Source organism: Kitasatospora purpeofusca (assembly GCF_042691725.1).
Lineage (GTDB): Bacteria > Actinomycetota > Actinomycetes > Streptomycetales > Streptomycetaceae > Kitasatospora > Kitasatospora purpeofusca_B.
The window spans coordinates 6902374-6960044 of record NZ_CP170483.1; the positions used below are offsets into that span (position 1 = coordinate 6902374).

A 57671-nucleotide genomic window follows, 5' to 3' on the forward strand; every position below is an offset into this window, starting at 1 on the left:
GTGCCGTCAGCCGGGCGGCGAGCGGGCCGGTCGGCGCGGTGACGCGGCGGAGCCCGGTCACGGTCCGGCCTCCCCGGACGTCCCGGACACCCCGGCCTCCCCGGACACCTCGCCACCGGCCGTCCGGCGGGCGGCGATCAGCGCGCGCACCCGCCGGCCCGCCGGGGTGAGCCGACCGGCGGGCACGGTCGGGGGCGGTACCGGCGGCACGGGTGCTGAAGCCCGCGCCGCCCGGCTCGCGGCGAGCGCGGCCAGGCCGCCCGGGAGCCGGCCGATGGCGGCCGCCAGCACACCGACCGCGACCGCCGACACCCCCGCCACCGTGCCCGCGTCCAGACCGATGAGCAGGGCCGCCGCCAGCACCGCCGCGAGCGCGCTGTCGGCGCCCGCGACCACCACGGCCGCGAACCAGAGCAGACCGCGCACCGGGTCGAACGCGGCCGCGTCGAAGGCGCGCCCGGCCATGCCCATCAGCCCGCCGCCGAGCGCCGCCAGCGCCGCGCCCACCACGAAGGCGAACAGCTTGAGGCCCGGCACGTTCACCCCCGCCGCGGCCGCCCCCGGCTCGTGGTCGCGCATCGCGCTCAGCGCCCGGCCGGTGCGGCCGCCGTGCAGGGCCCGCACGGCGGCCGCGCCCAGGCCGAGCAGGACCAGCTCGGCGAGGTAGAAGGCGCGGTCGCCGGCCAGGAACGCGGGCCGGTCCAGGACCAGCCCGGTGGTGGCGTACGGCTGCTGGAAGACGAACCGGCTCAGCGTCGTCCCGACCGCGAAGGTCACCAGCGCCAGGGCCAGACCGCGCCGCCGGATCGCCGGCCAGCCGGTGAGCAGGCCGAGCGGCGCGGTGGCGAGCACGGCGAACAGCAGCGCGGGCGCGGCCGGTAGGGCGGGCAGACCGGGAATCCGCCCGGACATCAGCAGCGCCGTCCCGAGCGCCCCCAGCCCCGCGTACCCGGCCTGGCCGAGCGAGATCTGCCCGCCGTAGCCGGTCACCACCACGATCGACAGCAGCACCAGCGCCAGCGCCGGCACCAGCAGCGCGCCGCGCAGGTCGTTGCCGCGGAAGCCGAGCGGCAGCAGGAGCAGCACCAGGCAGACCGCCCGCGCCGCCCGGCCGCTCCCGCCGCCCCGGGCCCGCACGACGGGTCGGACGTCCGCCCGCCCCCGCCCGTCGGTGAGCCGGGGACCGGCCAGCAGCGCGGCGGCCAGCAGCGCCACCACGAACAGGTTCGCCTGCACCGCCTGCACCAGCGGCAGCAGCTGCCCGGCGGGCCGGAACCGGGTCAGCTCCGCCTGCAGAACGCCCAGCCCGAGCCCGGTCACCACCGCGACCGGGATGCTCCGCAGCCGGGCCGCCACCGCGACGGCCATCGTCTCCATGACCAGCAGCGGCAGCCCGTACGGGTCGAGCAGCAGGTACGGCGCGAGCGCGACCCCGACCAGCCCGGCGGTGAACGAGCCGAACGCCCACCCGGCCGCCGACACCCGGTCGGCGTCCACCCCGGCCAGCTCGGCGAGCCGCCGGTCGTCCACCACCGCCCGCACCCGCAGGCCGAACGGCGTGAACCGGGTCGTCGCCCCGACCAGCACGGCGAGCACGAGGATCGCGGCCAGCTGCGCCACCGTGTCCGGGCGCAGCGTGTGCCCGCCCGGCAGGGTGATCGGCGCCCCGCCGAGCGGGGACGGCGCACCGCCCACCGGGGCTGCGCCCCACACCAGCACCACCACGCCGATGAGCAGCACGAACACGCCCACCCCGGCCACCGTCGTCTCGGCCGGTCCGGCTCCGCGCCGTTGCAGCGGCCGGTACACCAGCACGTCCAGCAGCACCCCGAGGGCGGGCGCCACCAGCAGCAGGCAGCACGCCACGGCCGGCCAGAGGGGCCAGTGCCGCTCGACGACCAGATCGCGCAGCAGGTAGGCGACGAGCATCGCCTGCGCGCCCTGGGCGAGGTTGAGCACGCCGGTGGCGCGGTGGCAGACGACCAGGCCGATGCCGCTGAGCGCGGCGGCGCTGCCGACGGTCAGGCCGGCGAGGGCGAGGTCGACGGTGAGGCCGGCCGAGTCGAGTCCGCCCGTGGCGAGGACGGCCGGGTCGAGGACGGTCATGGCGCCGCCGGCTCAGCCGGTCGGCGGGCGCGGATCGCCCGGACGGGTGGCGGTGCCGCCGGGGTTCCCGTCGGGCGGCCCCGGGTCGCAGAGCCGGCAGGGGGTGAGCCCCCGGTCCCGGACGGCGGAGGCGTCGACGGGGGCGGCCGCGGGCTTGCCCGCCACCAGCGGGCAGTCCGGGCGGTGGTAGAGCGTGCCGCCGGGAACGGCCAGCGGGGGGCCCGCCGGCTCGCCGGTGTCCCCGCCGTCCCCGCCGTCCCCGGTGACTGCGGTCTCCGTAGGGTCCGCGGGGTCCGCGGGGTCGACGAGCAGCGCGTACAGGTGCGCGATCCGGCGGTCCGTGGCCGTGGGCGTTCCCGCAGGCGGCGAGGCTGCGGACGGGGCGCGCCCGGGCGGCCGCAGGGCGACCAGGACGGCGCCCGCCACGATCAGCGCCGCACCCGGGACGGTCGCCGAGGCCAGGTACGGGACCTGCTGCTCGACGAAGCGCTCGCCGGACACCCCGTACCAGCCCAGCACGCACAGCACCGCGCCCACCGCGACCAGCGCCCAGCCGGCCCACCCGCCGCCCTCCCGCGCCGAGCGCACCGCGCGGGCCACCGCGTCCTTCGTACGGTTCGCGGTGCCCTGTCGCCCGGATTGCGATTCGTCCATGGATCCGCCTTGATGGTGTCACTTGCGACGTTTCCAGGAATGGCCTGGAACAGCATCCGGAGCGAGGGACACCATGCACGTGAGCCAGAGCGGCACCCGTCGGCTCGGCGGCCCGGTCCTGCGGTCGGCGGGCGCGCTGCTCGCGCTGCTGCTGGTGGGCACGGTGGCGGCCTGCGGCAGCGGCAAGTCGGCGTCCTCGACGGCGAGCCCCTCGCCGCCCGCCGCGACCGCCCCGACCGGCACCGCGACCACGACCACGACGACGACCACGACCGCCACGACGACGACGGCGACGGCCACCGGGACGGAGACCGGGACCCCGAGCCCCGGGGCGACCGCGCCCGCCGATCCGGCCGCGGCCACCACCCAGATCACCGCCAACTGGCAGAAGTTCTTCGACCCGACCACCCCCATCCCCGAGAAGGCCGCGCTGCTCCAGAACGGTGACGTGCTGCTGCCCGTCCTGCAGGGCTTCACCCAGGACCCGCGGGTCGGCCAGGTGAAGGCCACGGTGACCGACGTGGCGTTCACCTCCCCGACCGAGGCCACCGTCACCTACGAGCTGTCCCTCCAGGGCGCCGTGGTCGAGCCGGCCGCGACCGGTCAGGCCGTGCTGGACAACGGCACCTGGAAGGTCTCCCGCGCGACCCTCTGCGGTCTGCTGGTCCAGGCCGCCGGTGCCACCGGCACCCCGATCCCCGGATGCAGCTGACCCCCGTCACCCCGGTCCGGGCGCTCGCCCTCGTCCTCGCGCCGCTGCTCGCGCTGGTGCTCGCCGGGGCGGCCGGCTGCGGGACGCGCCTGCCGCCCGACGCCTTCGGCGCCCGCCCCACCACGGCGGGCGCCACCGGGGCCGGCGGCGGCAACCCGGCCTCCGACACCGGCGTCACCCCGACCGGGATCCGGATCGGCATCGTCACCTCGCTGACCAGCCCGGTCGGCAGCGAGGTGTTCAGCGGACCGCGCTACGGCGCCCAGGCCTTCTTCCGGGCCCTCAACGACCACGGCGGACTGCACGGCCGCACCGTCGAGCTCGTCACCTGCGACGACGGCGGCAGCGGCATCGGCAACCAGGACTGCGTGCACCGGCTGATCGACCAGTCGCACGTCTTCGCCTTCGTCTCCGGCAGCGTCCTCGACTACGCCGGCGCCCCCTACGTGAGCGGCAAGGCGGTCCCGGACGTCGGCGGCCAGCCGATCGGCACCGCGTACGAGCGCTGGCCGCACCTGTACGGCATCTACGGCAGCGGCGCGCCGCGCGACGGGCACGCCGTCGGCTGGAACGGCACGCTGTACCAGTCCACCGAGGTGTTCCGCTTCTTCCGGGAACGGCTGGGCGCGACCAGCGCCGCCGTGGTCGCCTACAACCAGGCCGACTCCGCCCGCTACGCCGCCCAGCTGCGGGCCGGCCTGGAGGCCGAGGGCTACCGGGTGCTCACCCAGACGGTGGACTTCGCGCTGCCGAACTTCCAGGCGGTGGCCGCGGCCGTCCGGGCGGACGGCTCGCAGCTGCTGTTCGACGCCATGGACACCCGGGGCAACGCCGCGCTCTGCCGCTCCCTGGACGAGGCCGGGGTGCGGGTCACCGCCAAGGTGACCAATGTGCAGAACTGGTCGCAGACGGTGCGCACCGACTACCAGGCCTCGCCCGCCTGCCGCAACGCGCTCTGGGCCACCTCCTCCTCGCTCAACTACGAGGACGTCCGGTACCCGGCGGTGGGCGCCTTCCGCACGGCGATGGCCCACTACTTCCCGGACCGCGAACCGCTGCTCTCGGCCTGGGAGCTGGAGGGCTGGGCGGGCGCCCAGTGGCTCGCCGACGCGATGGACTCGTGCGGCGCGGCCCTCACCCGGGCCTGCGTCGAACGGTTCATGAACCGCCCCGAGCCCTACGACGCCCACGGGCTGATCCTGCCCGCCTCCTTCGTCCCGCAGCCCCCGCCGACCGGGCCCACCCGGGCCTGCCTGAACGCGGCCCGCTGGCAGGACTCCGCCGCGGGCGGGCGCGGCGGCTGGGTCACCCAGGTGGAGTCCATGACCACCACCTGCTTCGACGTGCCGCAGCTGCCGTACAAGCCGTGAGGCGAGGCGCGCGGCTCCCGGGTGTCCGGCCGGTTCAGCCGAGGCGTTCCACCACGACCATGGCCGCGTCGTCGTCCAGCCGCCCGCCGACGTACCCGAGCAGGTCCCGGCGCAGGTGGTGCAGCAGGGCGTCCGGGGGCTCGGCGGCATGGCCGGCGGTGCGCTCGGCGACCCGCTCGGGCAGGGGGTAGAACCGCCGTCCGGCGTCGCGGGCCTCGATCACGCCGTCGGTGTAGACCAGCAGCCGGTCGCCGGGCCGGAACGGGAACTCCTCCACCGCGTACGCCCCGGGGGCCAGTTCGCCGAGGCCGAGCGGCGGCGCGGTGCGGCCGGGTTCCAGGGCGGTGACCAGGCCGCCGTGCAGGAGCAGCGGCGGCGGGTGGCCGCAGTCGACCAGCCGGATCACCGCCTCGTCGTCCGGGATGTCCAGGACGAGGGCGGTGATGAACGACTCGCCGCTGTCGTCGGCGTCGTCGGCGTCGTCGGTGGCCGGCATCTCGCCGGGCGGCGGACGCGGGCCCTGCCGGAGCCGGGGCGGGAGCGGCAGCCGGGGCTGTTCCTGGGCCCGCCGCGGCTGGGCGCGCTGCTGCTCGGCGAGCTGGGCGAGGTCCCAGGCGATGCTGCCGTCGAGGTAGCCGACCAGTCCGGGCAGATCGGCGTGCAGGTGCGCGGCGGCCCGGAAGGCGCCCAGCAGCAGCGCGGCGTCGCCGAGCGAGGACAGGCCCTTGCCGCGGACGTCGCCGACCAGCAGCCGGGTGCCGGAGGCGGTGCGGGACGCCGCGTAGAGGTCGCCGCCGACCTGGGCCTCCGCCTCGGCGGCCAGGTAGACGGAGGCGAGGCGCAGCGGGCCGATCCGGTCGGGCAGCGGGCGCAGCAGGACGCGCTGCGCCGCCTCGGAGACGGAGCGGACCTGGGCGAGCTGGCGTTCGTGGCGGTCGCGCAGCACGCGCAGGCCGACGATGAGGGCCGAGACGACGAGCAGGGCGCCGAGCTGGGTCTCGTGGTTGGCCGTGGTGACACCGTCGCGCAGGATGCCGATGACGGTCAGCGCGGCGATCGCCAGCAGGGCGACGGCGGCGGTGGCGCGGGCCCCGGCGAGGGAGGCGGTGAGGGCGGGGGCGACGATCAGCAGCGGGCCCAGGTGGATGTCGGGTGGGGCGAGCACGTCGACCACCGTGATCAGCACGATCAGCGCGAGCGGCACGGCCGTCAGCGCCCGGCGGTCGGGCCGCCAGGAACGGCGGCGGTCACGCGAACGCCGGTCGTCGGGGTGCCCCGCGCGGGGGTGCCGCTCGCGGGGAGGCTGCCGAAGTGGCACCTCTCCTCTGTACACCGTCCGGGTGGTCCGCCGCACCCCGGGGCGGTGGCCGGTGGTCCGGTGCCGGTGGTCCGGTGCCGGTGGTCCGGTGCCGGTGCCGGTCGGGTGCCGGTCCGGTCCGTGGAGCTCCGGTCGGTCAGCCCTCGGCGCCGTAGCGGGTCAGGTAGTCGGCGAACCGGGCGACGTCCTCGTCCGCCCAGCCGGTGAAGCGGGCGGCGAAGGAGAGCCGGCGCTGCTCGTTGGCCTCGCGCAGCAGGGTCAGCCCGGCGTCGGTGGCGAGCAGGATCTGCCCGCGCTGGTCCTCCGGGTCGGTCTCGCGGCGCAGCAGCCCGAGCTTCTCCAGGGCGGTGACCTGGCGGCTGACGGTGGACTTGTCGAGCATGAAGTGCGCGGCGACGTCGGCGGCCCGGCAGCCGCCGCGCTCGGTGATGAGGTCCAGGATGCTGTAGGTGACCAGCGAGAGGTCCGGGTGCAGCTGGGACGCCTTGTGGCGGGCGCGGCGGGCGAAGGCGGTCAGCTCGCGCTGGATGGTGGCGATCGACGTCTCGCGGTCGGGCACGGCGACCTACCTCCTCGGAGCCCCGGACTTTTGTTGCACTATACAACGACTTCCGGGGCGGGGGAGCGGCGCGCCTGCCAGGCACGCGCGGCCGCGATCCGGCGGGTGGCGCTCGGATGAGTGGCGAACAGTAGCTCAAGCACCCGGGGCGGGTCGACGTCGGACACGTTGGTCAGCGCCAGCCTGCGCTGCATCGCGATGAACTGCTCGGTGTCCTGGGTCAGTTCGAGGGCGTGCCGGTCCGCGCGGGTCTCCACCCGGCGGCTCACCGCGCACTGCACCGGGCCGGACAGCGCGCCCAGCAGCGCGGCGCACGCCGCCAGCAGCGGCATCGACCGCGGATCGGCCGCGTCCGTCGCGCCCGCCGCCGACAGCAGCGGGTCCCAGCCCGAGGCCAGGCCCAGCAGCGCCACCACGACGGCCGCGCCCACCGCGCCCAGCACCGTGCCGGTCAGCACGTCCCGGTGCTTGACGTGCCCCAGCTCGTGCGCCACCACCAACTCCACCTCGCGCGGATCGGCCGTCGACAGCAGCGTGTCGTACGCGACGATCCGCCGCGTCGCGCCGAGGCCCGACACATACGCGTTCAGTGCCGTCGTGCGGCGCGAGGCGTCCGCCACCAGGACGTCCCGTACCCGCACGCCGTCGCGCTCGGCCAGGCCCAGCAGTGCCGCGCGCTGCGGGCCCGGCTCCATCGGCGTGAAGCGGTTGAACACCGGCTCGACGAGCAGGGGGTAGAGGAAGGACAGGGCGGCGGTCAGCAGTGCGGCCGCGCCCGCCGCCGGCAGCCACCAGTGCTCCGGCGAGCGGTCGGTGAGCGCGTAGAGGCCGAAGGCCACCGGCAGGGCGAGGGCCAGGGTCAGCGCCAGTCCGCGCAGGGCGTCCACCGCCCAGCCGGCCCAGCCCTGGGTGACCAGGCCGAACCGGGCCCGTACCGACCGGGCGCCCGCCCCGAACGGCAACTGCGCCAGCCGGCCGAGCAGCACCAGCGCGGCGGCCCCGGCAAGCACCTCCGCCGTCCGCGAGCCGCCGAACCGGCCGCCGGCCGCCGACACCAGCCCGGCGCCCGCGGGCGTCAGGCCCAGCACCAGGGCCAGCGCCAGGCCGGTGAGCCGCCCGCCGAGCGCCCACGGCAGCTGGGCGCGGCGCAGCGCGCGGCCGCGGGCGCGCTGGGCGGGGGTGAAGTCGGGCGACGGGGCGGGGTGGTCGCCCGGAGTTGGGCTGACAGAATCTGTCATCTGTTATCCGTCATCTGAAATCTGTCAGCTGTCAACTGTCAGCTGTCAGGCGTCGGCCTTCGATCGTCATCTTGTCCTTCGGTCGTCAGCATGTCACTCCTCGGCGGGACCCGTGGCGCCGTGGGTGCCCGCGCGGAGCAGCTGGTGGCCGAGGTCGATCAGCGCCCGGCCGACCGCGAAGTCGTCGCCCACCGCCGGCGCCGGGGCGTCCTGCGGATTGCGGTGGGCGAGCGCGTCGCTGTGCAGCACGGCGCCGTCGGCGTCGAGCACCGCGTGCACCCGGGTGGTGTCGCGGTCCTCGACCAGGTGCAGGCTCAACCGCCAGTCCTTGGTACGGACGGCCGGCTCCCCGCCGCCGCCCGCCAGGCCCTCGGCCGCGCCGGCCGCCGCGAGCGGCGTGGGCGCGGTGGCGGTCCCGTCCGCCCGGACGATCACCACCGGACACGTCCCGTGCACGGCGCAGCGCGCGCTCACCGACCCCAGCAGCGTCCGGGCGAACGTCCCCCGGCCCCGGCTGCCGAGCACCAGCAGGTCGGCGCCCCCGGCCGCCTCCAGCAGCACCTCGGCCGCGTGCCCCAGCACCAGGCTCTCCTCCACCGGCACCGGCCGCTGCGGGCCGATCACCTCGTCCACCTCGACGGTCAGCCTCCGGCGCGCCGACTGCTCGAAGCCGTCGTCCACCATCGGCGCGAACCAGCCGTACAGCGACGGGTACTCCCACGCGGCCACCGCGTGCACCGCCGCCCCGGTCAGCACCGCCTGCCCCACCGCCCAGCGCAGCGCCGCCTTCGAGGGGGCGGAGCCGTCGATCCCGACCACGATCCGCCGCCCGGCCCCCTTGGTCCCGTTGCCGGTCATGACCCGCACCACCCGCCTGCTTCCACCGCCCCCGCGCCCTCGCGGGGCCTCCACCCTTCCCACGCTGCGCGCCACCCGCGCGGCGCGCCAGGGACGGGATGGCCAAGAGCGGTCGGCGGGTTGGGACGGGCGGGCCCGGAGGGGGCCGGGGACCCTCCGGGAGCCCGCTCGGAGGTCCGATCGTGGACCCCGGGCGGGCGTTCTAACGCCGGGCGACGGGCGGGTGCCGGTTGTGGCGGCGGGGCGAAGGGGGCGCGGGGGAGTGGCGTAGGCTGACCGTTTCCGGACCGACCTTGGGGGAACACACATGCGCCGTTCCGCGGCCGCCGTCGCCCTGCTGCTGGGGTTGATACCCGTGGCCGCCTGCGGACCGGACGACCCCGATCCGGCCGCCGTCAAGGCCTCGAAGTCGGCGAACGCGGCGGCCGACGCGGCGGCCGCGAAGGCCTCGCCGGGCGCCTCCGACACCCCCGGTGACCAGGCGTCCGGCGACGGCGCGGCGCCCCGCCCCGACGGCAGCATCACGGTGGCGTTCGCAGGGGACGTCCACTTCGAGGGCCGCACCGAGGCCCGGCTCGCGGTGCAGCCGCCCGAGACGGCGCTCGGCCCGATCGCCAAGACCCTCTCCGCCGCCGACCTGGCCGTGCTCAACCTGGAGACCGCGATCACCGACCGCGGTGCCCCCGAGCCGAAGACGTACACCTTCCGCACCTCGCCCAAGGCGCTCACCGCGCTCAAGGACTCCGGCGTCGACGTCGTCTCGCTCGCCAACAACCACGCCGTCGACTTCGGCGCCGACGGCCTCACCGACACCCTCGCCGCGAAGGCCTCCTCGCCCGTCCCGATCGTCGGCTTCGGCCGCAACGCCCAGGAGGCGTACGCCCCGTACGTCGCCACCGTGCGCGGGGTGAAGGTCGCGGTGGTCGCGGCCAGCCAGGTCGAGGACCTCACCAACCAGAAGTGGCGGGCCGGCGCGAACAAGCCCGGCATCGCCTCGGCGCTGGACACCGCCGCCCTGCTCAGGGCGGTCGAGGAGGCGAAGCGGCAGGCGCCGGTGGTGCTCGTCTACCTGCACTGGGGCGACGAGGGCAAGGCCTGCCCGACCGGCGCGCAGACCGCCGTCGCCAAGAAGCTGGCCACCGCGGGCGCGACCGCCGTGGTCGGCACGCACGCGCACACCATGCTCGGGGCCGGCATGCTCGGGGACACCTATATCGGCTACGGCTTCGGCAACTTCCTCTGGTACGGCACCTCCAACTACGCCAACTCCGACGAGACCGGCGTCACCACGCTGACCGTCAGCCCGGCCGGCAAGGTGCTCGGCGAGGCGTTCACCCCGGCGACGATCGACGACAAGGGCGTGCCGGTGCCGCAGTCCGGTGCCGCCGCCACCGCCGCGCTCAAGCGCCGCGACGGGCTGCGCGGCTGCACCGGCCTCGCCCCCGTTCCCGGCGCCGCCCCCGGTGCCGCTGCCGCCTCCGGTACCGCGCGGACCCCGACCCCCACCCCCACCGCTTCGCGCTGAGCCCGCGCCGGACGGCGTGAGAGGGTCGGCGGAGACGGTCGGCGTACGGAGGGTACGGGCAGTGACGCAGTGGGCGGTGCGCGGTCGGCGGCAGGTGTACGGGTCGCCGTGGGTGGAGCTCTGGCTGGACGACGTCGACATCCCCGGTGTCGGCCGGGTCGACCACCATGTGGTGCGGATGCCGAAGGAGTGCGCCAACGCCGTGGTGACGGACGGGGACGGGCGCTTCCTGATGCTCTACCGGCACCGCTTCATCACCGGCCGCTGGGGCTGGGAGCTGCCCTCCGGCTGGGTGGAGCCGGGGGAGGATCCGGCGGCAGCGGCCGCCCGCGAGGTCGAGGAGGAGACCGGCTGGCGGCCGGGGGAGGTCGCGCCGCTGACACGGCTCGACGCGATGTCGGGGATCTCCACGATGCACTTCCACTGCTTCCACGCCACCGGCGCGACGCGGATCGGCGAGCCGGTGGACCGGGCGGAGGCGAGCCGGGTGGAGTGGCTGGCCGAGGACGAGGTGGTGAGGCTGCTGACGACGGGCGAGGTGGCCGAGGGCGCCTCGCTCGCGGCCCTGTCGTACTTCCTGGGCCCGCACCGGCTGACAGCGCGCGGCGGCGCCGACCGGTGATCCACCGGCGAGCGCGCTGATCGAGGCGGAGCTCCGCACCGCCGCCGCAGCCATCAGGCCGCTTCAGTAAGGAAAATGAGGGAACGTCAGCCCTTGTGGTCGGCCTCGCCGTGCTTCCAGTAGCCCTTGCTGTGGACGCGTTCGCGCGGCAGCGCCCACTCGGCGAGCAGGTGACGGCGGACGGCGGTCACCGCAGCGATCCTAACACTGGACGCAACGCCCGCGTCCAGCTTCGCCGGTCGCGGGCGTTCGGCGCTCCGTTCGGCCCCGCCGTGCACAGTTGACGACCCCGCAGGGGGCCGTCCGGCCCTGCGCGACCCCTCGGCGGGCCCGAACAACTGTGTTAGGTTAGCCTTGCCTAATGTCGCTGGTCGGAGGGGATTTTCCTGTGCAGCAGTCCGAACTCGCCGGCGCCGTCGCGATCGTCACCGGCGCCGGGCAGGGCATCGGCGCGGCCGTGACGCGCGCCCTCACCGCCGCCGGCGCCGTCGTCGCCGCGACCGACCGCAACCCCGGCCCGCTGACCGGGCTCGCGAACGAACTGTCGGGCCGTCCGGACGCGCACGGCCCCGTCCACCCCTACCTGCTGGACGTCTCCGACGCCGCCGCCGTCGAGTCCACCGTCACCCTGATCGAGGATCAACTGGGCCCGGTCGGCATCCTGGTGAACGTCGCCGGAATCCTGCGCGCCGCCCCGGCGATCGAGCTGAGCGACCAGGACTGGGCCGACACCTTCGCCGTCAACACCACCGGGGTCTTCCACACCTCCCGCGCGGTCGGGCGGCGGATGGCCGGACGCGGCGGCGGCGTCATCGTCACCGTCGGCTCCAACGCCGCGGGCGTGCCGCGCACCGGGATGGCCGCCTACGCGGCCTCCAAGGCGGCGGCCACCATGTTCACCCGCTGCCTCGGCCTGGAACTCGGCCGCTCCGGAGTGCGCTGCAACATCGTCTCGCCCGGCTCCACCGACACCGAGATGCAGCGCGCGCTCTGGCACGACGACGCCGCGGCCGCCGAGCAGCGCGTCATCGACGGCGACCCCGCCAGCTACCGGGTCGGCATCCCGCTCGGCCGGATCGCCCAACCCACCGACATCGCCGAGGCGGTGGCCTTCCTGGTCTCCGACCGCGCCCGCCACATCACCATGCACGACCTCTACGTGGACGGCGGCGCCACCCTGCGCGCCTGACACCACGGCAGTCCGGGCACCCGGACGACCGCGCGGGCAGTGCCCCGGGCCGAGCAGCGCCCGGACCGCCGCCCCACCCGGGCCGCGCACCCCCACCGGGGAGCGCCGCCGCCCGAACCCCACCACCCGCCGGCCGCCACGACGAGCGACGCCCGGCGACCACTCGCAGACTGGGAGAATCCAGGTGACCACGGTGCACCACGCCCCCGCCGGGACGGACCACACCGTCATCGGCGCGGCCAGCGGGCTGCTGGGCCAGTATCGGGCCGCGCCCGACGAGGCGTTCTTCGCCTCCCCGACCCGCACGCTGCTCGCCGAGGGCGTGCACGCCAGGGTGCCCCAGGACGGGCGCCCGCTGGCCGACCGGGTCGCCGACACCCTCGCCCGGGCCCGCCGGGACGGCGTCGAACACCCGCTGGTGGTGGGCGCGGTGGCGTTCGACCACGACAGCCGGGCCGAACTCGCCGTCCCCGCCCGGCTGCGCACCTGCGGCGCGCTGCGCGACGACCCGCTGATCGCGCTGCCCGCCCCGGCCGCCGACCGGATCGACTGGGACGTCCGCCCGGTGCCCGCCCCCGAGACCTACGGCGCCGGCGTCGCCGAGGCCGTGCACCGGCTCCAGGACGGCGAGTTGAGCAAGGTGGTGCTCGCCCGCACCCTGGAGCTGCGCGCCGACCGCCCGCTCGACCTGCCCGCGATCCTCCAGCGCCTCGCCCGCCGCGACCCCGGCGGCTACACCTTCGGCGTCCCGGCCGGCGGCGGCCGCACCCTCATCGGCGCCAGCCCCGAACTGCTGCTCTCGCGCCGCGGCACCGCCGTCGTCGCCAACCCGCTGGCCGGCTCGGTGCCGCGCAGCGCCGACCTCGGCGAGGACGTCCGGCGCGCCGCCGCGCTGCTGGAGTCCCCCAAGGACCTGCACGAGCACGCCTTCGTGGTGGACGCCATCCGCACCGCGCTCGCGCCGTACTGCCGCACCCTGGACGTGCCGGAGCGGCCCACCCTGGTGCGCACCGCCGCGATGTGGCACCTGGCCACCACCATCACCGCCGAGCTGGCCGACCCGGCGGTCTCCGCCCTGGAGCTGGCCGTCGCACTGCACCCGACCCCGGCCGTCTGCGGCAGCCCCACGCCGCTCGCCCGCGAGGCGATCCGCGCGATCGAGCCGTTCGACCGGGGCCTGTACGCGGGCATGGTCGGCTGGGGCGACGCGGACGGCGACGGCGAGTGGGTGGTCACCCTGCGCTGCGCCGAGGCCGACGAGCGGACCCTGCGGGTGTTCGCCGGCGCGGGCGTCGTCGCCGAGTCCCGGCCGGAGGCCGAACTCGCCGAGACCAGCGCCAAGTTCCGTACCTTCCTGGACGCCGCGGGAGTGCCGCGGTGAGCGACCTGACCACCCCGGGGGCCCCCGTGACCGAACCGCTCGACCTCGACCCGATGGCGCGGGTGATCGCCGGATTCACGCCGTACCCGGCGGAGTTCGCCGAGCGCTACCGGGCCGCCGGCCACTGGCGCGGCGAGACCTTCGGCTCGATGCTGCGCGAGCGCGCCGCCGCCCACCCCGACCGGATCGCGATCGTCGACCCGGCCGGCGGCCCCGGCGAGGACCCCACCCGCCGCTGGACGTACGCCGAACTCGACCGCCGCGCCGACCGGATGGCCGCCGGGCTGCGCACCCGCGGCATCGGCCGGGGCGACCGCGTGGTGGTCCAACTCCCCAACACCGCCGAGTTCTTCGAGGTGGTCTTCGGACTGTTCCGGATCGGCGCGCTGCCGGTCTTCGCGCTGCCCGCGCACCGGTACACCGAGATCTCCTACTTCTGCGCCTTCACCGGCGCCGTCGGCTACGTCGTCCCGGCCGTCGAGGGCGGCTTCGACTACCGCGAACTCGCCACCCGGGTACGGGCGGAGACGCCGTCGCTACGGCACGTCCTGGTGGCGGGCGGCGAGGCGGGCGAGCACACGGCGCTGGCCGACGTCCCGGCGGAGCCGGCCGGGGCCGGGGCGCACCGGGAGCCGCTGCCGGGGGACGTCGCGTTCCTCCAGCTGTCCGGCGGCAGCACCGGCGTGCCCAAGCTCATCCCGCGCACCCACGACGACTACATCTACTCGCTGCGAGGCTCGGTCGAGCTGTGCGGCCAGGACGAGCGCAGCGTCTACCTCGTGGCGCTGCCCGCCGCGCACAACTTCCCGCTCAGCTCGCCGGGTTCGCTGGGCACGCTGTACGCGGGCGGCCGGGTGGTGCTCTGCCCGCAGCCCAGCCCCGAGACGGCGTTCCCGCTGATCGAGCGCGAGGGCGTGACCATCACCGGCCTGGTGCCGCCGCTGGCGCTGCTCTGGTTGGAGGCCGCCGAGCGGCGCCGGGAGGCCGGCGGCCCGACGGGGCTGGAGAGCCTGGAGGTGCTGCTGGTCGGCGGCGCCAAGTTCAGCGAGGAGGCGGCCCGGCGGGTGCGCCCGGTGCTGGGCTGCACCCTCCAGCAGGTCTTCGGGATGGCCGAGGGCCTGGTCAACTACACCCGGCTGGACGACCCGGAGGAGGTCGTCGTCACCACCCAGGGGCGGCCGATCTCCCCGGACGACGAGGTGCGGGTGGTCGACGACCAGGACGACGACCTGCCCGACGGCGCCACCGGCCACCTGCTCACCCGCGGCCCGTACACCATCCGCGGCTACTGGAACGCGCCCGAGCACAACGCCGGCTCCTTCACCGCGGACGGCTTCTACCGCACCGGCGACCTGGTCCGGCGCACCGGGACCGGCCACCTGGTGGTCGAGGGGCGGGCCAAGGACCAGATCAACCGGGGCGGCGAGAAGGTCGCCGCCGAGGAGATCGAGAACCACCTGCTGGCCCACCCGGCCGTGCACGACGCGGCCGTGGTCTCGATGCCCGACGCCTACCTCGGCGAGCGCACCTGCGCCTACGTCGTGCTGCGCGAGGAGCACCGCGCGCGGCCGCCGAAGTCCGTCGAGCTGAAGCGCTTCGTGCGGCAGCGCGGACTGGCCGACTTCAAGGTCCCGGACCGCGTCGAGTTCGTCGACGCCTTCCCCGCCACCGGCATCGGCAAGGTCAGCAAGAAGGACCTGCGCGCCGCCGTCGCCGCCACCCTCACCACTCCCTGAACCCGCCTTACCCCCCAACTTCTCGACACAGCTAAGGACGCACCGCCGTGGGCCTGCCCCGCATCCCCTCCTATCTGATGCCCGCCGCCACCGACCTGCCCGCCAACCGGGTCGACTGGACGGTCGACCCGTCCCGGGCCGTGCTGCTGGTGCACGACCTGCAGAACCACTTCCTGAACGCCTTCGACACGGCCGCCGCGCCGGTCACCGAGCTGTTCGCCAACATCAACCGGCTGCGTGCCTGGGCCGCCGAGCACGGCGTGCCCGTCGTCTACTCGGCGCAGCCGGGCGGCCAGACCCCCGAACAGCGCGGTCTCCAGCAGGACTTCTGGGGCCCGGGCATCCCGGACGACCCGCGGGCCGCGGCGATCGCCGACGCCGTCGCCCCGGCCGAGGGCGACCGCCTGCTCACCAAGTGGAAGTACAGCGCCTTCGTCCGTACCGACCTGGACGGGCTGCTGCGCGAGCAGGGCCGCGACGAGCTGGTGATCACCGGCGTCTACGCGCACATCGGCGTGCAGGCCACCGCCTGCGACGCCTGGATGCGCGACGTGCGGGCCTTCGTGGTGGCCGACGCGGTCGCCGACTTCGGCGCGGACGAGCACCGCGCCGCGCTCACCTGGGTGGCCGGCCGCTGCGGCGTGGTCACCGTCACCGACGCCGTACTGGAAGGGAAGTGACGGGCATGGCCTTCACCGTGGAGCGGATCCGGGCCGAGGTCGCCGACCTGCTCGGCGAGGACCCGGCGGAAATCCCGCTGGACGAGAACCTGGCCGACTGGGGCCTGGACTCGGTGCGGCTGATGGCGCTGGCCGAGCGCTGGCGGGCCGAGGGCGCCGAGGTGGCCTTTCTGCAGCTGGCCGAGCGCCCGGCCGTCGAGGCCTGGGCCGAGCTGCTCGGCGCGTCCTGATGGAGCCCGGCACGGGGGCGGACCGGACCGCGAGCACGCGGCGGTGGCCGGCGACCACGGCGATCGGACCGATCGAGGCGCAGGCCGCCCGGACGCCGGACGCCCCGGCGCTGCTGCCGGCCGGCGCGGCGCCGGTGAGCTACGGCGAACTGAACGCGGTGGCCAACCGGATGGCGCGCTGCCTGGCGGACCGCGGCGCCCGCCCCGGTACGGTCGTCGGCCTCTCGCTCACCCGCCCGGCCGACCTGGTACCGGCGCTGCTGGCGGTGGCCAAGTCGGGGGCGGCGTACCTGGCGCTGGACCCGGACGACGCGCCGGGGCGGCTGGCCTGGCTGCTGGCGGACGCGGCACCGGTCTGCGTGCTGGGGGAGGGGGCGCCGACCGCCGAGCGGCCGACCGCCGCCGAACTGGCGGGCCGGGCGGTCACCGACCCGCCGCGGGCGCTCACCCCGCAGCACCCGCTCTGCCGGGCGTACGGTCCGGGCGGGCGGCCGGCGGGGGTGTGGACGACGCACGCCGAGGTGGACCGCCGGGTGCGCGAGCTGCAGGCCTCGTACGGGCTGGCGCCGGGTGACCGGGTGCTCCAACTGGGCCTGCCGCTGTGGGAGTTCCTGTGGCCGCTGCGGACCGGGGCGGCGCTGGTGCTGGCCGACCCGGACCGGCCGGGGGAGGTCGGGGACCTGGTCCGCGACGCCGGGGTGACCGCCCTGCGGGCCGCGCCGTCGGTGCTCGGCGAGCTGCTGCCCGAGCCGGGGCCGGTGCACCTGGTCCCGGAGCGGGGCTGACGGTGTGCGGCGGCCGACGGGCTGACAGCTGACAACTGACAGATTTCAGATGACAGATAACAGATGACAGATTCTGAAATCTGTCATCTGTTATCTGTCAGTCGTCAGCCGCCGGTCCCCGGTTCCCAGCCCCCGGCCGTCACCGCCGCGCCGCCGCGAAGTCCGCCGCCGTCCACGCCATGGCGACGGCGCCCTCCACGATCGCCCGGTCCGCCTCCGGCGAGACGGCGGCCTCGGCGAACGCCGCCTCGTGCGGGCCGCAGGCGCCGCCGGTGATGTCCAGCACCGGGTGGATGGCCGGCAGGGCGTGCGAGACGTTGCCCATGTCGGTGCAGGCGAACGGCCCGCTCTCGACCGGCTCCGGGCGGCCCGCCGCCGCGGCGTTGGCCCGCCACAGGGCGAGCAGCCCGGCGTCGCTGCGGAAGTCCAGGTAGTCCGGCTCGGGCCGGTTCAGCTCGACCTCGCACCCGGTGGCCAGCGCCCCCGCCCGGAAGCAGTCCTCCACCCGGGCGCGCAGCTCCGCGAGGTCCTCGGCCGCCGAGGCGCGGATCTCGTACTCCGCGGTGGCGCTGTCGGGGATGAGGTTGGGCGCCGTCCCCGCCGCCGTGGTGATGCCGTGCACCCGCCAGTGCGGCGGCAGTTGCTGGCGCAGCAGCCCGAGGGCGACCTGGGCGACGGTGAGCGCGTCGGCGGCGTTGCGGCCCTCGTGCGGGTTGAGGCTCGGGTGGGCGGCGCGGCCGGTGTAGCGGACGGAGAGGGTGCCGAGTGCGAAGGAGTGGAAGTCGGCGACCTCCACCGGGCAGGGGTGGACCATCATCGCGGCGTGCACGCCCTCGAAGGCGCCCGCCTCCAGCAGCAGCGCCTTGCCGGCCCCGCGCTCCTCGGCCGGTGCGCCGATCACCCGGACGGTGAGCCCGAGCCGGTCCGCGTGGGGCGCGAGGCCGAGCGCGGCGCCGAGGCCGGCGGCGGCGATCAGGTTGTGGCCGCAGGCGTGGCCGAGGCCGGGCAGCGCGTCGTACTCGCAGACCACGGCGACGGTGACCGGTCCGCTGCCGAGGCGCGCGTCGAAGGCGGTGGGCAGGCCGTGCGCGCCCGGCGAGACGGCGTAGCCGTGGGCGCGCAGCAGTTCGGCGCACCACTCGGCGGCCCGGTGCTCCTCGAACGCGGTCTCCGGGTGGGCGTGGATGCGGCGGCTGAGCGCGAGCAGTTCGCCCTGGTGGGCGAGGACGCGCTCGCGCACCGCCTCCTTCAGCCCGGGGTCGGCCACAGCCGGGTCGCTCGCGTTCAGGGGGGACATCGGCGCCTCCGGGGGCGTCAGGGCCTGCCTCCAGGCAGGCTGTTGACCAGACGATATGTAGATAGCTTAGGCTAACCTAAGTAGGCAGTAGGCGTTCCGTTGCGCCGGACCCGAGGAGCTCTCAGAACCATGCGTCGCCACCAGGCCGCGTCCGACCCCGTCGCCGTCCCCGCCGCCCTCCCCGCCGCAGCCGACGTGCCGCTGCTCGCCACCCAGGCGGCGATCTGGTACGCCCAGGCACTCGACCCCGACAGCCCGGTCTACAACACCGGCGACGCCGTCGAGATCACCGGCCCGCTCGACGCCGAGCTCTTCGAGACCGCCCTGCGCCGGGCTGTCGGCGAGGCCGACGCGCTCGCCGCCGTCGTCGTCCCCGACGGCGGCGACGATGCCCCGCACCAGCACCTCACCCCCGGCCGCCCCTGGCCCCTGCACCACCTCGACCTGCGCGCCGACAGCGACCCCGGCGCCACCGCCGAGGCCTGGATGCGCGCCGACCTCGCCCGCCCCGTCGACCTCGCCGAGGGCCCGCTGTTCACCCAGGCCCTCATCCGCCTCGCCGACGAGCGCCACTGGTGGTACCAGCGCGTCCACCACCTCGCCGTCGACGCCTACGCGCTCACCCTGCTCACCGGCCGGGTCGCCGAGGTCTACACCGCGCTCACCGCCGGCACCCGCCCCACCGACCGCACCTTCGCCACCCCCGCCGAGGTCGCCGCCGAGGAGGCCGCCTACCGGGCGAGCCAGGACCACGCCGCCGACCGGGAGTTCTGGCGCGCCCGGCTGGAAGGCGCCGACGCCCCCGCCACCCTCCCCGGCGGCGCCCCCGCCGGCCCCGCCGGACTGCCGCGCCTCGCCGCCGAACTGCCCGCCGGCACCCTGCCCCGCCTGGAGGCCGCCGCCAAGGCCGCCCGCGCCACCTGGGCCGAGCTCGTCATCGCCGCCACCGCCGGCTACCTGCACCGCCTCGCCGGCACCGAGGACGTCGTGCTCGGCCTGCCGCTCGCCAACCGCCGCGGCCCCGCCGCCCTGCGCACCCCGATCGCCACCGCCAACGTCCTGCCGCTGCGCCTCGCCGTACGACCCCGCGACACCGCCGCCGAACTGCTGCGCCGCGTCGTCCTGGAGGTCCGCGACGTCCGCCGCCACCAGCGCTACCCGCTGGAGGACCTGCGCCGCGACCTCGCCCTCACCGGCACCCGCCGCGCCCTGTTCGGACCGATGGTCAACATCAAGGCCTTCGAGGGCGACCTCGACCTCGGAGGTCTGCCCGCCACCGTCCGCAACCTCGCCGCCGGTCCCGTCGACGACCTCGCCCTCGCCGTCTCGCCCGGCCCCGACGGAGCCCTGCGGATCGGCCTCGAAGCCCACCCCGACCACTACGGCGCCGACGCGCTCGCCGCCCACCACGACGGCCTGCTGCGCTACCTCGACGGCCTCGCCGCCCTGCTGCTCGACGACCCGCACACCCCGATCGCCCGGATCGACCTGCTCGGCGAGGACGCGCTGCGCCGAGCCACCGCCGGCCGCACCGAGCCCCCCGCCACCCGCACCGTGCCCGAACTGCTCGCCGAGCAGGCCGCCCGCACTCCGGACGCGGTCGCCCTGCGCAGCGGCGCCACCACCCTCACCTTCGCCGAACTCGACGCCGCCGCCACCCGCCTGGCCCACCGTCTCATCGCCCTCGGCGCCGGCCCCGGCACCCCGGTCGCCCTCGCCATGCCGCGCGGCGCCGACACCCTGGTCGCCATGTTCGCCGTGCTCAAGGCCGGCGGCGCCTGCCTCTCGCTCGACCTCGCCCACCCCCGGCAGCGGATCGCCGACATCCTCGACGACACCCGCCCGGTCTGCGCCGTCGGCACCGCCGAGGCCCTCGCCGCCCTCCCGGGCGCCGCCGACCGGCCCGCCGTCGCCCTCGACGACCCGGCCGTGCGCGCCGCACTCGCCGCCCTCCCCGCCGAGCCGCTGCCCGCCCCCGACCCGGCGCACACCGCCTACCTGCTGCACACCTCCGGCTCCACCGGCCGCCCCAAGGGCGTCGTCGTCACCCACGCCTCGCTCGCCAACCTGCACGCCGGCCACGGCGAGGACCACATCGCCCCCGCCGTCGCCCGCACCGGCCGCGCACACCTGCGCATCGCCCACAGCGCCTCCTTCGCCTTCGACGCCTCCTGGGACCCGGTGCTGTGGATGCTCCACGGCCACGAGCTCCACCTGCTCGACGACGACACCTACCGCGACCCGGCCGCCCTCACCGCCCACGTCCACCGCGAGCGGATCGACTACCTCGACGTCACCCCCTCCTACCTCGACGTCCTGCTGGCCGAGGGACTGCTGGCCGAGGACCTTTCGGGCGAGGACCTGGCGGCCGAGGACCTGGCGGCCGGGCACCGCCACCGCCCCGCCGTGATCGCGGTCGGCGGCGAGGCCACCCCCGACCCGCTCTGGCGCCGCCTCGCCGCCGTCGACGGCCTCGCCCCCGTCAACCTCTACGGCCCCACCGAGGCCACCGTCGACGCCTACTCCTGGACCCCCGGCCCGGACGGCGCCCCCGTCGGCCGCGTCGTGCGCGGCTCGCGCGCCTACGTCCTCGACGGCTCGCTGCGCCCCGCCCCCGACGGCGCCACCGGCGAGCTGTACGTGGCCGGCGCGTGCCTGGCCCGCGGCTACCTCGGCCGCCCCGACCTCACCGCCGAGCGCTTCCTCGCCGACCCCTACGGCCCGCCCGGCAGCCGGATGTACCGCACCGGCGACCTCGCCCGCCGCCGGGCCGACGGCACCCTGGAGTTCCTCGGCCGCGCCGACGACCAGGTGAAGATCCGCGGCTTCCGGATCGAGCCCGGCGAGATCGCCGCCGTCCTCGGCCACCTCCCCGGCGTCGACCGGGCCGTGGTCATCGCCCGCCCCGGCCCCCACGGCAAGCGCCTGCTCGGCTATGCCGTCCCCGCCGCCGGCGCCGTCCTCGACGCGGCCGCGCTGCGCTCCGCCCTCGCCGCCCGGCTGCCCGAGCACATGGTGCCCGCCGCCGTCCTCGTCCTCGACGACCTGCCGCGCACCGGGAACGACAAGCTCGACCACCGCGCCCTGCCCGAGCCCGGGTCGACCGACACCGACGACGGCGCCGCGCCCGCCACCCCGCAGGAGGAGATCATCTGCGGGCTGTTCGCCGACCTGCTGGAGCGGACCGAACTGCCCTCCCGTGAAACCGACTTCTTCGACCTCGGCGGCCACTCCCTGCTGGCCGGCCGGCTCGCCGCCCGGCTGCGCGAGACCCTCGGGGCGGCCGTCGGCTTCGCCGACGTCTTCCGCAACCCCACCCCGGCCGCCCTCGCCGCCCTGCTGCGCGAGCGCTCCGCCCCCGAGCCGCGCCCCGCCCTGGTCCCCGTCGAGCGCACCGGACACCTGCCGCTCTCCCCGGCCCAGCGCGGCCTCTGGTTCCACTACCGGCTCGAAGGCCCCAGCCCCACCTACAACATCCCGCTCACCCTCACCCTCACCGGCCCGCTCGACCGCGACGCCCTCGCGCTCGCCGTCGGCGACCTCGCGGCCCGGCACGAGACCCTGCGCACCGTCTACGGCGAGAGCGCCGACGGCGAGCCGTACCAGCGGATCCTGCCGCCGGCCCCGGTCGAGCTGCACCACGGCGCCGGCCCGCTCGCCGAGGCCGTCCGGTACGCCTTCGACCTCGGCGCCGAACCCCCGCTGCGGGCCACCCTGTTCAGCGAGGGCGGCGACGGCACCCACACCCTCCTGCTGCTGCTCCACCACATCGCCGGCGACGGCGCCTCCACCACCCCGCTGGCCCGCGACCTCGCCACCGCCTACGGTGCCCGGCTCGCCGGCCGCGCCCCCGAACTTCCGCCGCTCGACGTCCAGTTCGCCGACCACGCGGCCTGGCAGGCGAAGCTGCTCGGCACCGCCGACGCGCCCAGCCCGCTCGCCGTCCGCCAACTCGACCACTGGCGCAAGACGCTGGCCGGCCTTCCCGACCAGCTCGACCTGCCCACCGACCGCCCCCGGCCCGCCGTCGCCGCCCACCGCGGCGCCACCGTGCCGTTCCACCTCGACGCCGCCGCCCACGCCGCCCTGGCCGCGCTCGCCCGCACCACCGGCACCAGCGTGTTCACCGCCGTCCAGGCCGGCCTCGCCGCGCTGCTCACCCGGCACGGCTGCGGCACCGACATCCCGATCGGCACACCCGTGGCCAGCCGCGACTGCGACGAGACCGCCGCCCTGGTGGGCTACTTCGTCAACTCGGTGGTCCTGCGCACCGACACGTCCGGCGAGCCGACCTTCCGCGAGCTGCTCGGCCGGGCCCGCACCGCCGTGCTCGGCGCCCACGACCACGCCGACCTGCCCTTCGACCGCCTCGTTGAGGAGCTCAACCCGCGCCGCTCGCTCGCCCGGCACCCGCTGTTCCAGGTCATGCTCGCCTGGCAGTCCGTCCCCGACCGGGAGTTCGAGCTCGGCGGCGGCCTCACCGCCGCCATCGCCGCGATCCCCTCCGGCACCGCCAAGTTCGACCTCACCCTCAACGCGGGCGAACTGCGCGAGGGCGGCATCGCGGGCTTCGTCGAGTACCGCACCGACCTCTTCGACGAGGCCACCGTCCAGGCCCTGGCCGAGCGCCTGGCCCGGCTGCTCACCGCCGCCGCCACCGCGCCCGACACCGCCATCGGCCGGCTCCCGCTGATCAGCGCGGAGGAGCGCCACCGCGCCCTGGTCGAGTGGAACGGCACCCCCGTCGGCTCGGCGCCGGGCGCCACCCTGCCCGAGCTCTTCGAGGCCGCCGCCCTCGCCAACCCCGACGCGGTCGCCGCCAGTTGCGAGGGCGAATCGCTCACCTACCGCGAACTCGCCGCCCGCGCCGGCCGGCTGGCCCGGCTGCTGGCCGCCCGCGGCATCGGCCCCGGCACCATCGTCGCCCTCGCCCTGCCGCGCTCCCTGGACCTGGTCGTCGGCCTGCTCGCGGTCGCCGGGTCCGGCGCCGCCTACCTGCCGCTCGACCCCGAGTACCCGGCCGACCGACTCGCCTACATGCTCGCCGACGCCACCCCCGCCGCGCTGATCACCGACCGCGCCACCGCACCCCGGATGCCCGACCACCAGGTGCCGCAACTCCTGGTCGACGGCGGCGAGTCGGACGGCTACCCGGCCCTTCCGCTCGCCCCGCACGAGCGCACCCGGCCGCTGCGCGCCGAGGACACCGCCTACGTCATCTACACCTCCGGCTCCACCGGCCGCCCCAAGGGCGTGCCGGTCACCCACCACAACGTGGTCCGGCTGTTCTCCGCCACCGACCACTGGTTCGGCTTCGGCGCCGAGGACGTCTGGACGCTCTTCCACTCCTACGCCTTCGACTTCTCGGTCTGGGAGCTGTGGGGCGCCCTGCTGCACGGCGGCCGCCTCGTCGTCGTCCCGCACCTGGTCAGCCGCGACCCGGCGGCCTTCCTCGACCTGCTCGCCCGCGAGCGGGTGACCGTCCTCAACCAGACGCCGTCCGCCTTCTACCAGCTGAGCGCCGCCGACCGGGAGCGCCCCGGCAGCGAACTCGCCCTGCGCTACGTGGTGTTCGGCGGCGAGGCGCTCGAACTCGGCCGCCTCGACGACTGGTACGAGCGGCACGCCGACGACGCGCCCACCCTGGTCAACATGTACGGCATCACCGAGACCACCGTGCACGTCTCCTACATCGCCCTCGACCGGGCGAGCGCCGCCGCGGGCGCCGGCAGCACCATCGGCGTCAACATCCCCGACCTGCGCGTCTACCTCCTCGACCCGTACCTGCGGCCCGTCCCGCCCGGTGTCACCGGCGAGATGTACGTCGCCGGCGCCGGCCTCGCCCGCGGCTACCTCGGCCGTCCCGCGCTCAGCTCCGAGCGCTTCGTCGCCGACCCGTACGCCGAGCTGTTCGGCGAGCGCGGCACCCGGATGTACCGCTCCGGCGACCTCGCCCGCCGCCGCGCCGACGGCGTCCTGGAGTACTTCGGCCGGGCCGACCAGCAGGTCAAGATCCGCGGCTTCCGGATCGAACTCGGCGAGATCGAGGCCGTCCTGGCCGCCCACCCGGCGGTCGCCGACGCCGCCGTGATCGTCCGCGAGGACGTGCCCGGCGACAAGCGCCTGGTCGGCTACGCGGTCCTCGCCCCCGGCGCGGAGCAGGTGAGCGCCGAGGAACTGCGCGCCCGCACCGCCGCCGACCTGCCCGTCCACATGGTCCCGTCCGCCGTCGTGCTGCTGGACCGCCTCCCGCTCACCGCCAACGGCAAGCTCGACCGGCGCGCCCTGCCCGCCCCCGACGCCCCCGAGGCCGGTGCCGGGCGGCCCCCGCGCAACCCCCGTGAGCAGCAGCTCTGCGAGCTGTTCGCCGAGGCCCTGGGCGTCCCCGCGGTCGGCGTCGAGGACGACTTCTTCGCTCTCGGCGGCCACTCCCTGCTGGTCGTCCGGCTCGCCGGGCGGATCCGCGCCGTGCTCGGCCTGGAGGTCGGCATCGGCACGCTGTTCCAGGCGCCCACCGTCGCCGCGCTGGACGCCGCGCTCGCCGCCGACGCCCCCGGCGCCGACGCGCTGGACGTCCTGCTGCCGCTGCGGCCCACCGCCCCCGGCCGGCGCAACCCGCTGTTCGCCGTCCACCCGGCCGGCGGGCTCGGCTGGTGCTACACCGGTCTGATCCGCAGCCTCCCGGCCGAGGTGCCGATCTACGGCCTCCAGGCGCAGGGCGTCGGCGCCGCCACCGCCGGCGAGCCGCTGCCCGCCACCATGGAGGAACTGGCCGCGCACTACGTCGACCGGCTGCGCGAGGTCCAGCCCGAGGGCCCGTACCGGCTGCTCGGCTGGTCCACCGGCGGCATCATCGCCCACGCGATGGCCGCCCGGCTGCAGGAACTCGGCTGCCGCGTCGAACTGCTGGCCGTGCTCGACGCCTACCCGGCCGAGGGCTTCCGCGACCTGCCCGTCCCGGACCAGGCCGAGGCCCTGGAGGCGCTGCTCACCATGGGCGGCTACGGGCCGGCGGACCTCGACGGCCGACCGCTCGAACTCGCCCACGTCACCGAGCTGCTGCGCCGCGAGGGCAGCCCGCTGGCCGGCCTGGACGACGCCACCGTCGAGGCGCTGAACCGGATCTACCTCCACATCAACCACCTGGTGCGCGGCTACGACCACCGCCGCTTCGAGGGCGATGTGCTGTTCTTCCGCGCCACCGTCGACACCATCGACGACACCCTGGTGCCCGAGCTGTGGACGCCGTACGTGGCCGGGCGGATCGAGAACACCGACGTCGCCTGCTCGCACAAGGACATGACGCTGCCCGAGCCGATCGCGCACATCGCGGGCGTCGTCGCGGAGCGCCTCGCCGCCCTCGACTCCCGCGCCTGACAGCTGACAACTGACAGATAACAGATGACAGCTGACAGATAACAGATAACAGATGACAGCTGACAGATTCTGAAATCTGTCAGCTGTCATCCGTCAGCCGCCCACCGACCAGACCGTCTGGAGAACCCATCCCATGAGTGACGCCCCCGCCAACCCCTTCGACGGCGACGGCGAGTTCCTCGCGCTCGTCAACGACCAGGGCCAGCACTCGCTCTGGCCGGCCTTCGCCGCCGTCCCGGCCGGCTGGACCGTCGCCCACGGGCCGTGCGAGCGCGCCGCCGCCCTCGACTGGATCACCGCCCACTGGACCGACCTCGACCCGGCCCGATGAGCCAGGCGGACACCCAGCCCGGCCCCGGCCCCGGCCCCGGCGCCCAGCCCGGCCCCGGCGGCCCGACCGGCCCCGCCGCCGCCCCGGCGCGCCCGCTGTTCGCCGGGCGCCTCGCCGTGGTGCTCGTCTACACGGCCGCGATGTGCATGAACGGCCTGGACTCGACGATCGTCAACCCGGCCCTGTTCACCATCGCCGGGGACTTCGGCCGCCCGGTCTCCGCCGCCAACGCCGTGGAGACCGCCTTCCTGGTCGGCCTCGCCGTCGGCCTCCCGGCGGCCGGCTGGCTCGGCGACCGGTTCGGCGTGCGCCGGGTCTTCCTCGGCTCGCTCGCCGTCTTCACCCTGGCCAGCGCGCTGTGCGCGGCCGCACCCGGCCTCGGCGCGCTCACCGCCGCCCGCGCGGTGCAGGGCGTGGCGGGCGGCCTGCTCACCCCGGTCGGCATGACCCTGCTGTTCCGCGCCTTCGAACCGCACGAGCGGGCCGGCCTCGGCAAGGTGCTGATCGTGCCGACCGCGCTGATGCCCGCGCTCGGCCCGCCGCTCGGCGGCCTGCTCACCGAACACCTGTCCTGGCACTGGCTGTTCCTGGTCAACGTGCCGATCGGGGCGGCCGCCGTGCTCACCGGCCTGTTCGGGCTGCGCGACCAGGACGAGCCGCCGGCCGGCCGCTTCGACACCACCGGCTTCCTGCTCGCCACCCCCGGCCTCGGCCTGCTCACCTACGCGCTCGGCTTCGGCCCCGCGCACGGCTGGGGCTCCCCGGCGGTGGCGGCGTCCGGGGCGCTCGGCGTGCTGCTGCTCGGCCTCGCCGTCCGCCACCAACTGCGCGCCGAGGAGCCGCTGGTGGACCTGCGGCTGCTCGCCGACCGGGCCTTCGGCGCGGCGAGCTGGCTGGCCCTGCTGACCGCCGCCGGCCTGATGGGCGCGCTGTTCGCCTTCCCGCTGCTGTACCAGGCGGCGCTCGGCGCCTCGGCGCTGGACGCGGGCCTGAGCGTCTTCCCCGAGGCGATCGGCCTGATGGCCGCCTCGCAGGTGGTCGACCGGCTGCTGCCCCGGCTCGGCCCGCGCCTGCTGGCGCTGCCCGCCCTGCTGCTGGCGGCCGTGGTGCTGGCCGCCCTGGCCGTGCCCGGCGTCGGCGAGAACGCCTGGGCCGTGCGGGCGCTGATGTTCGGCGTCGGCCTGATCCTGGGCACCGCCGTGCTGACGGTGCAGATCGCCGGCTTCGCGGATGTGCCGCCGCCCGCGATGGGCCGCGCGATGGGCCTGTTCACCATCGTGCGCACCCTCGGCGGCGCCTTCGGCATCGCCGGCGCGGCGGCCCTCATCGGCGCCCTCTCCGAGGACGGCACCCACGCCGCCGAACCCGGCCCCTACCGGGTCGCCCTGCTGGCCACGGCCGCCGCCGTCGCCCTCGGCGCCCTGGTCGCGGCCCGCCTCCCGAAGGAGCCCCCGGGCCCCCCGCCGCTGGACTGAGCAGCCAGGACGACCGACGGCCCGCCCGGGCTCCGCAGCCCGGCGGGCCGTCGCGCCGCGCTCACGCGGGCCCCGGCAGGCCGATCCTCTCCCGCCGGTAGGCGCCGATGACCTCGATGCCCCGGGTGCCCGTGATGCCGTCCAGCGGCAGTGCCTCGGTGTACGGGGCGGTGACGGGCGGCAGGAGGCCGGAGGGCAGCGAGCCGGTCACCTCGATGCCCCAGTACTCCGGCTGTTTGACGTAGACCAGCGGGACCAGCCGGACCGTCATGCTCTCGTAGGGCTTCTCCCCGCGGACGACGAGGATGAAGGTGCCCGGGACGATCCCCGGGACGGCCTCGGCCTCGTCGAAGTCGATCAGGCGCACGGATTCCGGCCCTGGTCGCTGACTGAAGTCCTCCGTCACCATGACTCCTTTCGTCGCCGAGTGTCATGGATTGATCACTCGTTGACGCAGAGTAGTCGAGGGTCGTCCGCGAATCATGCCTCCAACACGCCGTCGCGCGGGCCGGTGCCGGGCTCAGAACTCTTTCACCAGCCGCCGGTGGCCCGGTCCCCAGCGGTACCCGAGGGCGGCGTTCACCGCGACCATCGGCACATTGCCCGCCTCGACCTCGGTGTGCGCGGTCCGCACGCCGTGGCCGACGAGGTGCCGGGCGGCGTGCAGCTTGAGTGCCCGGGCCAGCCCGCGCCCCCGCCACGGGCGCAGCACCCCGGTGTAGTCGATCCGGCAGGCCCGGGGGTCGGGGACGGCGTGCACGACGGTCGTGCCGACGATCCGCCCCAGGCTCTCGGCGGTGAACACCCAGTCGGCCCGGCCGCCGGGGCCGGCCAGGGCCTCGGCGCGCCACGGCCCGAAGGCCGGGAGGGCGTCGGCGAATCCCGGGTTGTCGCGCAGGGTCTCCCGGTAGAGGTGGTGGAGCTGCCGCTCGGGCTCGGGCGCGGTGGTGGTGGCGAGGGTGGCCAGGTGCAGGCCGGGCGGCGCCTGCGGGGCGGGCAGGTGCGGCCCCACGGCGGCGACGGCCGATCGGACGTGGGCGTCCACCCGGTACCCGCGGCCGAGCAGCAGGCCGGTCAGGTCGGACGGGCACGTCCCGTGGGTGCGCCCCGTCTCCCCGGTCCCGTCGGGGAGTTCGCCGAGCAGCCGGGACGCGCCGGCCCCGCGCGCCCACTGCTCCAGCCCGTCGTAGAGCGGCAGCAGCCAGGCCGGTGCGCGTCCGGGCGCGCTGACCACGAGCGAGGCGAGGTCGCCGGGCGGCGCCCAGGGCGCCCGCCAGGCGGTGGCGTACGCCAGCAGGTCGCCGGAGGGGCCGGGCTGGACCAGCCGGACCCGGCCGTGCCCGGTGAGCCGCCCCCGGTGGTCGGTGGAGAGGTCGTCCGCACCCGGCAACGCCGCGTCCTGTTCCCGGAGCCCGGCCGCCGTCACGGTCACGGGCCCGTCGGCGGACAGCAGCTCGGCCAGCGCGGGGTAGTCGACCTCGGGCCGGAACGGGCGGATCACCCGTGGCCGCCGCAGAAATGAAAGTCCGTCACATGTGAAACCTTACTGATCCCGCGTCGGCCCCGCCCGGCATTTCCCGAGGCGGCCGCCGCCCGGCCGGTGCCGTCGGTCGGCGACCGCCGGAGCCGTCACCCGGCGGAGTGGAGAATGCCGGAATCCCCGGCGGGCGGCGGCGGGCGGCAGTACCGTGCCCGCATGACCGTGCTCGTCCGCCGTCGTCACATCGACTTCGGCCGCATCCACTCCACCGGCTGTCCGGTCATCGTCTGATCGTTCGATCGCCCGGTCGCTCTGGCCGCGCCGCCCCGCGGGGCGGCGCCGCGGCGGCCGTCGTCCACCTCGCCGGGGAGCGCCGTCGACGCGTGCGCACCCAACGGGCTCAGCCGTGCCGTGTGCCCGCACGCCCGCGGGCACCCCGGCCGACCACGATCCGATCCCACCGAAGGGACAGCCGTTCCGCCATGACCGACACCGCCACCGAGCACTACCTGCGCAACAACGCCGACTACGCCGCGGCCTTCGACGGGCCGCTTCCGCTCCCGCCGGCCCGTCGCACGGCCGTCCTGGCCTGCATGGACGCCCGGCTCAACGTCTACGGCGCGCTCGGCCTCGCCGAGGGCGACTCGCACGTGATCCGCAACGCCGGCGGGGTGGCGACCGACGACGCCATCCGCTCGCTGGCGATCAGCCAGCGGCTGCTCGGCACGCGGGAGATCATCCTCGTCCACCACACCGACTGCGGCATGCTCACCTTCGGCGACGACGCCTTCCGCGAGTCGATCCGGGAGGAGACCGGCGTCAAGCCGCCGTGGGCCGCCGAGGCCTTCGCGGACGTGGAGACGGACGTCCGGCAGTCGGCCGCCCGGATCCGCACCAGCCCCTTCGTCCCGCACACCGGCTCGGTGCGCGGCTTCGTCTTCGACGTCGCGACCGGGCTCCTGAAGGAGGTCGTGCTCTGACCGGCGGCGCCCCGGTGCGGCCGGCCGCACCGGGGCCCGGGGCCCGGTCGTCAGCGCCCCTGCGGCCCGTCCTGGCCGAGCAGGTGCACCAGGCCCTCGGCCAGTCCGCCGCGCCAGCAGGCGTAGTCGTGGCCGCCGTTGAACTCGCGGTAGGCGAGGTCGTAGCCGCGGGCGGTCAGTACGTCGCGCAGGTGGCGGTTCTGGGTGAGCAGCATCCACTCCTGGAGGCCGACCTCGATCCAGAACCGGGCGCCGCCGCGCTCGGCGGCGGCGAACCGACGGGTCAGCCACTCGCTCCCGCTGTCGAACTCGGTGCCGTCCGGCCACCAGAACGAGCCGGACTGCGACAGCGCGTTGCCGAACCGGGCGGGCCGGCGGAAGGCCGCGAAGGCGGCGGTGAGGCCGCCCGCGCTCTGGCCGGCGATCACGGTGCGGGCGGGGTCGGCGGTGGCCCGGTGCTCGGCGGCGGCCCAGGGCAGGATCCGGTCGGCGAGCAGGTCGACGAAGTCCGGGTTGCAGCTGAGGTCGTCCGGCCGGCCGGGGCCCATGGTGTGGACGAGCAGGGCGACGGTCGGCGGGAGCAGGCCCTCGGCCGTCAGGTTGTCCAGGGTGTCGCCGAAGGACAGCACCTCGCCCCACATCTCGCCGTCCAGCAGGACCAGCACCGGGTACGGGCCGGCGTCGGCGCGGTGCCCGGCGGGCAGGTGCACGTCGATCCGCCGCCCGGCCACCTCGGCGCGCACGGTGCGGCCGCGGGGCACCTCCGCGCGCCGCCCCGCGTACGGCTGGGCGGGCGCCTCGGGCAGCGCGAGCACCGAGGAGGGGTGGCGGCCGTCGCGGGCGGGCAGCAGCGCCCCGGCGCCGTGCGGGTCGGGGCGGGCGCCGTCCAGGACCCGCAGCCAGTCGGCCCGCCGGGTGCCGGGGACGGCGCCGCGCACCGGGTACAGCTGGTAGGACGCCCGGTGGTCGGCGCGCAGCCGGTAGGTGCGCGACCAGCCGCCGGCCCGGCGCTCCATCAGGTGCGGGGTGAGGTCGCCGGCGTGCCGGTCCTTGTCGGTGACGGTGTGGACGAGGGCGAGCACGCCGTCGTACGGCTCCTCGCCCGGCTGATCGCGCAGCACGAAGGTCACCCGCCGGTAGGCGGGGTCGTCGGGGTCGGGGTCGACCAGCGGCGCGCCCTCGGCGGCCACCCGGGCCCAGAACCCGTCACCGGTGTCCGGCTGTTCACTCTGCACGGTAAGAACTCCTCGATGGTCGGGCGGGGGCGGTCGGTCAGGCGGGGTTGCCCTTGCGGCCGAGCAACACCCAGAGCAGGAAGGGGCCGCCGAGCACCGTGGTGACGATGCCCACCGGGATCTCGACGCCGGAGATCAGCACCCGGCCGAGGGTGTCGGCCAGCACGATCAGCACCGCGCCGACCAGCGCCGAGCCGAGCACCGGGACGCGGGCCGGGCCGGCCAGCCGTCCGGCGACCACCGGCGCGGCCAGCGCGACGAAGCCGACCGGCCCGCAGACCCCGACGGCGAGTCCGGCCAGCGCCACGGCGAGCAGCAGGCAGGCGAGCCGCACCCGGCCGGGGTCGACGCCGAGCGAGGACGCCACGTTGTCGTCGAACCGCAGGACGGCCAGCCGGCGGGCCACCACCAGGGCGAGCGGCACCAGCACGGCCAGGCCGATCAGCACCGGCGTGGCCACCGCGTAGTCGCGACCGTTGAGGCTGCCGGAGGTCCAGACGTACAGCGAGGACGCCGAGCTGAGCGAGCGCCGGGCCATCGCCACCTGGATCACGGCGGAGGCGAGCGCCGACATGGCCAGGCCCACCACCAGCACCCGGTAGCCGCGCGCGCCGAGGCCGCCGGAGACGAAGGTGACGACGGCGACGGCGACCAGCGCGCCGATCGGCCCGGCCCACCAGGCGCCGAACGTGCCCGAGGCGGTGACCGAGATCAGCACGGCGGCGGTGGCGCCGTCGTTGACGCCGAGCAGTTCGGGGGTGGCGAGCCGGTTGCGGGCCAGCGTCTGGGTGAGGCAGCCGGCCAGGCCGAGGGCGGCCCCGGCGGCGAGGCCCGCGACGATCCGGCCGAGCCGGAACTTCTGCACCAGCAGCACGTCGAGGCGCTCGCCGTGGCCGAAGACGGCCTGGAAGGTGCGGCCGAGGCCGAGTTCGCTCTGGCCGGCGTGCGCGGAGACCACCACGGCGGCCAGCAGCGCGGCGGCGAGGCCGAACGCGGCCAGCGCGGAGCGGCGGGGGAGCAGGACGGACAGCGTGCCGCGCCGGATCACCAGGTCGGGCCGGGGCGCCTTGTCCTGCGGGTGGCCGTGGCGGCCGGAGGACTCGGCGGGCGCGGTGTCGGTCAGGTCGAGCGCGGCCGTCCTCCGGGAGCGGACGATGGCGATCAGGGCGGGCGCGCCGATCAGAGCGACGATCACCGAGACCGGGGCCTCGAACGGGCGGGCCACCACCCGGGCGAGCACGTCGGCGCCGGTCAGCACGGCCGCGCCGACCAGCCCGGCGAGCAGGGTGAGCCGGCCGACCCGGGGCCCGGCGGCGGCGCGGGCCAGGAAGCCGGCGAGCAGGCCGAGGAAGGAGATCGGCCCGGCCAGGGCGACGGCGGAGGCGGTCAGCAGGGTGACGGCGAGGGCGACGGCGGCGCGGGTGGCGCCGGGGCGGTGGCCGAGGCCGCGGGCGAGGTCGTCGCCGAGCGCGAGCGCGGACAGCGGCCGGGTGGTGAGCAGGGCGACCACGAAGCCGACGCCGAGCACCGGGGCGAGCTGGCGCAGGGTCGTCCAGCCCTCCACGCCGGCCAGCGAGCCGAGCACCCAGACCCGGTAGCGGTCGTACGCCTCGGGGGAGTTGACGATCAGCACGCCGGTCAGGCCGCCGAAGGTGGCGCCGACGGCGGAGCCGCCGAGGACGAGCCGCATCGGGGAGCCGCCGCCCCGGCTGCCGGCGATCGCCAGGACCAGCCCGCTGGCGAGCACGGCGCCGCCGAAGGCGAAGGCGAGGTAGCCGTAGGAGGTCTGGACGCCGAGCACGGCGATGCCGAGCACGACGCCGAGCGAGGCGCCGGCGTTGACGCCGAGCAGGCCGGTCTCGGCGAGCGGATTGCGGGTGACGGCCTGCAGTTGGGCGCCGGCCACGCCGAGCGCGGCGCCGACCAGCAGGGCCGTCAGGGTGCGGGGCAGGCGCAGGTCGCCGACGACGAGGGCGAGCCGGCTGTCGGCGCGGGCGCCGTCGGTGTCGAGCAGGTAGTCCAGCACCCGGCCGGGGCCGATCTCGCCGGCGCCGACGGACAGGGAGAGCGCGGTGAGTGCGAGCAGGGCGGCGAGGATGCCGCCGACGGCGGCCCAGGAGGCGCGGCGCGACCGTTCGGCCGCCGCCGGCGGGGCGGGGGCGGGGGGATCCGCGTCGGCCGCCTCGGCGGTACCCACTTGCGACAATGTCATAAGGTAAGGCTAACCTAATGGTGATCGCGGTCGGACAGGTGTCCGGCCCTGCGCCGGATCCGTCCGGATCGTCCAGGCGCACGGCGCCGCACCACTGTTCCACCGCTCCACCGCCCGCACCGCCCGTCTGCAACACCCCTGCCCGGAGGCCCCCATGTCGACCCCTCAGAGCCCGCTCAGCCCCGCCCGCCGCCGTGCGGTCCAGGCGCTGGCCGCCACCGGGGCGGCCGCGCTCCTGCTCGTCGGCTGCGGTTCGTCGGGCTCCTCCGACAAGGGCTCGCCGTCCGCCGGCTCCGCCACCGCCGCGGGCAGTCCGGCGGCCGACGCGGCTGGCGGCAAGCGGACCGTCAAGGACGCCGCCGGCACCGCCGTCGAGATCCCCGCCGAGCCGAAGCGCATCGTCACCCTCACCCAGGAGGACCTCGACGCGGTGCTCGCCCTCGGCCTCAAGCCGGCCGGCATCACCAACGGACAGGGCCTCAACGAGCCGCCGGCGTACCTGAAGGACAAGGTCCAGGGCATCCCGGTGGTCGGCAACCTGCTCCAGCCCGTGATGGACAAGGTGGTCGCCGCCAAGCCCGACCTGATCCTGGCCGGCGACATGCAGGACCAGCAGGTGCTCAAGCAGCTGCGCGAGATCACCCCGGCCACCCTGGTCACGATGGCCCCGACCGACGACTGGAAGCTCTCCTTCCGCGGCATCGGAAACGCCGTCAACAAGCTCGACCAGGCCAACAAGGTCATCGCCGACTACGACGCCAAGGCCGCCAAGGCCGGCGGCGAGCTCGGCGAGAACAAGGGCAAGGCCGTCTCCATCGTCCGCTGGAACCCGACCGGCCCCAGCTGGATGGAGAAGAAGCAGTTCGCCAGCGGCGTCGCCCTCGACATGGGACTGACCCGCCCGCAGGCCCAGGACAAGGACGGCAACGCCCACACCCCGGCGCTGAGCCTGGAGAAGATCAACGAGATCGACGGCGACTGGCTGTTCCTCTCCACCCTCACCGACGACGGCAAGGCCGCGCTGAAGGACGTCCAGTCCAAGCCCGCCTACCAGGAGCTGAACGCGGTGAAGAACAACCACACCGTGACCGTCGACGGCTCCGTCTGGTCCACCCGCGGCGGCCCGCTCGCGGCCGACGCGGTGATCGGCGACATCAGCAAGGCGCTCGGCGCCAAGTGACCGCCGGCGGCGGGCGCCCCCCTCACCGGGCGCCCGCCGTTCGGTTCGCTCCCCTCCCAACCGAAGGAACCCGCCATGGAGTTGACGGTCGAGGGCCTCACGGCCGGGTACGGCCCCGGGCGCCCGGTGCTGGGCGGCGTGGACCTCACCGTGCCCGGCGGGCAGGTGGTGGCGATCGTCGGCCCCAACGGCTGCGGCAAGTCCACCCTGCTGCGCTCGGTCGCCCGCCTCCACCGGCCGGACTCCGGACGGGTGCTGGTCGGCGGCGAGGACATCTGGAAGCTGCGGCCCCGCCAGGCCGCCCACCGGGTGGCGCTGCTGCCGCAGAGCCCGCAGGCGCCGGAGGCGGTCACCGTGGCCGGGCTGGTCCGTTACGGCCGCCACCCGCACCAGAGCCTGTTCCGGCAGTGGTCCGCCGACGACGAGCGGCTCACCGCCGAGGCGCTGCGGGCCACCGGCGTCGAGGAGTTCGCGGACCGCCGGCTCGACCGGCTCTCCGGCGGCCAGCGGCAGCGCTGCTGGCTCGCCATGGTGCTCGCCCAGGACGCCCCGGTCGTGCTGCTCGACGAGCCGACCAGCGCCCTCGACCTCGGCCACGCCGTCGAGGTGCTGGAGCTGGTCCGCGAGGTGGCGGCGGGCGGGCGCACCGTCGTCATGGTGCTGCACGACCTCGCGGCGGCGGCCCGCTACGCCGACCTGGTGGTGGCGATGCGCGGCGGCTCAGTGATCGCCTGCGGGGCGCCGCGCGAGGTGGTGGACGCGCCGCTGGTGCGGGCGCTGTACGACGTGGACAGCGATGTGCTCGCGGCCCCCGGGGACGGCGCACCGGTGATCGTCCCGCGCGTGGGGGCGCGGTCGGCGGCCTCCCCGGCCGGCTGACGGCGGGTCGGGGCGGGTCCGGCAGAGTCGGGGCGGGTCCGCCCGGGTCCGCCCGGGTCCGCCCGGGTCGCTCGGACGGCCGGGCGGGCGCGGCGGGTTGCGGCCGGTGCCGGGTGGGGTGTGGTCTGCTGGGCGGGCGTCCGCCGGGCGTCCGTGCCGCCGCCGCGCCCCGCCGTTTCCGGGAGAGGTCACCGATGCCCCGTCGTTCCGCCGCCCTGTTCGCCGCCCTCGTCCTCGGCTCGGCCGCCACCGTCGGCTGCTCCTCGGCCGCCGACCCGGGGCGCGCCGTGGGGCCGCCCACGACGCCCGCGCCCGCGACGTCCGCGACGTCCGAGGCGTCCGGGACGTCCGCGCCGACCACCGCGGCCCCGGCCACGGAGAGCCCGACGCCCTCCCCGGCCCCGACCCCGGGCGCGCCCGCCTCGGTGGACGTCGCGGGCACCGTCACCGACGGACTCGCCTCCCCCTGGGGCCTGGCCGTCCTGCCGGGCGGCGACCTGCTGGTCTCCGAGCGCGACGACGCCCGGATCCTGCGCGTCTCGGTGAAGGACGGCAGCCGGACCGAGGCCGGCACCGTGCCCGGCGTCACCGCCGGCGGCGAGGGCGGCCTGCTCGGCCTCGCCCTCTCGCCCGGCTTCGCCTCCGACCACCAGGTCTACGCCTACTTCTCCTCCGCCTCCGACAACCGGATCGCCCGCCTGGACTACGACCCCGCCCGCCCGGCCGGCTCCCAACTCGGGGACCCTGTCGTCCTGGTGGCCGGCATCCCGCACGGCTCCCGGCACAACGGCGGCCGGATCGCCTTCGGCCCCGACGGCTTCCTGTACGCCGGCACCGGCGACGCCGACGAGCGCCCGCTCGCCCAGGACCGCGACTCGCTCGCCGGCAAGATCCTGCGGCTCGCCCCGGACGGTGCCCCCGCCCCCGGCAACCCGTTCCCCGGCTCGCCGGTCTGGTCGCTCGGCCACCGCAACGTCCAGGGCCTGGCCTGGGATCCGCAAGGGCGGCTCTGGGCCTCGGAGTTCGGGCAGGACACCTGGGACGAGCTGAACCTGATCACCCCCGCCGGCAACTACGGCTGGCCGACCGTCGAGGGCGCCGCCGGCCGCGCGGGGTTCACCGACCCGGTCGCCCAGTGGCACCCCGCCGACGCCTCCCCGAGCGGCATCGCCCACGCCGCGGGGAGCGTCTGGATGGCCACCCTGCGCGGCCAGCGGCTCTGGCGGATCCCGCTGGACGGCGACCGACTCGCGGCCCCTCCCCAGGAGTTCCTCTCCGGCGCGTACGGCCGCCTGCGCGCCGCGGTGGCCGACCGGGACGGCACCCTGCTGCTGCTCACCGACAACACCGACGGCCGCGGCGAGCCGCGTCCCGGCGACGACCGGATCCTGCGGCTGGCCGTCGGTGGCGGCAGCTGACCGTCGACCCGGGGTGACCGCGAGCGGCATTGGCTCACCTGTTCGAGTGGTTTGAACGTGGTTCGACCGGGGATCCACCGCTTCCTACCGCTCGGTACCCCTCCCTGCCGGTTCGGTTGTCAGTGTGTCCGGTTACGTTCCTCCCATCACTGACCAGCTGGGAGGAGAGCGGCCGTGGCGTGGGTGGAAACGGGAACGGGCGGTTACCAAGTCGCCTTCGACGAGGAGGGCAAGGTGGTCTGCCGCAACGCGGCCGGCCGCCTGCTGAAGGCCGTCCCGCCGAAGCTGAACGACGACCCGGCGGTCGTCGGGCTCAAGCAGCTCACCGAGTGGCTCGAGGCGCACCGGCGCGGCTGCCTGGAGACCGTCGAGCGGTGGATGGTCCGCTCGCTGCCCGTGCCCGCCGCCGTCGTCATCGCCGTCTGGGCGGACGAGGCCTGGCGGGAGGTCCTGCGCGACCTGGTGGTCACCGGGCCGGACGGCGCCGTCGCCGGCTTCCTGCGTGGCGCCGACGCCGAGCGCGGCCTCGGCCTGGTCGACCTCGACGGGGACACCGTCCGCCTCACCGACGGCGAACTGCGGATACCCCACCCGGTCCTGCTGGAGGACCTCGACGAACTGCGCGAGTTCGCCGTCGAACTCGGCGTCTCCCAGCAGGTCCAGCAGCTGTACCGGGAGGTCTGGCACCGGCCCGACGACACCGCCGGCACCGAGGTCTCCACCTACGCCGGCGGGCACTACGCCGCGCTGCGCGACCTGCTCGGCCGCTGCGCCCGGCTCGGCTACCGGGTGCGCGGCGGACACGCCGTGCTGCCCGTCGTCGAGGACGGCCTCGCCCTGGAGGCCCGGGTCTGGGTCGGCGACTACTACGAGTACGACGAGTGCGAGACCGGCGCGCTCAGCTGGACCGGCCCGGACGGCAAGGTCCTGCCGCCGGCCGAGGTCGGACCGGTCGCCTGGTCCGAGGGGATGCGGATGGCCGCCGCACTGTACGCCGGCCGCACGATCGAAGGGGAGGAAGCCGCATGAGCACCACCACCGGACCCGACCGCACCACCGGTGCGCCCGGCGACCACGCCCGCCACGAGCGGCTGCTGGAGGCCGGGGCGATCCTCGCCCCCGGCACCCTGCCCGGCGTCGGCACCCCCGACAGCGCCGCCGACGTCCTCACCGCCCGCACCTACGCCCACCCCGCCCTCGACGGGCGCCGGATCGTGCGCCTGGTGCCCGGTGCGCTCGGCCCCGCCGAGGACGCCGCCGTCGACTTCCTCGGACTCGCCCCCGACACCGAGCCCGCCGAGGTCGGCCAGGTCCGCCAGGAGGCGCTCGGCTTCCCCGCCTGGGCGCTCGTCCACGACCCGGCCAACGGCCACCACGCGCTCGCCCTGGTCAAGGAGATGGAGCGGCTCGCCCGCCAGGCCAAGTCCAAGCCCGGCCACGCCAAGGACGGGTTCGACGAGCTCGCCGTGCGGCTCGGCCGCGCCGTCCCGCACTTCCTGCCCACCTACTGCGAGCAGGTCGGCCGGATCTTCCTCGGCCAGGGCAACCAGACCTACGCCAGCACCTTCTTCGGCAAGGCCCGCGAGGCCGAGCGCACCCACAACCTCGCCGTCGACGAGGAGCGGCTGCGCGCCGTCTTCCTGGAGTTCGCCCTGGCCGGCGCGCTCAGCGTCAAGGCACTGCGCCAGTACGTCAAGGAGCTGAGCGGCCGACTCGACCCGCTGACCGCCTGGCAGCGGTTCCGCCAGCTGTGCACCGAGCGCTCCGCCGCCGGCATGGCCCCCTACGCCGGGATCGCCGAGGACGCCCGCGCCCTGCTCAAGGCCGCCGGCCTGGAGCGCGAGGAGCACGAGCGCGAACTGCTCGCCGAACTGCTCGCCTCACCCGCCGTCAACCGGGCCCCCGGCACCTTCTGGACGGTCTGGCGCGGCGCCGTGGTCGAGCTCGGGCAGCGCGACGACACCGTGCGCGCCCGGCTGCTGGAGCTGATGCCCGACCCGCCCGGCAACAACGACGCCGACGTCCAGGACGCCGCCTGGCTCGCCCTCCTCGCCGACAGCGGCGCCGAACGGCTGCTCACCGACCCGCCCGCCGCCGGCGCTGCCGCGGTCGCCGACGCTGACGCTGCCTCGGCCGAGGCCCCCGAGCCGGCCGCCGCCTGGCTGCAGCGCTGGACCAACCACCTCGGCCGCGGCTGGCGCGACCGGGGCCTGAACACCGAGACCGTCGGCCTGGTCACCCGCATGCTGGAGCGGCTGCGCGCCGAGGCCGTCCCGGTCGACCTCTTCACCGGGGTGCGCCGCAGTGCCACCCAGCTCGAACTCCTCGACCTGCTGCTCGCCGAGGGCGTCCCGGTCGCCGACCCGGCGGACGACCACACCTTCCTCATCCAGCACTGGGTCGCCGCCTCCTCCGCCGACGGCCGCACGCTGGCCGCCATCGCCGCCGACCCCCGCTTCCGCTCCGCGCTGCGCGCCGCCGTCCCCGCCGTCTGGGGCACCGTCGACAGCCGGGGCCTGGCCGCCCGGCCGGTGCTGCGCGAACTGTTCGTCGAGTGGTCCGACGCCCGGGTCGGCGAGCTGGAGGCCGTCCGCGGCCTGGAGAGCGCGGGCGCACTGCTCGGCGAGCTGAGCTCCCACCGCACCGGCATCCGCGACGAGAACCCGGCCGCGGCCCGGCGGATCGCCGACCTCGACGTGGCCGGGCTGCTCGCCCGCGCCCTGCGGGGCGGCATCCTCGACGAACTCGCCTGGCCGGCCCTGGAGGAGGCGCTCGCCAAGCTCGGCGCCGAGGACGGCGACGCCCCCGGCTTCGGCAACGGGCGCGGCCTCCCCAAGGGGCTGATGCTCCAGGAGGCCTGGCCGAACCTGGTACTCGCGCGCGGCAACCAGGTCGTCGTGGCCGGACCGCAGGGCATCGTGCTCGAACACACCCTGCGCATCCCCGACAAGCTGGAGAGCCACCAGCACCCCCACTTCCGCTTCGTCGACGGCGAACTGCTGGTCGCCTGGTTCCACGACGGCAAGCAGCACGCCTACTGGTCCGGCCGGCCCGCCGAGACCTTCGTCCTCGGCGGCGAGAGCATCGCCCGCTACTACGGCGGCAGCGACGAGATCGAGATGCCGAGCCTGCCGCTGCCCGGCGGCGGCCGCACCGGCGGCCACCGCCCGCTGCACGTCGGCGACACCCAGGTGCCCGACCAGGACCACGTCCTGACCGACGGCACCGGCCACTGGACCGCCCGCTGGAACCGCGGCGGCAACGTGCTGCACGAACTCGACGCCGCCACCGGCACCCTGGGCCGCGCCTCCGAGCCGCCGCGGATCGCCGCGGGCGCGGCGGCAGGGCGCCTCGACATCGGCCGCACCCGGCTGCTGCCGCTCCTGCCGGGCCTGGAGGACACCCCGCTCGGCACCGACGGCACCGTGCTCGGCAGCTGGACGCGGGCCGACGGCCCCCGGATCACCACCGGCACCGCCGACGGCACCACGCTCGTCGTCGAGAACTCCCGGCACCGGACCGCGACGTACCCGCGCGGCCGGCTCGCCCTGCCCGGCGGCGGCCGGCCGGTGGTCCAGAGCGGCAACGGCGACCACCTCGGCCTCGGCCTGCCCGCCGCGCACTCCGCGGCGGACGGCACCGTCACCGCGGACCCGACCGGCTACACCGCCGACCTCGAACCCGGCCGCCCCGGCGGCCTGGACGCCGCGGGCACCCCCGTCGTGCCGCCGCTCTCCCACTGGCACGCCCTGCGCCCGCGCGACGAGCAGGGATCCACGCTGCTGCGCTCCGTCACCGAGGAGCAGGCCGCCCGGCTCATCGACGCCGCCTGGCCGGCCGACGCCGAACCCGTCCCCGCCGAGGAGCAGCGCTGGATCACCGTCCAGGGCGTCCGCCGTCCCGTGGTGAGCAGCGACAAGACCGTCGAGGGGCTCCCGCTCGACGCCGTCGCGGAGATCCTGCCGGGCATCACCCACCGGCGGCTGCTGGCCGGCGTCACCGGCGTGGCCCGCACCGCCGCCAACCTGCTCGACAGGGTCGCCCGCTACCTGCCGCAGCCCGAGGACGGCGGCCGCACCGCCGACTCCTCCGAGTACGCCCACCGGCCCGAGCACGGGACCGACTACGAGCTCAGCGAGGCCGTCACCCTGCTGCTGCCCGGGATCGGGGGATTCGGCCGCTCCTGGGACCGCAGCGCCAACTACCGCGTGCTCAACAACCTCCGGACGGTCGGCGCCGTGCTCGCCGAGCCCCCCGCGGCCGACGGCGACGGCTGGAGCACCCCGCACCGGATCGACCTGCACGGCGACGACACCCACCACGGCTGGCTGCACGTGCTCGGCAAGCTCGGCGTCCTCGCCTACGCGGCCGCCGCCCCGCTCACCTCCGCCGAGCACCGCGCCTCGCTCGGCGTGCTGCTCTCCGAGTTCACGGACGGGCCGCTCGCCGACCGCGGGGCCACCGTGCGCCAGCTCCTGCTCACCGAGCCGCTCACCGACGCGAGCACCAAGGAGGAGAAGCACGAGCGCCGGGCCGGCCAGGTCTGGCGGCACGGCGGGCGCACCGTGATCGTCCTCGGCTGCAGCCACCACGCCGACGACAAGGTCGTCTGGCTGGCCGTCGACCACGACCCGAGCGCCGCCTTCGGCCCGGTCGCCCACTTCGGCACCGCCCTCGAACGCACCACCGAGGAGACCGTCACCGCGGCCTGGCTCGCCCGCTTCACCGCCCTGCTCGCCGAGCGCGGCGCCATCACCCACCGCGCCGACCGCGCCGCCGACTTCGGCGAGCGCACCGGCATCGGCGCCGTCCGCTCCGCCCTGCTGTTCAGCCCCACCAGCGCCCTCGTCCAGTGGTACGGCTCGCCGCTGCCCGCCGAGGCGCTCAAGGAGTACGGCCTCAAGTCCGGCGAGGCCAAGGCCGCCCGCGACTGGCTGCGCGGGCGCGAGCGCTCCCTCCTCGCCGAGGTCTGGGCCGCCCTGCTGCCCGAGAACCCGGAGGACCTCTGGGCCACCGGTCCGGACAGCTCCTCCGGCGCCGCCCACTGGACGCGGCGCCTCGGACGGATCGTCACCCTGCCCGACGAGGACCAGGCCGCCGTCAGCGGCGCCGACGTCCAGCGGATCGAGGAGATCCTGAACGTCGCGACCACCCCGTGGCTGAGCCGCACCACCCGCCAGCGGCTGCGCGCCGAGGGGGACGCGGGCACGGTGGGCCTGCTGCCCGACGACGCGGACGCCGTGCCGGACCACAGCACCCTGCCCGAGTTCGTCGACGCCCTCGCCTGGCTCGCCTACCGGCTGTCCTGGAACAGTCCGCTGCGTGCTCTGCTCGCCCCGGCCGTCCAGGCACTGCGCACCCGCCTGGCCGACCCGGAGCTGCTGCTCGCCTACGACCTGCGCCGCAACAGCAAGGGCGAGCCGCTGGCCGCCGTCCTGCGCACCCGCTACGGCCTGCCCGCCGAGGGCGGCGCCGACGCCGACGGACTGGTCCGCTGCGGCGAGGCCGTGGTGCTGTCGCCCGGCCACAACGACGCGGAGTGCATCTGGTGGCGCCCGGCGGGCGTCAGCGGCGCGCAGGACCCGGCGCTGGAGCTGCTCGCCGGCCTGGCCGAGGGCTACTGGCTCGCCCGCCAGCGGTCCGTTCTCGCCGCCCTCCTGGACGGCACCCTGGACCGGCTGGCCGCCCTGCCGGACCTCCCCGAGGCGGCCGGGGCCGCCGACGCCGGGGCCGAGTTCTGGCCCCACCACCCGCTGCTCACCGTGCCGGAGCTGGTCACCGAGGTCGCCAAGACCCAGGAGCTCGGCGAGGACGCCGCGGTGCTCTACCTCCAGCTGCTCGCCCTGCCCGACCCGACCGACCGCAACGTGGCCCGCTGGACGGGCTGGAAGCCGGCCCGGCTGAAGAAGGCGCGCGCCGAACTCCTCGCCTCCGGGCTGGTCGTGGAGGCCAAGCGGGCCCGCGCCGGGCGCACCCTGTTCCTCCCCTGCGGCTGGCAGGAGGCCAAGGCCCCCGGCCTGCCCGTCGAGACCTGGAAGGCCGGCCTCTACACCCTGCCCACCCACCACGCCGCACTGCCGCAGCTGTCCGTTCCGGAGCTGTTCACCCGGGCCTGGCAGCGCGTCACCGACGGGGACGCCCCCGGCTTCGAAGAGCTCCAGACCGGCAAGCGCAGGAAGGCCCGCCGATGACCACCACCACGACCACCACCACGAGCGCCGCCACCGCTCCGCCCGGGCCGGCCGCCCGGCAGGTCGTCCTGCCGGAGGAGAAGCACGCCGCCGAACTGGAGTTCCTCGCCGCGTACGACTCCGGCCCGCGCCCGCCCGGCTGGCGGCTCACCCCGCGCGCCGTCGTCACCTTCGTCATGGGCAGCGGCGGCGAGAAGCTCAAGGCCGGCCGGAAGAGCCTGGCGATCGAGCAGAAGTTCGTCGGCGAGCGGGCCCTGGTCGAACGCTGCGTCGTCACCCTCGCCGGCGAGCGCGGCCTGCTGCTCGTCGGCGAGCCCGGCACCGCCAAGTCGATGCTCTCCGAACTCCTCGCCGCCGCCGTCTGCGGCAGCAGCGCGCTCACCGTCCAGGGGACCGCCGGCACCACCGAGGACCAGCTCAAGTACGGCTGGAACTACGCCCTGCTGCTCGCCAAGGGCCCCAGCCGCGACGCCCTGGTGCCCTCCCCGGTGCTCACCGCGATGACCACCGGCGCGGTCGCCCGGGTCGAGGAGGTCACCCGCTGCCTGCCCGAGGTCCAGGACGCCCTGGTGTCGCTGCTCTCCGAGCGGCGGGTCGCCGTCCCCGAACTCGCCGGCACCCCCGACGGACAGCTGCACGCCGTCCCCGGGTTCACCCTGATCGCCACGGCCAACCTGCGCGACAAGGGCGTCAGCGAGATGTCCGCCGCCCTCAAGCGGCGGTTCAACTTCGAGACGGTCGGCCCGATCGGCAGCCTCGCCGCCGAGGTGGACCTGGTCCGCCGCCAGTCCACCGCCGCCGTCGCCCGCGCCGGCGCCGCCTACGCGGTGGACGACGCGGTCCTGGAGGCCCTGGTCACCGCCTTCCGCGACCTGCGCACCGGCCGCTCCACCGAGGGCTGGGACGTCGAGCGTCCCTCCACCGTGATGAGCACCGCCGAGGCCGTCTCGGTGGCCACCGCCCTCGGCGTCACCGCCGCCTACCTGCCCGACGGCGGCGACCTGCTCGGCCGCCTCCCCGGCCAGCTCATCGGCGTCGTCCGCAAGGACGACCCGGCCGACGCCGCCCGCCTGCTCGGCTACTGGGACGGACCGGTCCGCCGCCGTGCCGAGCAGGGCGCCGCCACCTGGCGCACCCTGTGGGAGCTGCGCTCCGCCCTGGAGCACTGACCCCCGCGCCGGCCCGGCGCCCCCGGCGGGCGCCGGGCCGGCCGGCAGCCACACCCCCGATCTCCCCAACTCCCGAACTTCCACCGAGAGGTGAACACATGAGCAGCGCGGTGCCGCCCGGCGGGGCGGGCCCCGGCCTCGACGACCCGCGCGGGACGGTCGAGGCCCAGGCCGCCCGGCTGGCCGCGTCCGGCCTCGACACGCCCGGCCCCTACCTGATCGGGGTGCGCCACCACGCGCCCTCGCTCAGCGCCGTCGTGCCCGCCCTGCTCGACGCCGCCGCGCCCGAGGTGCTGCTGGTCGAGCTGCCCGCCGAGTTCCAACCCTGGCTCGACCTGCTCGCCGACGAGGCCACCAAGGCCCCGGTCGCCCTCGCCGCGGCCCCCGCCGCCGACCGCTCGGACGAGCGCGCGGACGGGATCGGCGCCGACGCGGGCCACGGCGCCGGGCTCGCCTTCTACCCCTTCGCCGACTTCTCGCCCGAACTCGCCGCCCTGCGCTGGGCCCGCCGCCACGGCGTCGAGACCGTCGCCTGCGACCTGCCGCTCGCCGTCCGCGAGCGGTACACCGAGCGCGGGCGCACCGGCTCCGACGCCCGCCCCGGCGTCGCCGACGCGCTGCGCCACCGCCTCACCGGGCGCGACGACGACGAGGACCTCTGGGACCGCCTCGTCGAGACCGCTGCCCCCGGCTCCACCCCGGAGGCCGTCCGGCGCGCCGCCCTGCTGGTCGGCTGGGCGCTGCGCCGCGACGCCGAGGACGGCCCCGGCGTCGACGCGTACGACCTGCGGCGCGAGGCCTGGATGCGGGAGCGCATCCGGGAGGCGGGCGCCGGCGGCCGCCGGGTCGCCGCCGTCATCGGCGCCTTCCACGCCCCCGCGCTCACCGAGCCCGCCGACGGGCCCGCCGACGAGCCCGCCGACGGGCCCGCCGACGGGGCGGCCCCGGACGCGCGTCACGTGGTCTCCCTGATCCCGTACACCTACCCCCTCCTCGACGCCCGCTCCGGCTACCCGGCCGGCATCCGGGACCCCGAGTGGCAGCACACCGTGCTCGACGCCGCCGGCGACCCGGAGCGGCTCGCCGAGGCACTCGTCCGCACCGCCGTGCGGATCTGCGAGGCCCTGCGCTCCCAGGACCACCCCTCCGGTCCGGCCGACGCCCGGGAGATCGTCCGGCTCACCGGCGACCTCGCCCGGCTGCGCGCCCTCGCGGCCCCCGGGCGCGGCGAACTCGTCGAGGCGGTGCAGACCGTCCTCGCCCAGGGCGAACCCCTCGGCCGGGGCCGGGCGGTGGCCCGAGCGCTGGAGAAGGTCCTGGTCGGCACCCGCACCGGGGAGCCCACTCCGGCGGCCCCGCGCAGCGGCCTCGCCCCCGCCGTCGAGCAACTGCTCGCCGACCTCGGCCTGCCCGGTCCCGGTGACACCGCCGAGCCCGCTCCCCGCGACCTGCGGCTCGACCCGCTCCGCTCACCCCTCGACCGGCGCCGCGAACTCCTCCTCCACCGCCTCACCGCCTGCGGCGTCCCCTACGCCGAACCCGTCGAGACCGCCGGCGCGGGCGGCACCGAGACCCTCACCACCCGCTGGCGCGTCCGCTGGACCCCGGCCGTCGCCGCCATGCTGACCGTCGCCGGCACCCGGGGCGTCACCCCGGCCCAGGCCGCCGAGGGCGCCCTGCGCGAACGGCTCCGTCGTGAACAGCAGGCGGACGGTCCCACCGCCCGCGAAGTCCTCCAGGGCCTCGCCGACGCCGCCGCCTGCGGCCTCCCCGCGCTCACCGACACCCGCCTCACCCAGCTCACCGCCATCCTCCCGGCCGGCGGCACCCTCCCCGACCTCCTCGACGCCCTCGCCCTCCTCGACCGCCTCACCGCCACCCACCAGCCCGCACCGCCCGCCGTCCCGGCGGACGGCGGCGCGTCGTCGGGGTCGCCGGTCGTGCCCCCGCCCGCCGCGCCGCACGGCCGGAGCACCGCGTCCGTCGGCGCGGGGGCTGCTCCGGCCCCGGCGCCTGGCGCCGGCTCGCCTGGGTTGTCGGTCGTGAGTTCCCCCACCGGTGGTCCGGCGGCTGTCGCGTCACAGGGGGAGGCCGTCGTGCCCGCCGGTGCCGGTGCTCCGGCCGCCGGCGGCGCGTCGACGGGGACGGCCGTGCTCTCGCCCGGCGTGGTTCCGTCGGCGACGCCGGCCGGTGGTCCGGCGACTTCCGGGTCGGCCGGCGGTTCCTTCCCGGCCGGGCCTGGCGGCACTTCCTCAGGTCCCGCCCCGGCGGAAGGCCCGGTGGTCTCCGCTGCGGGTGGTGGCACGCCTGCGGGTGCCTTCGGCCCCGGCCCCGGTCCCGGCGGCGCGGTCGCCGGATCGGCGGCCACGGCGCCGTCGGACACCGCCGAGGACGGCGGTCGCAAGGCGTCGGCAGATCCCGCAGATCCCGCAGATCCCGCCGCCCCGGCGGATCCGGTGCTCGCCGCGCTCGCGGCGGCGGCCGAGGTGGTGACGGTGGCGGCGGTGCGGCAGTTGGAGGGGCTGGGCGGGTCGGACGAGGCGGACGACGCCCGGGCGCTGGTGGAGCTGGCGCGGCGGGCGGACCTCTCCGGAGGCGTGCGGCTCCGCCACACGCTGGCCGAACTCGCCGACGGCGGAAGCCCCCTGGTGCGCGGCGCGGCCGGGGCGGTCCGGGTGCTGCTCCGGCAGGAGGAGCCGGTGGTGTTCGGCGACCGGGCCGCCTCCTGGGTCGACGGCGCCACCGGGCCCGACGCCCGGCACGCCCTCGGGCGGGCCCTGGTCGGACTGCTCACGGCCGCCGAAGGGCTGTTCTCGACCGCGCCCGAGGTGCTCGAACCCGTACTGGAACGGGTGGTCACGCTCCCCGACAACGCCTTCCTGGACCGTCTGCCCGCGCTGCGCGGCGGGTTCGACACGCTCAGCCCGGCCGCTCGCGACCGGCTGCTGCGGCTCGTCGAGGAGCGCCTGGGCACCCGCCTGGACACGCTCCCCGAGGAGGTGCCGCCCGCGCTGCTCGCCGACTGGTCCCGCGCCGACCTGGCCGCCCGCGCCGCACTCTCCCGCCGCGGGCTGCTCCCGGCCCTCCTCCCACCGCCCACCGCCGAGACACCCGCCCCGGCCCCCGCCGCCCGCGCCTCCACCACCACCCCCGCCCACGCCCCCGCCCCCACCCCCGCCCACGCCCTCGGCCCGGCCGAGCGCTGGCGGCTGCTGCTCGGCCGACCGGGCAACGGCGGCCTCGGCGGCCGGGCCGCCCGCCTCGCGACGGCGCTCGACGAGCTGTACGGGACGGGCCACGGCGAGGGCTCCGGCCCCGGCCTGGACGGCCGGGGCGGCGCCGGCGGCAACCGGGGCGGGCGCGAGGCGCCGTACCCGGGTGTCCGCGAGTGGGCCGAGGAGCTGACCGCCCTGTTCGGGCCGGGCCTGCGCGAGGAGGTGCTGGCGGCCGCCGTCGCCCATGGCCGCGGCGACGCACTGGAGGCGATCGACCCGGGCGCCGTCCGGCCGTCGGTCGACCTGCTGCGCACCGTCCTGGAGCACGCGGGCGGCCTGCCCGAGGCCCGGCTGGCCGGGCTGCGCCCGCTGGTCCGGCGCCTGGTCGACGAGCTGAGCCGTGAGTTGGCGACCCGGCTGCGCCCCGCCCTGACCGGGATCAGCGTGCCGCGCCCGAGCCGTCGCCCGGGCGGCGGCCTGGACCTGCACCGCACGATCCGCGCCAACCTCGCCACCGCCCGCCCAGCCGATCGCGCCGCCGGTCCGTCCGCCGTCGGCCTGTCCGCCGCCGACCCGTCCGGCGATGGACCGGGCGGCATGGTGATCGTGCCGGAGCGCCCGGTCTTCCGGACCAGGGCCCGCCAGGCGTCCGACTGGCGGCTGATCCTGGTCGTGGACGTGTCCGGCTCGATGGAGTCGTCGACCGTCTGGGCGGCGCTGACCGCGTCGATCCTGGCCGGGGTGCCCTCGCTGAGCACCCACTTCGTCGCCTTCTCCACCGAGGTGGTCGACCTCACCGACAGGGTGACGGACCCGCTGGGCCTGCTCCTGGAGGTCCGGATCGGCGGCGGTACGCACATCGCGGCCGGTCTGAAGTACGCGCGGAGCCTGGTGACCGTGCCGTCCCGCACGCTGATCGCGGTGGTCAGCGACTTCGAGGAGGGCGGCCCGGTCGGCGGGCTGCTCGCGCAGACCCGGGCGCTGGTCGACTCGGGCTGCCACCTGCTGGGCTGCGCCGCACTGGACGACACCGGGACGGCCCGGTACTCGAAGGCGGTCGCGGGCCGCCTGGTCGCGGCCGGGATGCCGGTGGCGGCGCTCAGCCCGCTCGAACTGGCCCGCTGGGTGGGGGAGAAGGTCCGATGACGGAGATGGCAGGGACAGTGACGGGAACGGGAACGGGGACGGGAACGGGGACCGGCGCGCAGTGGCCGGCGGTCCGGCCGGAGGTGGTCGCCGAGGTGGTGGCCGGGCTGTCGGCGCGGTTGCAGAAGCGCCTGGACGGCGCCGCCGCCAAGCTGGCCGAGCGGCCGGTGGAGCGGACGGGCGAGGACTGGCGGATCGCCGTTGACGAGGAGTCGGTGCTCGTCCTGCACGCGCCGGGCGGGGTGGTCGCCGACCAGGCGGACGTGCGCTGCGGCTGCCTGCTGGCGCCCGCCTGCGTGCACCGGGCCGCGGCGGTCACGGTCTGCCCGCTCGCCGACGACGAGCCCCTCGCCGAGAACGAGCCGCCCACCGACGGGGGCAGCTCGTCGGGCGGGGAATCGCCGGCCTCCGAGGCCCCCTCCTCGGCCCCACCGGCGGCTCAGCCCGGGTCCGCTCAGCCCGCCGCGGACCTCACCGCCGCCGAACGGGCCGCCGTCGCGCACCTGCACCGGGTGGGCGCCGCCGTGCTGGCGGCCGGCGTCGGCGGCGCGGGCGCGGTGCTCCAGGCGGAACTGCTGCGCGCGGCCCACCGGGCCCGGTTGGCCGGCCTGCACCGGCCGGCGGCCGCGGCGGTGGCGGTGGTCACCCGGCTCCGCGCCGCCCGTTCGGGCGAGCCGGACCACCGCCTCGCCGACCTGGTGGCCGGCCTGCGTGAACTCCTCGGCCTCAGCACGGCCCTGGCCCTCACCACCACGCCGCGGCCGGCCCCGCCGGAACCGGACGCGGCGGAAACGGCCACGGCGACCGGGCCGGGCGTCGCGGAACTGCGCGGGACGGCCCGCCAGGCCTACGCGCCGGCGGGCGGACTGCGGCTCTACGGACTGTTCGCCGAGCCGGTGCTGACGGCCACCCACGCGGGGGTGCTCACCTGGGCGGTGGACGCGGGCGGCGGGCTGCACACGATGGCCGAGATCATGCCGCACACCGACGCCACGGGGGCGCCGCCGCAGGCGGTCGGGGCCGGGAACCGGGCGGTGCGGCTGGGGGATGCGATGCTCAGCCACCGCGAGTTCACCCGGGCCGGGCTGGCCGTGCAGGGGGCGACCAGGTCGGCGTCCGGACGGCTCGGGGCGGGCGCCTCGGTCCGGGCGGTCCGCGCGGCGGGCGCGACCTGGACGGCCGAGCCGCTCGCCGCGCTCTGGGGCGAGCCGCCGGCCGCCCAGGTGGCGCGGGCGCTCGCCGCGGGGGCGCTGCCGCCCGACGCCCGGCCGGCCGGGAGCGAGCTGCTGTTCCTGGACGTGACCCTGCTCGGCGCGGCGCCGTACGGGCCGGGCGGGGAGCCGCGGCTGCTGGCGGAGTGCGATGGGGCGGTGGTGGCGCTGCGTGCCGCGCACGACCATCCGGGGCTGGCGTACCGGGGGAACCTGGCGCTGCTCGCCACCGCCCCGGGCCTGCGGCTGCGGGTGGTCGGCCGGCTGGAGCGCTCGGCCCGCGCCGAGCTGCGGCTGCTGGCCGTCGGCGTGCCGCCCACCGGCCGGTCCACGACCGACGCCGACGAGCCCGCCGCGTCCGCGGACCCGGCGGAGCCCGCCCTCGCGCTGCCCGCCGACCGCGTGGGCCGGGTCAACCTGGGCCTGGAGCGGCTGCAGACGGCGGACCTCACCCGCCCGCCCGCCGGTCCGACCGGGACCGGGGCACCGACGCCCATCGATGCCTCCGGCGGCGGTGCCGAGGTCCCGACCGCCCCCGTGCACCTGCTCGCCCGCCGGGTGGAGCAGGCGGTGACCGGCGGCCGGGCCGCGCTGGCGCTCGGTTCCCGCGCGGCCGACGACGACCGCGCCCGGCTGCGGTCGGCGGGGCTGGCCACCGGTGCGGCGCTGCTGGAGGGGCTGTTCGCGACGGCGGTGGACCAGTCGCGCGACGTCTTCGGCCGGGTGGTCGCGGACGACCACGGCGCCTTCGCGGCCGCCTGGCTGGCGGCGGCCTGGTACGAGGAGGAGCTGGCCTCGGCGCTCTGCGCGACCGCCTGGTCCTGGCCGTCGGACGCCGCTGCGCCGGAGGAGGCCGCGAACCGGACATAAGGAGAACTATTTGCACAAGCAGGTAAGCCGCGCCGAATGGCATAATTGGGCGGAGAAGGACGTTCCACCGGAATCACCGGAGCTCGACCGGAGCACGACCCGAGCGGAACCCGAGCAGAGAGAGGCGAGCCATGGGGATCCAGGACGACGCCGCCGAGATCCGCGCCAGCGGCTGGCGGACGCTTGCCGCGCTGCACGGCCTGATCGACTCGGCGCTGGAGAAGGCGCTGCAGGCGGAGCACCGGCTTTCGGTGGTCGAGTACACGGTGCTGGAGGCGCTGTCGCGGCAGGACGGCTGGCACATGCGGATGCAGCAGCTGGCCCGCGCGGCCGCGCTGAGCAGCAGCGCGACCACCCGGTTGGTGAGCCGGCTGGAGGACCGGGGGCTGCTCAGCCGCTATCTCTGTGCCGACGACCGGCGCGGCATCTACACCGAGCTGACCCCGCAGGGGCGCGAACTGCTCGCCGCGGCCCGTCCGCTGCACGACGCGACCCTGGAGGCGACGCTCACCGAGGCCGCCGACCTCCCCGAACTGGCGCCGCTGGTGCGGGCCCTGTACGACCTGGAGCTCACCCCGGCGGCCCCGGCCAAGGCATGACCTCGCCCCCGCCGCTCACCGGTGCCGCCCCCCCGCGCGGGGCCCCCACGCACGGAGCCCCCCGCGCGGAGCCTCACCGGGCGGCGGCGAGCGCGTCCTGGCGGACCCGGTCGAGGAGGGCGAGCAGCAGTTCCTTGCTGGACGCGCGCTCCCGGACGTCGCAGAGCAGCACGGGCACGTCCGGGTCGAGGTCCAACGCGCGACGGACGTCCTCGGGGGAGCAGTCGCGGCGTCCGTAGAAGCAGTTGACGCCGACGGCGAAGGGGATGCCGCGCTGCTCGAAGAAGTCGACGGCGGCGAAGCTGGACTCCAGCCGCCGGGTGTCGGCCAGGACGACGGCGCCGAGCGCGCCGAGCGCCAGGTCGTCCCACATGAACCAGAACCGGAACTGGCCCGGCGTGCCGAACAGGTAGAGCACCAGGTCCTCGCGGACGGTGATCCGCCCGAAGTCCATCGCGACGGTGGTGGTCGACTTGCCCTGGACGCCGTGGAGGCTGTCGATCCCGATGCTGGCGTCGGTCATCCGCTCCTCGGTCTGCAGCGGTTCGATCTCGCTGACCGAGCCGACCATGGTGGTCTTGCCGACGCCGAAGCCGCCGGCGACGAGGATCTTGACCGCACCCGGGACCAGGCTCTGGGTCGTCACGTCGGGTCTCCTGAAGGGGGATCGGGCGAGCTACTGGGCGAAGGGGGCCGGCGCGGATCAGAGCCGGCGGACGCCCTCGATCACGGCCTGGATCAGCGCGATGTCCGGCGCCTCGGCGAGCTCGACGGGCGCCCGGGTGAGGATCATCCGGGCCTCGGCGAGGTCGTCCAGCAGCACCTTGACCACGCTCACCGGGAGGTCCAGGACGGCCGCGATCTCGGCGACCGCGAGCGGGCGTTCGCGGCAGAGGTCCAGGATCGCCGCCGGTTCGGGCGTCAGCCGGCTGGTGTCCGTGCGAGGGTCGGCGGTGACCACCAGGGTGATCAGCGCGAAGCCGTCACGGACCGGGCCGGTGCGCCCGTTGGTGATGGCGTAGGGGCGGACCAGATGGCCGGCCTCCTTGTCGAAGAACCAGGCCTCGGCGGCGTCGACGGTCACGCACCGCCACCCGCATCCGGTTGGCCGGCGTCGCTGCGCGGCGCCGCGGTGAGGTACTGGCCGACCTGCTTGACCAGCATGTTGATCTCGTAGGCCATCAGCCCGGCGTCGACGGACTCGCTGGTGAGCACGGCGAGCCGGGCGCCCTGGCCGGCGGTCGTGACGAACAGGAACAGCTGGTCCATCTCGATCACGGTCTGCCGCACCCGCCCGCCGTTGAAGCGCTGGCCGGCGCCGCGGGCGAGGCTCTGCAGGCCGGAGGCGACGGCGGACAGGTGCTCGGCGTCGGCCCGGTCGAGCCCCTGGGAGAGCCCGACCAGCAGGCCGTCCTCGGACAGGACGATGGCGTGCCGGGTCTCCGGGACCCGCGACACCAGCTGGTCCAGCAGCCAGTTGAGGTCGCGCTCGGTGTCGGTGTGCTGCGTCATCACTGCTGTTCCTTAGCTGTGGGGGGCGCGTCCGGCTCGGACGGGGTGGCACGGGCGGTACGGGTGCCGCGCTGGATGGCGGCCATGGTGGCCCGCGAGCGCTGCGGCGAGGGGTCGTCGGCGGGCGGGGCGCAGGTGCCGGGCGGCCCGCCGTGGGGCGAGGGCTGTCCGTGGGGGGCGGAGGGCGCGTGGGCCTCGCGCAGCTGTTCGGCGAGGCTGGCGTTGCGGACCCGCCTGGGCAGGACGCGCGGCGTGCGCAGCTCGCCCTCGGGCCCGTACTCCGCGTGGGACTCCCCGGCGCGCTGGTGCGTGGGCGCCGCGGGCGTGGCCGACGGCTCGCCGCCGTCCACCGCCGGTGCGCCGGTCCCGCTCCAGGCCCCGCTCCAGGCCCCGGTCCTGGCCCCGGTCCCGGTTCCGAACCAGGAATCCGGCCCGGGGTCGTCCGCCGGGTCCAGGTACGGCCGGGGCGGGCCGGGCCGGGCCACGACCACCGCGCCCGGCAGGCCGGGGATCGCGGAGCCCACCGGCAGTCCGCCGTTGAGCGCCGGGTCGCCCGGATCGTCCTGGCCCTGCGGTCCGGCGCCCCCGGGGTAGTGGGCGAGCAGCTCGCCGATCACCACACTGCCGTCCCCCGGCACGACGCCCGGCGCCGCACCCTCGGCGTCACCCGCGCCGGCGCCCGGCTCGCTGCCCGGTTCGCGACCCGGCCCCCGCCCGGCCGCCGGACCGTTGCCCAGCAGCCCGTCGAGCACCCCGGCGAGCGCGCCCGACAACTCCTGGCCGACCGCACCCGCACCCGCACCCGCCGTGCCCGCACCCGTACCCGCCGTGCCGGTGCCCGTACCCACATCCACGCCCGCGCCCGCCTCGGCGCCCTCGCCGGCGCCCGCCCCGGTGCCGGGCCGCAGATCCGGCGCCGGGGACCGGGTGACCCGGGCACCCGCCGGCAGGCCCGCGACGAAGGACGGCGGCTCGGCCTGCTGCAACAGCGCCGCCGGCACCAGAACCACGGCCCGGGTCCCGCCGTAGGGCGAGGGGCGCAGGGTGACCTGGACGTCGTGCCGGGCGGCCAGCCGGGCGACCACGAAGAGCCCGAGCCGCAGGTCGTCGCCGAGCGCGGAGACGTCCAGCTCGGGCGGGTTCGCCAGGTACTCGTTGAGCCGCTGGTACTCCTCCTCGACCATGCCGAGGCCGCGGTCCTCGACCTCCACCACCAGGCCCTTCGGGACCTCCTGCGCGGAGACCTGCACCTGGGTGTAGGGCGGCGAGAAGGTGGTGCCGTTCTCGATCAGCTCGGCGACGAGGTGGATCACATCGGCGACCGCCTGGCCGCCGAGCGAGGTGCGGGGCACGCCCTGGACGACGACCCGCGAGTAGTTCTCGGTCTCGGAGACGGCGCTGCGCAGCACGTTGACCATGGGCACGGCGTTGCGCCAGCGCCGGGCGGGCAGCGCGCCGCCGAGGATGACCAGGTTCTCGGCGTTGCGCCGCATCCGGGTGGCGAGGTGGTCGACGGCGAACAGCTCGCGCAGCAGGTCGGGTTCCTCGTGCTCGCGCTCCAGCGCGTCCAGCATGCTGATCTGACGGTGGATCAGGATCTGGGTGCGGCGGGCGATGTTGAGGAAGACCTTCTTCGTCCCCTCGCGCCCCTGGGCCTGGTGGACGATGGCGGCGAGGGTGGCCTGCCGGGCGGCGGCGAGGCTGTCGGCGGCCTGCTGGAGCTCGTCCCCGGCCCGTCGGGGCGGGGTCCGGGCGGGCGGGACCGGGACCGGCTCGCCGGCCCGCAGCCGGCCGACGACCCCCGGGATCTCGTGCTCGGCGAGCGTCAGGGCGTCGGCGCGCAGGGCGGCGATCCGGGCCGGCAGTGCGCGCGCCGCGTGCACCCCGCGCGCCAGGCTCCAGAGCAGGACGGCGCCGACCGCCGCGCTGCCGGCGTACAGGGCGGTGCGCTCCCCGGCGTCGCGCAGCAGGTAGGCGGCGTAGCCCCAGGCGGCGGCGAGGCCGAGGCAGGGGACCAGCGCGAGAGCGAGGAGCGAGCTGCGGAGGGAGCCGGGCCGGCCGACGCGGTGGCCCGTCCGGGGGGCCGATATGCCTGGCATCTGATTCCTTGTAGCAGGGCCGAACGGCGGGGTGTCCGTGTGCGGTCCGGCCGGGGCCGCTGGGGCGCCGCGGCCGGCGGTGCCCGGAGGGTTGCCGGAGCCGGCGCCCCGTGGGGTCACCGTCCGGACGGATGCAGCACGGCCGCCGACTCCAGGCACGCTACCAGCCCCAGGTGTCCTCCGGGCAACATCAACTGACCATATGTGAACGCTTGATGACAGCGTGTCGGGAGTCTTGACGGCCCTTCGGTCGGGTGTTCGCACTGGTCAGCGGAGCCCCGGGGGGAGTGCCGGAGGGCTTTCCGGCGACCGGAATCCGGTCACCGGAAAGCCGTCAGGGGCAGGTCAAGAGGGGCTGTCCCGGAAGGCCGCGCCGCGCGCGGATCCGGAGGTCACCCCGCCAGCGGCATCCGCAGCATCGCCGCCTGTCCGGCCTGCAGCTCCGCCTCCGCCCTGGCCTCGCGCTCGGCCGCCTCGCTCCACGCCCAGCCGGCCAGGTCGGCGAGTTCGACCGACCACTGCTTGCCGTAGGTGCCCGCGGCCACCTGGCCGAGCCGCAGCCGCTGGACGTCCGAGGTGCCGGCCGGCGGGTAGGTGTGGGTGGCGTCGCGCAGGTAGCGCTCGATGTGGAACTCCGCCTGCAGTCCGCGGGCGGCGTGGATCTCCATCGCGTTGCGCGCCGAGTCCATCGCGTACTCGGTGTTGATCAGCTTGGCGTTCATCAGTTCGGCGTCGCAGGGCTTGCCGTGGTCCAGCAGGTGCGAGGCGTGGTAAGCGGCGAGCTTGGCGGTCATCAGCCGGGACTGCATCTCGCCCAGTTTCAGCGCGATGTTGGGCAGTTGGGAGAGCGGCTTGCCGTAGAGCACCCGCGCCTCGGCGAACCGCACGGTGTCCTCGACGATCGCCACGTGGATGCCGAGCGCGACCGCCGCCAGGTTCAGCCGCCCGTACAGGGTGGAGGAGGAGTAGGCGACGTCCAGGCCCTGGCTCTCCCGGCCGAGCAGGTTGGCGGCCGGGATCCGGCAGTCCTCGAAGACGAGTTCGCCGAAGCTGAAGCCGTGCAGGCCGCTCTGCGAGCCGAGGTCGCCGGTGCGGAAGCCGGGCCGGTCGCGCTCCACCAGGAAGGCGGAGAGCCCCCGGCTGCCCTGCCCGGTGCGCAGCACCACGCCGTGCACGTCGCCGACGTGCGAGTTCCCCACGAACCACTTGCGGCCGTTGAGCACGTACTCGTCGCCCTCGCGCCGGGCGGTGCCGGTCATGCCGAGCACATGGCCGCCGGACTCCGGTTCGGTGACGGCGATCGTGGGCAGCGCCGCCCCGGAGGCGAACCTGGGCAGCCAGTAGCGGCGTTGGGCGTCGTTGCCGAAGTGGATGACCTTGGCGACGCCCAGTTGTGAGGCCTGTGCCACCGCGCCCATGGCGCCGCTGACGCGCGACAGCTCCTCGACGATGACGGTCTTGGCGAGATGTCCCAGTCCCAGCCCGCCGAACTCGCGCGGGATGGTGACTCCGATCCAACCCCGGCGGGCGATCTCCCGCGCGAGTGCGAACTCGACCTGGCGCTCGGCCTCCATTCTGGCCACCTGCGGGCGCACTTCCTTCTCCGCGAACTCGCGCACCTCCGTACGGAGGTTTTCGTGTCGTTCGTCGGTGAAGTAGTCCATCGCCATGCCCCGGTCCTCTCGGGTTCGGTTCGTTCGGTGGATGTGCCTCCGTCCGTGCAGCCGATCCGCGTCGGCCGCCGAGGGCGTGGGGGATGTGACGGTGGCGGCCGGGTGCCCCGTTGCAATCCGGGTGCGTGCGGAAGTGCCGGCGGTGGCCCACGCTGCCCCTGGGGACCGCCGATTTTCGGCAGGGCTCATTGTCATATGTGCGTCGGGAGCGCTCTACCGAGGATCTTGGATTGGCGCGATCGGGTCGTTCGTCGGCTGTCGAGGATTGAAACGCCGCTGGGCGGGGATACGAGGGGCCCGCGATTCCCGGGTCCGTTGGATCCGAGGGTTCCGCTTCCGGTTCCCCGCCGGTTCCCGTCCGGAAGCCCGCTCGCCGCCTCCTTGTCCAACATGCGGCTTTGACGGAGCATCAGCATCCGGGACGGCGCGGGCCGGGAGCGCCGAAGGCGTCGGATGTCTGATTACATGTGCGCCATGACTGATGTGATGAGCACTCAAGGCCAGTTCCCGGGTGCCGCCGGGGAGTCGGAACGGGCCCGCAGGCTTCGCAGCCTGGGCCTCGACGAACCTGCCGCGGACGAGGCCTTCGACCGCTTCGCCCACCTGGCCGCCAGCATCACCCGCGCCCCCATCGCGATGGTCAACTTCATCAACGACGAGCGCCAGATGTTCCGGGGGCTCTACATTCCGCCAACCTCTCCCGACGTTCCGGCCGGCGAGGGCTCCTCCTGGGCCGACCGGGGCATCGCCTTCGACCTGCCGACGCGTCAGATGCCGCTGAGCCACGGCTTCTGCCCGCACGTCGTCGCCCAGCGCTCCCCCCTCGCGCTGGACGACATCCTCGCCTACCCCCGGTTCGCCGGGAACCCGGTCGTCGACGAACTGGGTGTGCGCGCCTACCTCGGCGCCCCCCTCGTCGACGACACCAACACCGTCATCGGCACCGTCTGCGTCCTCGACCGCGAACCCCGCCAGTGGGGCCGCGAGCGCCTGCGCGACATCCAGCACCTCGCCGAGGCCCTGCTCTCCGAGATCCGGCTGCGCGACAACCTGCTGGCCCAGCAGCAGGAGATGTTCGCCGCCTTCGACGGCTCGCCCTTCCCGATCATGCTCACCGACGGCCCCGGCCAGGAGATCCGCTACGCCAACGCCCAGCACG

At 76.2% G+C, this 57671-nt stretch carries 43 protein-coding genes (2 of these 43 only partly in view); 25 read left to right on the forward strand and 18 right to left on the reverse strand.

Annotation, left to right across the window (positions count from 1 at the left end; all coding sequences use genetic code 11):
• The 3 genes in view from ACFCLZ_RS29740 to ACFCLZ_RS29750 are tightly spaced (at most 12 nt apart) and all read right to left on the reverse strand, a layout consistent with a single transcriptional unit that may run on beyond the window.
• Positions 1-61, reverse strand: partial view of an ABC transporter ATP-binding protein gene (locus ACFCLZ_RS29740; protein WP_380280975.1) — the 5' portion only. Its footprint begins 680 nt before the window's first position; 61 of the gene's 741 nt are visible here — the first part of the coding sequence; it begins with the start codon at positions 59-61; its stop codon lies off the left edge, out of view.
• The gene (locus ACFCLZ_RS29745; protein ID WP_380280976.1) at positions 58-2106 is read right to left on the reverse strand and encodes an ABC transporter permease; all 2049 of its coding nucleotides are present in this window, start codon (positions 2104-2106) and stop codon (positions 58-60) included. Before ACFCLZ_RS29745 ends, ACFCLZ_RS29740 begins: the two co-directional genes overlap by 4 nt.
• 12 nt (positions 2107-2118) lie before the next feature.
• Positions 2119-2760, reverse strand: a complete 642-nt coding sequence (locus tag ACFCLZ_RS29750; protein WP_380280977.1) for a hypothetical protein — start codon at positions 2758-2760, stop codon at positions 2119-2121.
• A 73-nt stretch (positions 2761-2833) separates the two neighbouring features.
• Here ACFCLZ_RS29750 and ACFCLZ_RS29755 point away from each other — a divergent pair, with 73 nt between their 5' ends.
• Both ACFCLZ_RS29755 and ACFCLZ_RS29760 read left to right on the forward strand, forming a co-directional pair.
• The gene (locus ACFCLZ_RS29755; RefSeq protein WP_380280978.1) at positions 2834-3472 is read left to right on the forward strand and encodes a hypothetical protein; all 639 of its coding nucleotides are present in this window, start codon (positions 2834-2836) and stop codon (positions 3470-3472) included.
• Complete coding sequence (locus tag ACFCLZ_RS29760; protein WP_380280979.1) at positions 3463-4842, forward strand: ABC transporter substrate-binding protein; 1380 nt, start codon at positions 3463-3465, stop codon at positions 4840-4842. Before ACFCLZ_RS29755 ends, ACFCLZ_RS29760 begins: the two co-directional genes overlap by 10 nt.
• Positions 4843-4876: 34 nt before the next feature.
• On the opposite strand, the gene ACFCLZ_RS29765 is transcribed toward ACFCLZ_RS29760, so the two are convergent.
• The 4 genes from ACFCLZ_RS29765 to ACFCLZ_RS29780 form a co-directional block, all read right to left on the reverse strand.
• A complete protein-coding gene (locus ACFCLZ_RS29765) occupies positions 4877-6160 on the reverse strand; it encodes a PP2C family protein-serine/threonine phosphatase (RefSeq protein ID WP_380280980.1) in 1284 nt (427 codons plus the stop codon).
• 136 nt (positions 6161-6296) lie between these two features.
• Positions 6297-6719, reverse strand: coding sequence for a MarR family winged helix-turn-helix transcriptional regulator (locus ACFCLZ_RS29770; protein ID WP_376097286.1), 423 nt, complete (start codon positions 6717-6719; stop codon positions 6297-6299).
• A 38-nt stretch (positions 6720-6757) separates the two neighbouring features.
• A complete protein-coding gene (locus tag ACFCLZ_RS29775; RefSeq protein ID WP_380280981.1) occupies positions 6758-7957 on the reverse strand; it encodes a M48 family metalloprotease in 1200 nt (399 codons plus the stop codon).
• 93 nt (positions 7958-8050) lie between these two features.
• The gene (locus tag ACFCLZ_RS29780) at positions 8051-8815 is read right to left on the reverse strand and encodes a universal stress protein (protein ID WP_380280982.1); all 765 of its coding nucleotides are present in this window, start codon (positions 8813-8815) and stop codon (positions 8051-8053) included.
• A 307-nt stretch (positions 8816-9122) separates the two neighbouring features.
• On the opposite strand from ACFCLZ_RS29780, the gene ACFCLZ_RS29785 reads away from it, so the two are divergent.
• Both ACFCLZ_RS29785 and ACFCLZ_RS29790 read left to right on the forward strand, forming a co-directional pair.
• Positions 9123-10340: a CapA family protein gene (locus ACFCLZ_RS29785; protein WP_380280983.1), complete on the forward strand. Its 1218-nt coding sequence runs from the start codon at positions 9123-9125 to the stop codon at positions 10338-10340.
• A 61-nt stretch (positions 10341-10401) separates the two neighbouring features.
• Positions 10402-10962: an NUDIX domain-containing protein gene (locus ACFCLZ_RS29790; RefSeq protein ID WP_380280984.1), complete on the forward strand. Its 561-nt coding sequence runs from the start codon at positions 10402-10404 to the stop codon at positions 10960-10962.
• A gap of 86 nt (positions 10963-11048) precedes the next feature.
• On the opposite strand, the gene ACFCLZ_RS29795 is transcribed toward ACFCLZ_RS29790, so the two are convergent.
• Entirely contained in the window at positions 11049-11153 is a 105-nt protein-coding gene (locus ACFCLZ_RS29795) for an SIP domain-containing protein (RefSeq protein ID WP_380280985.1), read from the reverse strand.
• Between the two features lie 170 nt (positions 11154-11323).
• Between ACFCLZ_RS29795 and ACFCLZ_RS29800 the strand changes: the two genes are divergently transcribed.
• The 6 genes from ACFCLZ_RS29800 (at position 11324) to ACFCLZ_RS29825 (ending at position 16963) form a co-directional block, all read left to right on the forward strand.
• Positions 11324-12151, forward strand: coding sequence for a 2,3-dihydro-2,3-dihydroxybenzoate dehydrogenase (locus ACFCLZ_RS29800; protein WP_380280986.1), 828 nt, complete (start codon positions 11324-11326; stop codon positions 12149-12151).
• Between the two features lie 178 nt (positions 12152-12329).
• Positions 12330-13532 carry an isochorismate synthase DhbC gene (dhbC, locus tag ACFCLZ_RS29805; protein ID WP_380286321.1) on the forward strand — a complete coding sequence of 401 codons (1203 nt, stop codon included), beginning with the start codon at positions 12330-12332 and terminating at the stop codon, positions 13530-13532.
• Positions 13533-13585: 53 nt separating this feature from the next.
• The gene (locus ACFCLZ_RS29810) at positions 13586-15268 is read left to right on the forward strand and encodes a (2,3-dihydroxybenzoyl)adenylate synthase (RefSeq protein ID WP_380286322.1); all 1683 of its coding nucleotides are present in this window, start codon (positions 13586-13588) and stop codon (positions 15266-15268) included.
• A 47-nt stretch (positions 15269-15315) separates the two neighbouring features.
• Positions 15316-15948 (forward strand): isochorismatase family protein, encoded by a 633-nt coding sequence (locus ACFCLZ_RS29815; protein WP_380280987.1) that lies wholly within the window; start codon positions 15316-15318, stop codon positions 15946-15948.
• Between the two features lie 5 nt (positions 15949-15953).
• On the forward strand, positions 15954-16178 hold the full coding sequence (locus ACFCLZ_RS29820) for a phosphopantetheine-binding protein (RefSeq protein WP_380280988.1): 225 nt from the start codon (positions 15954-15956) through the stop codon (positions 16176-16178).
• Positions 16178-16963: an AMP-binding protein gene (locus ACFCLZ_RS29825; RefSeq protein WP_380280989.1), complete on the forward strand. Its 786-nt coding sequence runs from the start codon at positions 16178-16180 to the stop codon at positions 16961-16963. The genes ACFCLZ_RS29820 and ACFCLZ_RS29825 overlap by 1 nt, the downstream gene beginning before the upstream one ends.
• A 139-nt stretch (positions 16964-17102) precedes the next feature.
• On the opposite strand, the gene ACFCLZ_RS29830 is transcribed toward ACFCLZ_RS29825, so the two are convergent.
• On the reverse strand, positions 17103-18260 hold the full coding sequence (locus tag ACFCLZ_RS29830) for an amidohydrolase (RefSeq protein ID WP_380280990.1): 1158 nt from the start codon (positions 18258-18260) through the stop codon (positions 17103-17105).
• A 129-nt stretch (positions 18261-18389) separates the two neighbouring features.
• Here ACFCLZ_RS29830 and ACFCLZ_RS29835 point away from each other — a divergent pair, with 129 nt between their 5' ends.
• From ACFCLZ_RS29835 to ACFCLZ_RS29845, 3 genes are all read left to right on the forward strand, one after another.
• Positions 18390-25637 (forward strand): amino acid adenylation domain-containing protein, encoded by a 7248-nt coding sequence (locus tag ACFCLZ_RS29835; protein ID WP_380280991.1) that lies wholly within the window; start codon positions 18390-18392, stop codon positions 25635-25637.
• Between the two features lie 133 nt (positions 25638-25770).
• Positions 25771-25968 carry an MbtH family protein gene (locus tag ACFCLZ_RS29840; protein WP_350543525.1) on the forward strand — a complete coding sequence of 66 codons (198 nt, stop codon included), beginning with the start codon at positions 25771-25773 and terminating at the stop codon, positions 25966-25968.
• Positions 25965-27443: a DHA2 family efflux MFS transporter permease subunit gene (locus ACFCLZ_RS29845; protein WP_380280992.1), complete on the forward strand. Its 1479-nt coding sequence runs from the start codon at positions 25965-25967 to the stop codon at positions 27441-27443. Before ACFCLZ_RS29840 ends, ACFCLZ_RS29845 begins: the two co-directional genes overlap by 4 nt.
• A 61-nt stretch (positions 27444-27504) precedes the next feature.
• Here ACFCLZ_RS29845 and ACFCLZ_RS29850 read toward each other — a convergent pair whose 3' ends face one another.
• Both ACFCLZ_RS29850 and ACFCLZ_RS29855 read right to left on the reverse strand, forming a co-directional pair.
• On the reverse strand, positions 27505-27810 hold the full coding sequence (locus ACFCLZ_RS29850) for a hypothetical protein (RefSeq protein WP_380280993.1): 306 nt from the start codon (positions 27808-27810) through the stop codon (positions 27505-27507).
• Positions 27811-27963: 153 nt separating this feature from the next.
• Complete coding sequence (locus ACFCLZ_RS29855; RefSeq protein WP_380280994.1) at positions 27964-28944, reverse strand: GNAT family N-acetyltransferase; 981 nt, start codon at positions 28942-28944, stop codon at positions 27964-27966.
• Between the two features lie 147 nt (positions 28945-29091).
• Here ACFCLZ_RS29855 and ACFCLZ_RS29860 point away from each other — a divergent pair, with 147 nt between their 5' ends.
• Together ACFCLZ_RS29860 and ACFCLZ_RS29865 are read left to right on the forward strand one after the other, a co-directional pair.
• Positions 29092-29214 carry a hypothetical protein gene (locus ACFCLZ_RS29860; protein ID WP_380280995.1) on the forward strand — a complete coding sequence of 41 codons (123 nt, stop codon included), beginning with the start codon at positions 29092-29094 and terminating at the stop codon, positions 29212-29214.
• Between the two features lie 191 nt (positions 29215-29405).
• The gene (locus ACFCLZ_RS29865; protein WP_380280996.1) at positions 29406-29903 is read left to right on the forward strand and encodes a beta-class carbonic anhydrase; all 498 of its coding nucleotides are present in this window, start codon (positions 29406-29408) and stop codon (positions 29901-29903) included.
• A gap of 50 nt (positions 29904-29953) precedes the next feature.
• On the opposite strand, the gene fes is transcribed toward ACFCLZ_RS29865, so the two are convergent.
• Together fes and fhuB are read right to left on the reverse strand one after the other, a co-directional pair.
• Positions 29954-31138, reverse strand: coding sequence for an enterochelin esterase (fes, locus tag ACFCLZ_RS29870; protein WP_380280997.1), 1185 nt, complete (start codon positions 31136-31138; stop codon positions 29954-29956).
• 37 nt (positions 31139-31175) lie between these two features.
• A complete protein-coding gene (gene fhuB / locus ACFCLZ_RS29875) occupies positions 31176-33350 on the reverse strand; it encodes a Fe(3+)-hydroxamate ABC transporter permease FhuB (RefSeq protein WP_380280998.1) in 2175 nt (724 codons plus the stop codon).
• Between the two features lie 154 nt (positions 33351-33504).
• Between fhuB and ACFCLZ_RS29880 the strand changes: the two genes are divergently transcribed.
• From ACFCLZ_RS29880 to ACFCLZ_RS29920, 9 genes are all read left to right on the forward strand, one after another.
• Positions 33505-34530, forward strand: coding sequence for an ABC transporter substrate-binding protein (locus tag ACFCLZ_RS29880; protein WP_380280999.1), 1026 nt, complete (start codon positions 33505-33507; stop codon positions 34528-34530).
• Between the two features lie 75 nt (positions 34531-34605).
• Positions 34606-35409, forward strand: coding sequence for an ABC transporter ATP-binding protein (locus ACFCLZ_RS29885; protein WP_380281000.1), 804 nt, complete (start codon positions 34606-34608; stop codon positions 35407-35409).
• Between the two features lie 194 nt (positions 35410-35603).
• Positions 35604-36827 carry a PQQ-dependent sugar dehydrogenase gene (locus ACFCLZ_RS29890; RefSeq protein WP_380281001.1) on the forward strand — a complete coding sequence of 408 codons (1224 nt, stop codon included), beginning with the start codon at positions 35604-35606 and terminating at the stop codon, positions 36825-36827.
• 174 nt (positions 36828-37001) lie between these two features.
• Entirely contained in the window at positions 37002-37856 is an 855-nt protein-coding gene (locus tag ACFCLZ_RS29895) for a DUF4132 domain-containing protein (RefSeq protein WP_380281002.1), read from the forward strand.
• Complete coding sequence (locus ACFCLZ_RS29900) at positions 37853-43018, forward strand: hypothetical protein (protein WP_380281003.1); 5166 nt, start codon at positions 37853-37855, stop codon at positions 43016-43018. Before ACFCLZ_RS29895 ends, ACFCLZ_RS29900 begins: the two co-directional genes overlap by 4 nt.
• On the forward strand, positions 43015-44187 hold the full coding sequence (locus tag ACFCLZ_RS29905; protein WP_380281004.1) for an AAA family ATPase: 1173 nt from the start codon (positions 43015-43017) through the stop codon (positions 44185-44187). Before ACFCLZ_RS29900 ends, ACFCLZ_RS29905 begins: the two co-directional genes overlap by 4 nt.
• A 98-nt stretch (positions 44188-44285) precedes the next feature.
• A complete protein-coding gene (locus ACFCLZ_RS29910; RefSeq protein ID WP_380281005.1) occupies positions 44286-48548 on the forward strand; it encodes a DUF5682 family protein in 4263 nt (1420 codons plus the stop codon).
• Positions 48545-50629 (forward strand): hypothetical protein, encoded by a 2085-nt coding sequence (locus ACFCLZ_RS29915; RefSeq protein ID WP_380281006.1) that lies wholly within the window; start codon positions 48545-48547, stop codon positions 50627-50629. The genes ACFCLZ_RS29910 and ACFCLZ_RS29915 overlap by 4 nt, the downstream gene beginning before the upstream one ends.
• Before the next feature lie 131 nt (positions 50630-50760).
• Positions 50761-51228 (forward strand): MarR family winged helix-turn-helix transcriptional regulator, encoded by a 468-nt coding sequence (locus tag ACFCLZ_RS29920; protein ID WP_380281007.1) that lies wholly within the window; start codon positions 50761-50763, stop codon positions 51226-51228.
• Between the two features lie 73 nt (positions 51229-51301).
• Here ACFCLZ_RS29920 and ACFCLZ_RS29925 read toward each other — a convergent pair whose 3' ends face one another.
• The 5 genes from ACFCLZ_RS29925 to ACFCLZ_RS29945 all read right to left on the reverse strand — a co-directional run bounded on the left by ACFCLZ_RS29925 (position 51302) and on the right by ACFCLZ_RS29945 (position 56509).
• Positions 51302-51874: an ATP/GTP-binding protein gene (locus tag ACFCLZ_RS29925; RefSeq protein WP_380281008.1), complete on the reverse strand. Its 573-nt coding sequence runs from the start codon at positions 51872-51874 to the stop codon at positions 51302-51304.
• Between the two features lie 57 nt (positions 51875-51931).
• Positions 51932-52312 (reverse strand): DUF742 domain-containing protein, encoded by a 381-nt coding sequence (locus ACFCLZ_RS29930; protein WP_380281009.1) that lies wholly within the window; start codon positions 52310-52312, stop codon positions 51932-51934.
• Entirely contained in the window at positions 52309-52740 is a 432-nt protein-coding gene (locus ACFCLZ_RS29935; protein WP_380281010.1) for a roadblock/LC7 domain-containing protein, read from the reverse strand. The genes ACFCLZ_RS29930 and ACFCLZ_RS29935 overlap by 4 nt, the downstream gene beginning before the upstream one ends.
• A complete protein-coding gene (locus ACFCLZ_RS29940) occupies positions 52740-54839 on the reverse strand; it encodes an ATP-binding protein (RefSeq protein WP_380281011.1) in 2100 nt (699 codons plus the stop codon). Before ACFCLZ_RS29940 ends, ACFCLZ_RS29935 begins: the two co-directional genes overlap by 1 nt.
• Before the next feature lie 392 nt (positions 54840-55231).
• Positions 55232-56509: an acyl-CoA dehydrogenase family protein gene (locus ACFCLZ_RS29945; RefSeq protein WP_380281012.1), complete on the reverse strand. Its 1278-nt coding sequence runs from the start codon at positions 56507-56509 to the stop codon at positions 55232-55234.
• 489 nt (positions 56510-56998) lie between these two features.
• Between ACFCLZ_RS29945 and ACFCLZ_RS29950 the strand changes: the two genes are divergently transcribed.
• A protein-coding gene (locus ACFCLZ_RS29950; protein WP_380281013.1) for a GAF domain-containing protein crosses the window boundary here: on the forward strand, positions 56999-57671 show its 5' portion. Its footprint extends 395 nt past the window's final position; only the first 673 of its 1068 coding nucleotides appear in the window; its start codon is at positions 56999-57001; the stop codon falls past the right edge of the window.

What these genes read in the sequence shown, in the direction of transcription:
- ACFCLZ_RS29745 (WP_380280976.1), bottom strand. Translation starts at nt 2,106, where the DNA reads ATGACCGTCCTCGACCCGGCCGTCCTCGCCACGGGCGGACTCGACTCG.
- ACFCLZ_RS29750 (WP_380280977.1), bottom strand. Translation starts at nt 2,760, where the DNA reads ATGGACGAATCGCAATCCGGGCGACAGGGCACCGCGAACCGTACGAAG.
- ACFCLZ_RS29755 (WP_380280978.1), top strand. Translation starts at nt 2,834, where the DNA reads ATGCACGTGAGCCAGAGCGGCACCCGTCGGCTCGGCGGCCCGGTCCTG.
- ACFCLZ_RS29760 (WP_380280979.1), top strand. Translation starts at nt 3,463, where the DNA reads ATGCAGCTGACCCCCGTCACCCCGGTCCGGGCGCTCGCCCTCGTCCTC.
- ACFCLZ_RS29775 (WP_380280981.1), bottom strand. Translation starts at nt 7,957, where the DNA reads ATGACAGATTCTGTCAGCCCAACTCCGGGCGACCACCCCGCCCCGTCG.
- ACFCLZ_RS29780 (WP_380280982.1), bottom strand. Translation starts at nt 8,815, where the DNA reads ATGACCGGCAACGGGACCAAGGGGGCCGGGCGGCGGATCGTGGTCGGG.
- ACFCLZ_RS29785 (WP_380280983.1), top strand. Translation starts at nt 9,123, where the DNA reads ATGCGCCGTTCCGCGGCCGCCGTCGCCCTGCTGCTGGGGTTGATACCC.
- ACFCLZ_RS29800 (WP_380280986.1), top strand. Translation starts at nt 11,324, where the DNA reads ATGTCGCTGGTCGGAGGGGATTTTCCTGTGCAGCAGTCCGAACTCGCC.
- ACFCLZ_RS29810 (WP_380286322.1), top strand. Translation starts at nt 13,586, where the DNA reads ATGGCGCGGGTGATCGCCGGATTCACGCCGTACCCGGCGGAGTTCGCC.
- ACFCLZ_RS29820 (WP_380280988.1), top strand. Translation starts at nt 15,954, where the DNA reads ATGGCCTTCACCGTGGAGCGGATCCGGGCCGAGGTCGCCGACCTGCTC.
- ACFCLZ_RS29825 (WP_380280989.1), top strand. Translation starts at nt 16,178, where the DNA reads ATGGAGCCCGGCACGGGGGCGGACCGGACCGCGAGCACGCGGCGGTGG.
- ACFCLZ_RS29830 (WP_380280990.1), bottom strand. Translation starts at nt 18,260, where the DNA reads ATGTCCCCCCTGAACGCGAGCGACCCGGCTGTGGCCGACCCCGGGCTG.
- ACFCLZ_RS29835 (WP_380280991.1), top strand. Translation starts at nt 18,390, where the DNA reads ATGCGTCGCCACCAGGCCGCGTCCGACCCCGTCGCCGTCCCCGCCGCC.
- ACFCLZ_RS29840 (WP_350543525.1), top strand. Translation starts at nt 25,771, where the DNA reads ATGAGTGACGCCCCCGCCAACCCCTTCGACGGCGACGGCGAGTTCCTC.
- ACFCLZ_RS29845 (WP_380280992.1), top strand. Translation starts at nt 25,965, where the DNA reads ATGAGCCAGGCGGACACCCAGCCCGGCCCCGGCCCCGGCCCCGGCGCC.
- ACFCLZ_RS29860 (WP_380280995.1), top strand. Translation starts at nt 29,092, where the DNA reads ATGCCGGAATCCCCGGCGGGCGGCGGCGGGCGGCAGTACCGTGCCCGC.
- ACFCLZ_RS29865 (WP_380280996.1), top strand. Translation starts at nt 29,406, where the DNA reads ATGACCGACACCGCCACCGAGCACTACCTGCGCAACAACGCCGACTAC.
- fhuB (WP_380280998.1), bottom strand. Translation starts at nt 33,350, where the DNA reads ATGACATTGTCGCAAGTGGGTACCGCCGAGGCGGCCGACGCGGATCCC.
- ACFCLZ_RS29880 (WP_380280999.1), top strand. Translation starts at nt 33,505, where the DNA reads ATGTCGACCCCTCAGAGCCCGCTCAGCCCCGCCCGCCGCCGTGCGGTC.
- ACFCLZ_RS29885 (WP_380281000.1), top strand. Translation starts at nt 34,606, where the DNA reads ATGGAGTTGACGGTCGAGGGCCTCACGGCCGGGTACGGCCCCGGGCGC.
- ACFCLZ_RS29890 (WP_380281001.1), top strand. Translation starts at nt 35,604, where the DNA reads ATGCCCCGTCGTTCCGCCGCCCTGTTCGCCGCCCTCGTCCTCGGCTCG.
- ACFCLZ_RS29900 (WP_380281003.1), top strand. Translation starts at nt 37,853, where the DNA reads ATGAGCACCACCACCGGACCCGACCGCACCACCGGTGCGCCCGGCGAC.
- ACFCLZ_RS29905 (WP_380281004.1), top strand. Translation starts at nt 43,015, where the DNA reads ATGACCACCACCACGACCACCACCACGAGCGCCGCCACCGCTCCGCCC.
- ACFCLZ_RS29910 (WP_380281005.1), top strand. Translation starts at nt 44,286, where the DNA reads ATGAGCAGCGCGGTGCCGCCCGGCGGGGCGGGCCCCGGCCTCGACGAC.
- ACFCLZ_RS29915 (WP_380281006.1), top strand. Translation starts at nt 48,545, where the DNA reads ATGACGGAGATGGCAGGGACAGTGACGGGAACGGGAACGGGGACGGGA.
- ACFCLZ_RS29920 (WP_380281007.1), top strand. Translation starts at nt 50,761, where the DNA reads ATGGGGATCCAGGACGACGCCGCCGAGATCCGCGCCAGCGGCTGGCGG.
- ACFCLZ_RS29935 (WP_380281010.1), bottom strand. Translation starts at nt 52,740, where the DNA reads ATGACGCAGCACACCGACACCGAGCGCGACCTCAACTGGCTGCTGGAC.
- ACFCLZ_RS29940 (WP_380281011.1), bottom strand. Translation starts at nt 54,839, where the DNA reads ATGCCAGGCATATCGGCCCCCCGGACGGGCCACCGCGTCGGCCGGCCC.
- ACFCLZ_RS29945 (WP_380281012.1), bottom strand. Translation starts at nt 56,509, where the DNA reads ATGGCGATGGACTACTTCACCGACGAACGACACGAAAACCTCCGTACG.